At 27.8% G+C, this 57,671-nt stretch carries 44 protein-coding genes, 4 tRNA genes, 3 rRNA genes and 1 pseudogene (2 of these 52 only partly in view); 27 read left to right on the top strand and 25 right to left on the bottom strand.

The window, feature by feature from the left end:
* From IGS63_RS04165 to IGS63_RS04150, 4 genes and pseudogenes are all read left to right on the top strand, one after another.
* On the top strand, positions 1 to 207 hold the 3' portion of the coding sequence (locus tag IGS63_RS04165; protein WP_190615743.1) for an ABC transporter ATP-binding protein. The gene continues 720 nt to the left of window position 1, outside the view; the window shows 207 of its 927 coding nt (coding positions 721-927); its start codon lies beyond the left edge, outside the window; its stop codon occupies positions 205 to 207.
* Positions 200 to 898 carry a hypothetical protein gene (locus IGS63_RS04160; protein WP_190615742.1) on the top strand — a complete coding sequence of 233 codons (699 nt, stop codon included), beginning with the start codon at positions 200 to 202 and terminating at the stop codon, positions 896 to 898. The genes IGS63_RS04165 and IGS63_RS04160 overlap by 8 nt, the downstream gene beginning before the upstream one ends.
* An 11-nt stretch (positions 899 to 909) precedes the next feature.
* Positions 910 to 1,605: a hypothetical protein gene (locus IGS63_RS04155; protein ID WP_190615741.1), complete on the top strand. Its 696-nt coding sequence runs from the start codon at positions 910 to 912 to the stop codon at positions 1,603 to 1,605.
* A gap of 178 nt (positions 1,606 to 1,783) precedes the next feature.
* A pseudogene (locus IGS63_RS04150) lies at positions 1,784 to 3,033 on the top strand (IS256 family transposase).
* A 239-nt stretch (positions 3,034 to 3,272) separates the two neighbouring features.
* Here the strand turns inward: IGS63_RS04150 and IGS63_RS04145 are convergent.
* On the bottom strand, positions 3,273 to 5,567 hold the full coding sequence (locus tag IGS63_RS04145) for a WD40 repeat domain-containing protein (RefSeq protein WP_190615740.1): 2,295 nt from the start codon (positions 5,565 to 5,567) through the stop codon (positions 3,273 to 3,275).
* Between the two features lie 101 nt (positions 5,568 to 5,668).
* Here IGS63_RS04145 and dnaN point away from each other — a divergent pair, with 101 nt between their 5' ends.
* From dnaN to IGS63_RS04095, 10 genes are all read left to right on the top strand, one after another.
* Positions 5,669 to 6,787, top strand: a complete 1,119-nt coding sequence (gene dnaN, locus IGS63_RS04140) for a DNA polymerase III subunit beta (RefSeq protein WP_190615739.1) — start codon at positions 5,669 to 5,671, stop codon at positions 6,785 to 6,787.
* Between the two features lies 1 nt (position 6,788).
* The gene (gene ispF / locus IGS63_RS04135) at positions 6,789 to 7,274 is read left to right on the top strand and encodes a 2-C-methyl-D-erythritol 2,4-cyclodiphosphate synthase (RefSeq protein ID WP_190615738.1); all 486 of its coding nucleotides are present in this window, start codon (positions 6,789 to 6,791) and stop codon (positions 7,272 to 7,274) included.
* A 46-nt stretch (positions 7,275 to 7,320) separates the two neighbouring features.
* The gene (wecB, locus tag IGS63_RS04130) at positions 7,321 to 8,415 is read left to right on the top strand and encodes a non-hydrolyzing UDP-N-acetylglucosamine 2-epimerase (RefSeq protein ID WP_190615737.1); all 1,095 of its coding nucleotides are present in this window, start codon (positions 7,321 to 7,323) and stop codon (positions 8,413 to 8,415) included.
* Positions 8,416 to 8,499: 84 nt separating this feature from the next.
* Complete coding sequence (locus IGS63_RS04125; RefSeq protein ID WP_190615736.1) at positions 8,500 to 8,673, top strand: hypothetical protein; 174 nt, start codon at positions 8,500 to 8,502, stop codon at positions 8,671 to 8,673.
* A gap of 77 nt (positions 8,674 to 8,750) precedes the next feature.
* Positions 8,751 to 9,362, top strand: coding sequence for a CBS domain-containing protein (locus IGS63_RS04120; protein ID WP_190615735.1), 612 nt, complete (start codon positions 8,751 to 8,753; stop codon positions 9,360 to 9,362).
* Positions 9,359 to 9,982 carry an MBL fold metallo-hydrolase gene (locus IGS63_RS04115; protein ID WP_190615734.1) on the top strand — a complete coding sequence of 208 codons (624 nt, stop codon included), beginning with the start codon at positions 9,359 to 9,361 and terminating at the stop codon, positions 9,980 to 9,982. The genes IGS63_RS04120 and IGS63_RS04115 overlap by 4 nt, the downstream gene beginning before the upstream one ends.
* A 4-nt stretch (positions 9,983 to 9,986) precedes the next feature.
* Positions 9,987 to 11,438 carry a glycogen synthase gene (locus IGS63_RS04110; RefSeq protein ID WP_190615733.1) on the top strand — a complete coding sequence of 484 codons (1,452 nt, stop codon included), beginning with the start codon at positions 9,987 to 9,989 and terminating at the stop codon, positions 11,436 to 11,438.
* A gap of 5 nt (positions 11,439 to 11,443) precedes the next feature.
* Positions 11,444 to 12,448, top strand: a complete 1,005-nt coding sequence (gene galT / locus IGS63_RS04105; RefSeq protein ID WP_190615732.1) for a galactose-1-phosphate uridylyltransferase — start codon at positions 11,444 to 11,446, stop codon at positions 12,446 to 12,448.
* Positions 12,445 to 13,632, top strand: coding sequence for a hypothetical protein (locus tag IGS63_RS04100; RefSeq protein WP_190615731.1), 1,188 nt, complete (start codon positions 12,445 to 12,447; stop codon positions 13,630 to 13,632). Before galT ends, IGS63_RS04100 begins: the two co-directional genes overlap by 4 nt.
* A gap of 68 nt (positions 13,633 to 13,700) precedes the next feature.
* Positions 13,701 to 15,017, top strand: coding sequence for a phosphoglucosamine mutase (locus IGS63_RS04095; RefSeq protein ID WP_190615730.1), 1,317 nt, complete (start codon positions 13,701 to 13,703; stop codon positions 15,015 to 15,017).
* A gap of 43 nt (positions 15,018 to 15,060) precedes the next feature.
* Here the strand turns inward: IGS63_RS04095 and IGS63_RS04090 are convergent, their stop codons facing one another.
* The gene (locus IGS63_RS04090; protein WP_190615729.1) at positions 15,061 to 16,446 is read right to left on the bottom strand and encodes a Do family serine endopeptidase; all 1,386 of its coding nucleotides are present in this window, start codon (positions 16,444 to 16,446) and stop codon (positions 15,061 to 15,063) included.
* A 295-nt stretch (positions 16,447 to 16,741) separates the two neighbouring features.
* Here IGS63_RS04090 and IGS63_RS04085 point away from each other — a divergent pair.
* From IGS63_RS04085 to rrf, 4 genes are all read left to right on the top strand, one after another.
* Positions 16,742 to 18,267, top strand: a 16S ribosomal RNA gene (locus IGS63_RS04085).
* A gap of 47 nt (positions 18,268 to 18,314) precedes the next feature.
* Positions 18,315 to 18,390: transfer RNA gene (locus tag IGS63_RS04080), tRNA-Ala, on the top strand.
* Positions 18,391 to 18,436: 46 nt separating this feature from the next.
* A 23S ribosomal RNA gene (locus tag IGS63_RS04075) occupies positions 18,437 to 21,354 on the top strand.
* 30 nt (positions 21,355 to 21,384) lie between these two features.
* Positions 21,385 to 21,499, top strand: a 5S ribosomal RNA gene (rrf, locus tag IGS63_RS04070).
* Together the 16S, 23S and 5S rRNA genes with 1 tRNA gene alongside form the textbook arrangement of a ribosomal RNA operon.
* A 100-nt stretch (positions 21,500 to 21,599) precedes the next feature.
* Here rrf and alaS read toward each other — a convergent pair.
* Genes alaS through frr form a run of 5 tightly spaced genes read right to left on the bottom strand, consistent with a single transcriptional unit; the run spans position 21,600 to position 26,742 of the window.
* Positions 21,600 to 24,203: an alanine--tRNA ligase gene (gene alaS / locus IGS63_RS04065; RefSeq protein ID WP_190615728.1), complete on the bottom strand. Its 2,604-nt coding sequence runs from the start codon at positions 24,201 to 24,203 to the stop codon at positions 21,600 to 21,602.
* A gap of 18 nt (positions 24,204 to 24,221) precedes the next feature.
* Positions 24,222 to 24,611, bottom strand: coding sequence for a type II secretion system protein (locus IGS63_RS04060; RefSeq protein WP_190615727.1), 390 nt, complete (start codon positions 24,609 to 24,611; stop codon positions 24,222 to 24,224).
* 22 nt (positions 24,612 to 24,633) lie between these two features.
* Positions 24,634 to 25,488 carry a phosphatidate cytidylyltransferase gene (locus IGS63_RS04055; RefSeq protein WP_232521351.1) on the bottom strand — a complete coding sequence of 285 codons (855 nt, stop codon included), beginning with the start codon at positions 25,486 to 25,488 and terminating at the stop codon, positions 24,634 to 24,636.
* A complete protein-coding gene (locus tag IGS63_RS04050) occupies positions 25,469 to 26,182 on the bottom strand; it encodes an isoprenyl transferase (RefSeq protein ID WP_198423083.1) in 714 nt (237 codons plus the stop codon). The genes IGS63_RS04055 and IGS63_RS04050 overlap by 20 nt, the downstream gene beginning before the upstream one ends.
* Positions 26,179 to 26,742 (bottom strand): ribosome recycling factor, encoded by a 564-nt coding sequence (frr, locus tag IGS63_RS04045; RefSeq protein WP_190615725.1) that lies wholly within the window; start codon positions 26,740 to 26,742, stop codon positions 26,179 to 26,181. Before frr ends, IGS63_RS04050 begins: the two co-directional genes overlap by 4 nt.
* Before the next feature lie 124 nt (positions 26,743 to 26,866).
* Between frr and IGS63_RS04040 the strand changes: the two genes are divergently transcribed.
* Both IGS63_RS04040 and IGS63_RS04035 read left to right on the top strand, forming a co-directional pair.
* A complete protein-coding gene (locus IGS63_RS04040) occupies positions 26,867 to 27,658 on the top strand; it encodes an energy-coupling factor transporter transmembrane component T family protein (protein WP_190615724.1) in 792 nt (263 codons plus the stop codon).
* A 33-nt stretch (positions 27,659 to 27,691) separates the two neighbouring features.
* The gene (locus IGS63_RS04035; protein ID WP_190615723.1) at positions 27,692 to 28,975 is read left to right on the top strand and encodes a clostripain-related cysteine peptidase; all 1,284 of its coding nucleotides are present in this window, start codon (positions 27,692 to 27,694) and stop codon (positions 28,973 to 28,975) included.
* A 16-nt stretch (positions 28,976 to 28,991) separates the two neighbouring features.
* On the opposite strand, the gene IGS63_RS04030 is transcribed toward IGS63_RS04035, so the two are convergent.
* Entirely contained in the window at positions 28,992 to 29,891 is a 900-nt protein-coding gene (locus IGS63_RS04030; protein ID WP_190615722.1) for a sensor domain-containing diguanylate cyclase, read from the bottom strand.
* Between the two features lie 76 nt (positions 29,892 to 29,967).
* On the opposite strand from IGS63_RS04030, the gene IGS63_RS04025 reads away from it, so the two are divergent.
* The 6 genes from IGS63_RS04025 to IGS63_RS04000 all read left to right on the top strand — a co-directional run bounded on the left by IGS63_RS04025 (position 29,968) and on the right by IGS63_RS04000 (position 34,093).
* On the top strand, positions 29,968 to 31,377 hold the full coding sequence (locus IGS63_RS04025) for an Rne/Rng family ribonuclease (RefSeq protein WP_190615721.1): 1,410 nt from the start codon (positions 29,968 to 29,970) through the stop codon (positions 31,375 to 31,377).
* A 14-nt stretch (positions 31,378 to 31,391) separates the two neighbouring features.
* Positions 31,392 to 32,633 carry a hypothetical protein gene (locus tag IGS63_RS04020; protein ID WP_190615720.1) on the top strand — a complete coding sequence of 414 codons (1,242 nt, stop codon included), beginning with the start codon at positions 31,392 to 31,394 and terminating at the stop codon, positions 32,631 to 32,633.
* 118 nt (positions 32,634 to 32,751) lie between these two features.
* A tRNA-Lys gene (locus tag IGS63_RS04015) sits at positions 32,752 to 32,827 on the top strand.
* 21 nt (positions 32,828 to 32,848) lie between these two features.
* Positions 32,849 to 32,933: transfer RNA gene (locus IGS63_RS04010), tRNA-Leu, on the top strand.
* An 11-nt stretch (positions 32,934 to 32,944) separates the two neighbouring features.
* Positions 32,945 to 33,019, top strand: a tRNA-Gly gene (locus tag IGS63_RS04005).
* 48 nt (positions 33,020 to 33,067) lie between these two features.
* Positions 33,068 to 34,093, top strand: coding sequence for a class I SAM-dependent methyltransferase (locus IGS63_RS04000; protein WP_190615719.1), 1,026 nt, complete (start codon positions 33,068 to 33,070; stop codon positions 34,091 to 34,093).
* Positions 34,094 to 34,216: 123 nt separating this feature from the next.
* On the opposite strand, the gene IGS63_RS03995 is transcribed toward IGS63_RS04000, so the two are convergent.
* The 9 genes from IGS63_RS03995 to IGS63_RS03955 all read right to left on the bottom strand — a co-directional run bounded on the left by IGS63_RS03995 (position 34,217) and on the right by IGS63_RS03955 (position 46,372).
* The gene (locus IGS63_RS03995; protein ID WP_232521296.1) at positions 34,217 to 36,004 is read right to left on the bottom strand and encodes an AAA family ATPase; all 1,788 of its coding nucleotides are present in this window, start codon (positions 36,002 to 36,004) and stop codon (positions 34,217 to 34,219) included.
* 115 nt (positions 36,005 to 36,119) lie between these two features.
* Complete coding sequence (locus IGS63_RS03990) at positions 36,120 to 37,151, bottom strand: hypothetical protein (RefSeq protein ID WP_190615717.1); 1,032 nt, start codon at positions 37,149 to 37,151, stop codon at positions 36,120 to 36,122.
* A 71-nt stretch (positions 37,152 to 37,222) separates the two neighbouring features.
* A complete protein-coding gene (truA, locus tag IGS63_RS03985) occupies positions 37,223 to 37,969 on the bottom strand; it encodes a tRNA pseudouridine(38-40) synthase TruA (RefSeq protein ID WP_190615716.1) in 747 nt (248 codons plus the stop codon).
* A gap of 26 nt (positions 37,970 to 37,995) precedes the next feature.
* Entirely contained in the window at positions 37,996 to 39,525 is a 1,530-nt protein-coding gene (locus tag IGS63_RS03980; protein WP_190615715.1) for an AAA-like domain-containing protein, read from the bottom strand.
* A gap of 19 nt (positions 39,526 to 39,544) precedes the next feature.
* Positions 39,545 to 41,092 (bottom strand): AAA family ATPase, encoded by a 1,548-nt coding sequence (locus IGS63_RS03975; RefSeq protein ID WP_190615714.1) that lies wholly within the window; start codon positions 41,090 to 41,092, stop codon positions 39,545 to 39,547.
* A 19-nt stretch (positions 41,093 to 41,111) separates the two neighbouring features.
* Positions 41,112 to 42,665 (bottom strand): P-loop NTPase family protein, encoded by a 1,554-nt coding sequence (locus IGS63_RS03970; RefSeq protein ID WP_190615713.1) that lies wholly within the window; start codon positions 42,663 to 42,665, stop codon positions 41,112 to 41,114.
* 19 nt (positions 42,666 to 42,684) lie between these two features.
* A complete protein-coding gene (locus tag IGS63_RS03965; protein WP_190615712.1) occupies positions 42,685 to 44,214 on the bottom strand; it encodes an AAA-like domain-containing protein in 1,530 nt (509 codons plus the stop codon).
* 19 nt (positions 44,215 to 44,233) lie between these two features.
* Positions 44,234 to 45,733: an AAA family ATPase gene (locus IGS63_RS03960; protein WP_190616101.1), complete on the bottom strand. Its 1,500-nt coding sequence runs from the start codon at positions 45,731 to 45,733 to the stop codon at positions 44,234 to 44,236.
* A gap of 63 nt (positions 45,734 to 45,796) precedes the next feature.
* On the bottom strand, positions 45,797 to 46,372 hold the full coding sequence (locus IGS63_RS03955; protein WP_190615711.1) for a hypothetical protein: 576 nt from the start codon (positions 46,370 to 46,372) through the stop codon (positions 45,797 to 45,799).
* 129 nt (positions 46,373 to 46,501) lie between these two features.
* Here IGS63_RS03955 and fliD point away from each other — a divergent pair, with 129 nt between their 5' ends.
* The gene (fliD, locus tag IGS63_RS03950) at positions 46,502 to 48,004 is read left to right on the top strand and encodes a flagellar filament capping protein FliD (RefSeq protein WP_190615710.1); all 1,503 of its coding nucleotides are present in this window, start codon (positions 46,502 to 46,504) and stop codon (positions 48,002 to 48,004) included.
* A gap of 38 nt (positions 48,005 to 48,042) precedes the next feature.
* On the opposite strand, the gene IGS63_RS03945 is transcribed toward fliD, so the two are convergent.
* The 8 genes from IGS63_RS03945 to IGS63_RS03910 all read right to left on the bottom strand — a co-directional run.
* A complete protein-coding gene (locus tag IGS63_RS03945) occupies positions 48,043 to 50,553 on the bottom strand; it encodes a glycosyltransferase family 2 protein (protein WP_190615709.1) in 2,511 nt (836 codons plus the stop codon).
* 67 nt (positions 50,554 to 50,620) lie between these two features.
* Positions 50,621 to 51,436, bottom strand: coding sequence for a flagellin N-terminal helical domain-containing protein (locus IGS63_RS03940; RefSeq protein ID WP_190615708.1), 816 nt, complete (start codon positions 51,434 to 51,436; stop codon positions 50,621 to 50,623).
* Positions 51,437 to 51,483: 47 nt separating this feature from the next.
* Positions 51,484 to 52,299: a flagellin N-terminal helical domain-containing protein gene (locus tag IGS63_RS03935; RefSeq protein ID WP_190615707.1), complete on the bottom strand. Its 816-nt coding sequence runs from the start codon at positions 52,297 to 52,299 to the stop codon at positions 51,484 to 51,486.
* A 47-nt stretch (positions 52,300 to 52,346) separates the two neighbouring features.
* On the bottom strand, positions 52,347 to 53,162 hold the full coding sequence (locus IGS63_RS03930; RefSeq protein ID WP_190615706.1) for a flagellin N-terminal helical domain-containing protein: 816 nt from the start codon (positions 53,160 to 53,162) through the stop codon (positions 52,347 to 52,349).
* Between the two features lie 126 nt (positions 53,163 to 53,288).
* Positions 53,289 to 54,584 (bottom strand): lipopolysaccharide biosynthesis protein RfbH, encoded by a 1,296-nt coding sequence (gene rfbH / locus IGS63_RS03925; protein WP_190615705.1) that lies wholly within the window; start codon positions 54,582 to 54,584, stop codon positions 53,289 to 53,291.
* Entirely contained in the window at positions 54,577 to 55,665 is a 1,089-nt protein-coding gene (rfbG, locus tag IGS63_RS03920) for a CDP-glucose 4,6-dehydratase (RefSeq protein ID WP_198423081.1), read from the bottom strand. The genes rfbH and rfbG overlap by 8 nt, the downstream gene beginning before the upstream one ends.
* 1 nt (position 55,666) lies before the next feature.
* A complete protein-coding gene (locus IGS63_RS03915) occupies positions 55,667 to 56,314 on the bottom strand; it encodes an HAD family hydrolase (RefSeq protein ID WP_190615703.1) in 648 nt (215 codons plus the stop codon).
* Positions 56,315 to 56,324: 10 nt separating this feature from the next.
* On the bottom strand, positions 56,325 to 57,671 hold the 3' portion of the coding sequence (locus IGS63_RS03910) for a thiamine pyrophosphate-binding protein (RefSeq protein ID WP_190615702.1). Its footprint extends 429 nt past the window's final position; the window shows 1,347 of its 1,776 coding nt (coding positions 430-1,776); the start codon falls outside the window, past its right edge — the gene reads right to left on this strand; its stop codon occupies positions 56,325 to 56,327.

Here is a 57,671-nt window from a genome sequence, read left to right as displayed (position 1 = left end):
AAATTGTTTGAGTTTTTCAAATCAAAAAATATTTTTTCAAAAATAAATGAAGAAAACAGAGTAATTGCATCTCTTGAAGAAAAAGACATAGAACTTTTGATACCTGAAATATTAAGTTCAGGAATTGTTATTACCGAAATGAAAGAATACATGGAAAAACTTGAAGATAGATTTCTTAGAAAGATGGAGGGGAACTTGGTTGATTAATATAATAAAGATTTCATTTTTAGATTTTTACTATATGATTAAAACAAGAATATTTATTATTTTAAATATTTTGACAGTATTGGCTATATTTTTTATTTCTAATACGGTTTTGAAAAAAGTTGGTGTATCACGTATTTCAAATGTAGTAGCATTTTGCCAATATTTTTTAATGGTATTCTTTGTTTCTTTAGCTGTAGCTAAGGATTTATTGTTTAAAACTTCAAAATTTATTTTTACAGGGTATTTTTCGAGAATATCAGTTATGTTTGAAAAATTAATGGTAGTCCTGCTCATAGGATTATTTTATGGTTTGTTGATTTATATAATCACTGTGGTTTTAACTACCTTGAAATATGCATCATTTAATTTTTCTTATTTTTTGGATCAAAAAGCATTAAACTATATTTTAATTTCCATATTATATGCTTTTTTTGTAGGAAGCATTTCATTACTCATGTTGTCTGTAAAAATTAATGGTAAAAATTTATTATTCATAAATTTCTTTATTTTTGAGTTGAATATGTGGATAAATGAAATATATCCAGCTATTTTAAAAAAAGTATTTGAAATACCTGAAAAATGGATTATATTTGGAAATATAACATTAGAACAAGTTTTAATAATAAGTAGTGTATCCATTAGTTGCTATATACTTTCACTTTTAATAACTGAGAAAGTAAGTCTTGTTTAGGAGGAATTGATTTGATTAAATCTGCATTTTTTGAATTTAGAAAAAATTATTTAAAAAAACTCTTTTTATCTCTTTTAATCCCGACAGTAATTATTTTTATAAAAAGTTTTGACCCTATAATGACCTTTGAATTTGTACAAATTTTTATGTTATTATTTTCGTTCTTCATATTTTTATACTTTATTTCAATCATATCTACCAATGAGTTTTTTTTAAAAACGAGTAAATTTGTATACACTGGATTAAATTTAAGAAAAGAGGTATTAATTAAAAAGTTTTTAATTATGATTTTTGCAAATATTTTCACGTTTCTTTTTTTTACACTTAGTACAACTTTACTTAGAATAATTGTATATAATATTTCATTTGATATGATGACGATATTAAAAAATTTAGTTGTTTTTTTATTTTTGGGAATATTTATTTCAACATTCAATCTTTTTGTTTCATATATTACGTTGAATGCTATTATGAGTATAATAATAAATTTATTATTATTTTTTCCAGAATTTTATCAAATTTTAAAAATGATTCCAAGTAAAAACAAAGTCATAAGTACAATAATATACAATATACCATTTGATATATCATTTATGGGGTTTATTACCTTAAAGTATTCATTTAATAACATGTTAATCCTTTTAGTATTTTCAACAATATTTATTATTTTTTCTCTAATCATACTCGAAAAACGTGATCTAAAATAGATAAAAAAATGATTATAGATTATTTAATTTTATATATTTCTTTTCTATTTCGTATTTGTTCTGTTTCTCATTTCTAGATAGCATAAAAAATGAGACCATAAAAAATTTTGTGTAAATAAAAAAATGAAAAACCTTCTTCTTGGGATGGTAAAATAAAACCAGGAAGGAGGTTTTTAAAATGGAAAGAAGGAAAAAAGAAGAAAAAGAAGAAAGCAACATTGAAAAATTAGCAAGATTAATAGCAAGGGATCCAGAGGTAAACACAATAAAAGATGTATATGAAAAGATAAAAGAATTAGTGGGACCGTTAATACAAGGGATGTTAGAAGCAGAATTAGAAGATGAATTAGGTTATGGGAAATACGATAAAGAAAACAAGAAAACAGATAATTCTAGAAATGGGTACAGTTCAAAAAGAGTAAGAACAAGTGTTGGAGAAATGGAATTAAAAATACCTAGAGATAGAAAAGGTGAATATGAGCCATAGTACCAAAGTATAAAAAAGATATCTCAGATATTGAAGGTAGAATAATAGGTATGTACGGTTTAGGATTAAGCACAAAAGATATAGTAAAGAACGTAGAGGACATATATGGTGTAGAATTATCAGCGGAAATGATAAGTAAAATAACTAATAAAATATTACCTGAAATTAGAGAATGGCAAAGCAGACCTTTAGAAGAAATATATACTTTTATGTTTATGGATGGAATAGTGTTTAAAGTAAAAGATGATGGAGAAATAATAAAAAAGACTGCATATGTTGTACTTGGTGTAAATATAGATGGATTTAAAGATGTACTTGGTATATATATAGGTGAAATAGAATCATCAAAATTTTGGTTAAGAGTATTAAATGATTTAAAAAATAGAGGAATAAAAGATATATTAATAGCTTCTGTAGATGGATTAACAGGTTTCCCACAAGCAATAAAAACTGCTTTCCCAGATACTATAGTACAAAGATGTATAATACATCAAATAAGAAATACATTAAAATATGTTAGTTACAAAGATAGAAAAGAACTTGTTAATGATTTAAAAAAAGTATATAAAGCACCAAATAAAGATATTGCCTATTCAAACTTACAAGATTTGAAAGAAAACAAATGGACTAAATACAAATTAGCATTAGAAAGTTGGGAAAAACATTGGGAAACAATATCTCCTTATTTCGATTATGGCGATGATGTAAGAAAAATAATGTACACAACAAATGTAATAGAATCATTAAATAGGCAATATAGAAAAGCAACAAAAAATAAAACATCATTTCCAAATGACGATGCATTATTGAAAATGCTTTATTTAGCAACAATAAATGCAACAAAAAGATGGACAGCTCGTTATAGAAATTGGAGCAATGTCCTAAACGAATTATCCATCTTTTTTAATGAAAGAATTACAAAATATATCTATAATTCCTAACATAAATATACTTTGTAACATAACAAAAAATACCTATAACACACAAAAATGAATATTAAATATTATAATGCTATACCTTGCAATAAAAAGTTGCAAAAGGCTATTTATTACAAAAAATTATACTAAAAACTTCTAAAATTTACTCTTAAAGCATATTTCTTTATAGTCGATAATTCTTATGGAAATACTTTAAAAATAATAACTAATTTTATTTATTTTTACCTTCCAAGAAGAGCCGTTTACACAAAATTTTTTATGCTACCGGTAAGGACTCCAATAATCTTTCCACTATCATTTCTTATGTATACATCCTTTGATATAACTTTTAATTTTATATTTTTAAAGGATAAATGAACATTTTTTTCTGTTTTATTTCCATTATCATCGAAAACCATTATATTTAATATATCAGATGTTAGATTTTCTATGTTTATTGTGTAGTTTAACTTATAAGACTTTTTATTTATTATGAAAGTATCATTTCCTATTTGAGCTTTTTTTACTAGATTATTATCAGAAAAAGATATTAATAAAGATGAATTATTTTTTTCAACAATAAAATCAGATAATACATTTAATTGAGGTGGTTCTACTTCTTTTAAATTTAGTTTATTTATTCTTTTAAAGTAAAAAACATCAAATAATGATAGAGGATTATTTTTATAAAAATAAAATTTTTCATTTTTTTCTGGAATATTTGTAGTATATTCTCCGTCGTTTTTATAAGTTATAAAACTTCCATCTGCATAAACTAATATATTTGCAATATTTTCTTTTGTATCAATATTCCATAATCTCATTAAATTAGAGTTTTCAGATGAAATTATATATTTTCCACCATTACTCCAATCTATATCTTTTACAGGTTGTTCATTATTTAAATTTAACACATTTACTTTTTCTCCAGTAAAAGAGTTCCAAATATAAATATTAGAATTTTCAGAGGATGTTGCAATTAATCTATCGTCTGGGCTCCATTTAATGTCATTTATAGAGCCTGCTGAAATTCCAGTTTTTATTATGATTGTTTTAAATAGTGGATCCCATTCTTCTAAAACTCCTTCAAAACCTCCTACAGCTATAAAGTTTTTAGTGTTTGCCCAATCTATAGACCAAATATTAAAGTTAAAATCATTAATTCTTTTTGTTGTAGTTATATTAGGAAAATCTGATATACTAACTGTTCTATCATAAGCAGTTGCTGCAACAAAATCTCCATCTTTATTAAAGGAAATATCTTTTATCATTTTTTGATGCAGTTTAACAGTTTTAAAAGTATTTTTGTCTATATTATATATGTATCCAGTTCCATCTATACTACCGGCAACAGCATATAAACTATTTGGATTTATTTTTACAACGGTTAATTTAGAATTAGAGAGTTTTTTACTTTTTAAAAGAACTCCATCCAAAGAATAAAAATATATATAACTGTTGTCTACAGTTGTTATATATTTATTGTTGATATCAAAATAATTAAATGGTTTTAAAGATAAAAACTTTTCCATTATACCAGTTTCAATATTTATTTCACCAATATTAGAGTTAGAGTCTGAATAAATTATTTTATTTTTTTTCCAAATAACTCTTTTTATTAGAACTCCAAGGTTTTTATAAAAAAGTTCTCTGATTCCATATGGAAAGTTTATTTTGTATATATCTTTCCCATCGGTTACATAGATGTACTGCCATTCAGATGACCATGAAGCATCTTTTATTTTAAATCCAAGATTATCAACAGTTAATCTATTAATTATTATAAATGATTTTGAGCTATATATCATAACATCGTTATTAGAAAAAAGAATTGCATAGTAATTTTTATCAGGAGATAAGAATATTTTTTCTATGTTTAAGTTTAAATTTCTTTTGTTTATTAAATTTAAATTTTTATCATAAATAAAGATATAGCCATTTGTTAGAAAAACATGGATTTCATTATCTACATAAAAAATATTTTTTATGTATCCATTTATTTTTATTTTTTTATATTCATTATTTGAAATATTTATTTTGTACAATGTTTCGTAAGAATCACCAACTATTATATTATTTTCATCTATAAATTTTACAGAATAAGGTATTCCAATAGTTTTAAATGAAAATATTTTTTTTCTATCTTTTATATTATATACATATATTGATTTATCTAAAGAAGAAAAAAGTAGATTTTTATTATTAATATTTAAAGAAATTATTGGTTGTGAAGTTAAAGAAATATCAAAGTTAAAAGTGCTATCTTTTATATTAAAGATATTAATAGTTCCATTTATATTTCCAGAAAATAAATATTTTTCATCGCTACTCCAAGCTAATACATTTGGTTTTCCAGATGTTTCTAAATAATTTTTTAATGATTTTGAAAAGTCATAAACTTTTAAATATTTATTTTCATTCATTATAGTAAAATAAGAATCAAAGGGGCTAATAACAACTCCTTTTATATTAGATGTTTCATATGAACTTATTATGGTATCTGTAGAAAAAAATAAGGTAATGGTTATTAAAAAGAATAATAAAAATAGTTTTTTCATAAACTCACCATAAATATTATACCATATATTTGTTTTTTAAAGATATTTGATGTAAAATAGTAATGAATTAAATAAAATTATAAGAGAAGGAGGTTTTTAATATGACCTTTGAAATAGAAAAAAAGCTTTTGAGTGATGCTCTTGAAATGGCTTCTAATGCTGTTGCTAAGAAAACAACAAATCCTATACTTTCTGGAATAAAAATTGAAGCTGAGGGAGAAAATATTCATTTTTATGCAACTGATTTGCAAACAGGTTTTCACAAAATTTTAAAAGTAAAAAATGCTTTAGAAGAAGTTTCTTCGTTTGTTGTAGATCAAAAAATATTTAGTGAAATAATAAAAACATTGCCTGGTGGAGTTATAAAATTAACTTATGATAATGGTGTATTAATTGTAGAATCAGGATATTCAAACTTTAAATTACCAACAATGGATGGAAAAGATTTTCCAGATGTAATACCAAATGTTGTTGGAAATGTTCTTACTTTAAAAAGAATAGAAATATTGAAAATGATAGAAAAAGTAATATTTTGTGCTATAAAAGATAGTGATCCATTATCTAGAAATTTAAATGGTCTTTATTGGGACTTTAGAGATGGAGGATACTTAAATCTTGTTGCATCTGATGGATATAGATTAGCTTTGTCTGAAACGCATTTAGAAGAAGAAAATCTTCCAACTTCATTTTTATTATCTTTGAAGAGTATGGAAGAGTTAAAATCTGTTTTAGCTAACTCAAAATCGGAAGAGTTTAAATTAAATTTTGATGGTTCAAGAACTATGTTTAGTTTTGAAGAAGAAAATATAGAATTAGTTTTAAATGTTGTTGATGCTAAGTATCCTAATTATCCAGAATTTATACCTCAAGCATTTAAAACTAAAATGACAATATCAACAAATGAATTTTTGAATACTATAAAAAGAGTTTCTATTGCTGCTGGAAAAACTGAACAAATAAGAATAAATATTGAAGATGTAAATATAACTTTAATGGCAAATTCTCCAGATGTTGGAGAAGCTAAGGAAGTTATTGAGGTTCAAAAAGAAGGTGAAGATATGCTTATAGCATATTCTCCAAGATATTTAAGAGAAGCTATAGAAAAGCTTGAAACTTCAGAGTTTGAATTTAATATTTCAGGTGATGTTAATCCTACTATTTTAAAACCAATAGAAGATAACAGTTACATGTATCTTGTAATGCCAACAAGGTGGTCTTAAGTTGTTAAAAGTAGGCTTTGGATACGATGTTCATCCACTTATTGAAAATAGAAAATTAATTTTGGGTGGAGTTGAAATAGAAAATAAAAAAGGATTAGATGGCCATTCTGATGGTGATGTTTTTTTTCATGCTGTTATAGATGGATTATTAGGATTATGTGGGATGGGTTCTATTGGAGAACTATTTCCTGAAACGCAAGAATTTAAAGATGCTAACAGTTATGAACTTTTAAAAAAAACATATAATGAAATAAATAAAAAATTTAATTTAAAAATAAATAATATTGACTCTACAATAGTTTCTAAAAGTGCAAGAATATCAAATGTAAAAGAAAAAATAAAAGAAAATACTTCAAAAGCTTTGAATATAAGTATAAATCAAATAAATGTAAAGGGTAAGAGTGGAAATACCCTTGGTGTTGCTGGAAAAGATGAAGGAATAGAAGTTTATTGTATAATTCTTGCAAATGTTGATGAGATAAAATAAAGCACTATAACTTAGTTATAGTGCTTTTTTAAAGGTTGGTGAATTTATGAAAATAGCATTGATATTTGGAACAAGACCAGAAGCAATAAAAATGGCACCAGTGTATCTAAAGATGAAAGAACTTGGAATGGATGTGAAAATAATTGCAACTGCACAACATAGAGAAATGCTCGATCAAGTTTTTGAAATATTTAAAATAAAACCAGATTATGATTTAAATATAATGAAACCAAATCAACAATTATCAGAATTGACTTCAAGATTAATAGTTTCGATAGATAAAATATTAAAAAAAGAAAAGTTTGATTATATTTTAGTTCATGGAGATACTACAAGTACTATGGCTGGTAGTATAGCAGGATTTTATAATAAAATAAAAGTTTGTCATGTTGAAGCTGGTTTAAGAACTAATAATATTTATAACCCTTATCCAGAAGAAATGAATAGAAGAATAACTGGAACAATTGCAACTTATCATTTTGCTCCAACAAAAAGAGCTAAAAAAAATCTCTTAAATGAAGGTATAAATGAAAAAAATATAATTATTACTGGTAATACAGTTATAGATTCTTTATTATGGGTAGAAAAAAATAAAAAAGATGAAATAGAAAAAATAAAAGAAAAATATGGTTTAAAAGGGAAAAAATATATTTTAATGACTATGCATAGAAGAGAAAATTGGGGAGATCCAATGAAAAACACTTTAAAGGCCGTAAAAAAATATCTTAAAGAAAATTCAGATATGAATTTAGTATTTCCTGTTCATTTAAATCCAATGGTTAGAAAAGTTGTAAATGAAGAATTGAAAGAATTAAAAAATGTAATACTTATAGATCCTGTTGAATATTTAGAATTTATAAGTTTAATGGATGGATGTCATTATATAATGACAGATAGTGGAGGAATTCAAGAAGAAGCTCCTTCTTTGGGAAAACCAACGGTTGTTTTAAGAAAAACTACGGAAAGACCAGAAGCTTTAGAATCTGGAACTGCTTTATTAGCTGGTACAGATTTTAATGATGTTTATAATACTATGAAACAACTTGAAGGGGAACTTTATGAAAAAATGTCAAATACTTCAAATCCTTTTGGGAATGGAAAAGCTTCAAAAATAATATGTGATTTTTTAAATTCTTTATAAATAAGTATATTTGAAGAAAAACTTTAATATAAGTTGAAATTTATATTTTTTTATGGTAAAATAAAATAAACAGGGGGTGATTTTATGGAAAAAGAAATGAGTAGGGAAGATTTATTAAAAAGAAAAAAAATTTTAGAATTGGAAAAGGCTTCTGTTGCAAAGTATATGGGACCTGATGAACATGATAAATCACTAGAAGAAGAGTGGGAAAAAATAAATAAAGAATTAGCTGAAATAGAAAAAAAATTAGCAGAATAAAATAAAAAGGGCTTTGCCCTTTTTATTTTTTTGATGTATAATTTATTAAAGAAGAAAAATAATGGAGGTATATAAACATGTATGTAAATAATTGGTATAGCTCTCGGTATAAATATGTTTATTTTAATAATAGTATAAAAACAGTTATTGAATTAATGGAAAAAACAAAAGAAGTAATTATTATTTTGAGAGAAGATAATACCATTTATAATATGATAAATATTGATGATTATAAATTTTTAATTGAAAAAGATGAAAAAACAAAATTATATGAAGTTTATGATCCTGTTGAATTTTTTTTGTATGGCGATGATATGGTTGAAGATGCAGTTCATTTGATGTTAGAAAATGAAATAAGGGTTTTACCAGTTGTGGATACTGAAATGTATCCAATGGGTATTTTTGGTTTTTTTGAAGTTTTAAGGGCATTTAAGGGGATTTTGGGTATGGATGAAATGGGAACTAAAATAATGCTCATATTAGATGATACACCAGGAAAATTGGAGTATATTTTAAATGTGCTTTCAAAAGAAAATATTAATATATTATCTCTTTTAACAAATAAAATAGATGATAAAAAAAGGCTTATAACTATAAAGTTAAATATAAAAAACGTAAACTTAGTATCAGATATTTTAGATGATGCAAAGATTGATTATGAAACTATATTTGAGGAGGGTTTGGAGTGAAAATAGATATATTGGTTAATGGAGGAAATGTTTGGATTCCTGGAAGTGTTCAATCATCTTTTTCTACAATAGCACTTCTTGAATTTGAAAATAAAAAGATACTTTTAGAACCAGGATACCTACCTTCAATTATGTTTTTAGAAGAAGAAATGAACAAAAGAAATTTAAGACCAGATGATATAACAGATTTAATAATTTCTCATGTTCATTTAGATCATGGATACAATAGCATATTTTTTAAAAAATCATTAGTACACGTTCATGAAAGTTACTCAAAAAAAGATTATAAAAAATTTGGAATAATAATGGGTCAAGCATATGATCAAATGGTTAAAAGTTGGGAAGGAAGAGTTAAAACTTTTAAAGATGGAGATTTAATTTTAGGAAAGATAAAGGTGTTACATACACCATATCATTCTAAAGATCATGTTTCATTTATATTTGATACAGAAAATATGGGAAAAGTATTTTTCCCAGGAGATATTTGTATGAATAGAATAGAGCTCTATGATATTATTAGAAATTTGAGAACAGACAAAGTGGCAGATATAATGAAAGAAAATATATCAAATGTTGATTGGATTTTATTTACCCACGACAAACCTTATAAAGTGAGGTGAAAAGATGAAAGTAGGTTATGTATCATATGAAGTTGCACCATTTGCAAAGGTTGGAGGACTTGCCGATGTTGCAGGCGCTTTACCTAAGTATCTTGAAAAAATTGGAGAAGACGTTTATGTGATAATGCCGTTTCATAGTATTATAGAAAAAAAGTTTGATACGAGTAAGTTTACTTTAGAAAAAGAAGAAATGTATCCAAATAGTCATAGCTATAATAAACCATTTTCTTTATACAGTTATTTTCTGCCTAATTCAAATGTAAAAATTTATTTTATTAAAAATTCAGATATATTTGGAAAAGATGTTTATGAAAAGGAAGATGAAAGATTAGCACTTCAAAGTTCTTACTTTAGTGATGGTGTTTTATCTGTTGTAAAAGAATTTGAAAAAGATACAGAAGTTTTGAATATAAATGATTGGCAAACTGCCATAATATCGGTATATTTAAAGATTAATTATTTTGAAGATTCAATTCTTGGTAAAATCTCAACTGTACTAACAATACATAATTTAGGTTATCAAGGAATATTTCCACCAGAAATGTTAGAAATAATTGGATTGCCAACTTATCTATACAATGTTGATGCACTTGAATTCTATGGTAACATTAATTATCTAAAAGGTGGAATACTATTTGCAGATATTATTAATACCGTTAGTAAAACGTATTCTGAAGAAATTCAAACAGCAGAATATGGTTATAAATTAGATGGAGTATTAAGAATAAGATCAGATAAATTATATGGAATAATTAATGGTATAGATTATGAAAAATACAATCCATTAAATGAAAAAAATATATTCTCTAAAATAAATGATTATTCTGGAAAAATAAAAAATAAATTATCATTACAAAAGTTATTAAAATTACCTCAAAAAGAAGATGTACCAATAATTTCTTTAATAAGTAGATTAGTAGATCAAAAAGGATTAGATTTAGTAAAAGAAGTATCAAATTATCTTCTTCTGTATGATGTACAGTTAGTTATTTTGGGAACTGGTCAAGAAGGATATGAAAATTATTTCAAAAAATTACAAGAAAAGTATCCTAATAAAGTTTCAGCAAACATAATGTTTGATGAGGATTTAGCTTTTAAAATATATGCTGGTTCAGATATGTTTTTAATGCCTTCTAAGTATGAACCTTGTGGATTAGGGCAAATGTATGCCATGAGATATGGAACAGTACCAATTGTAAGATATACAGGAGGGCTTTCTGATACAGTTAGAGAATACTATAATCCAAATTCAGGAACTGGATTTGGATTTTATGAATATGAACCCTGTAAAATGCTAATGGCAGTTTCAAAAGCATTATATCAATATAAAATAAAAAAAGATAATTGGATTAAATTATTTGAAAATATTATGAAACAAGATTTTTCTTATGAAAATACGGCAAAACAATATAAGGAATTGTACAAAATGGCGTCATCAAATAAAAATAGGTGGTGACCAATTTGAGTGAACTTAGAAAAGATCCAATAACAAGAAGATGGGTTATTATATCTACAGAACGTGCTGGAAGACCAAATAATTATATAAAATCAGAAGAAGTAATAGAAAATTTTTGTCCATTTGATTATGGAAATGAAAATACAACACCATCGGAAATTTTATCTTTTAGAAGACCTAATACTAGACCAAATACTTCAGGATGGTGGGTAAGAGTTGTGCCAAATAAATTTCCAGCACTTTATAAAGATGCTGAATTAAAAAAAAGTGGACATGGTATGTATGATAAAATAACAGGATTTGGATATCATGAGGTTATTATAGAAACGCCAGAACACAATACAAGTTTTTCAAAAATGTCTGATAAACAAATAAATGAAGTTATTTGGGCATATTTAAAAAGATTTGTAGAAATTAAAAAGGATAAAAAGGTTAAGTATATACAAATTTTTAAAAACCATGGAAAAGAAGCTGGTGCATCACTTGTTCATCCGCATTCTCAAATAATAGCAACACCAATAGTTCCATATAATATTTTAGAAGAATTAAATGGAGCAGAAAATTATTATAAGTTCAAAGATAGGTGTATTTATTGCGATATAATAGAACAAGAAATTATGGAAAAAGATAGGGTTATACAAAAAACAGAAAATTTTATAGCTTTTGAACCTTATGCTGCTAGGTTTCCATATGAAACATGGATACTTCCATTAAAACATGACAGTAATTTTGAGAGTATAGAAAGAGATCCTAATATTATCTTTGAACTTTCAAGCATTTTGCATACTGTATTTAAAAAATTTGATAAAACACTGGGGAACCCACCTTTTAATATGGTTGTTCATACAGCACCATTTATTGAAGGAATTGAAAAAATATTTCATTGGCACATAGAAATAATACCAAGATTAACAAATTTAGCTGGATTTGAATGGGGAACAGGCTTTTATATAAACTCTGTATTACCTGAAAAAGCAGCTGAAGATTTAAGAAGGGAGGAAATTTTATGAAAAAAGTATTAGTTTTAATAACTTCTATACTATTAGCAGCATACATTTTTGGAGCAGGGTTTACAATTAAACCATTATTTTACACCTATGGAGAAGGTAGCGATAAAAAATTAGTTTATTCTATAACTCCTGTTTTAGATTTAGATGTATTTAAAGTTGGAATAGGATTAAATGCATATCAAAAAGATATAGGTGGAACATTTTATTATGGTTCTCCAACATCTGAAAGTACAGATTTTATAAATGGTCTTTCATTAAACTTTCTTGAAGTGGATTTTGATCCATTTGGTGCAAGATATGGTTATATGGGAAAATATACATTTGGATTAGGTACTATGATGTACGGATATACAAATAAGTTAGAAAGAGCATTTGATGTTAGAATTGGAAGTAAGAAATCAATAAATTTAAGAGGACATATTCCATTTGAAATAAACACTTGGACACCAAACTTTGAATTAAAACAAAGTTCATCATTGTATTTTTCAACTATAAACTATGGAGCACTTTCTTTGTTTGCAGCAAAAAATATGGGAGAAAACTTAACACACAATGATACAGTTTTAGGCGGAGGAGCATATATAAATATTTTAGGAATGAACTTAGGTGGAGAAGGTGGAATAATCACAACATCTTCACCATCCACAGAAACATTTGGATATATGGCGGGTATAGGTGGAAGTTTAGATTTAGGAATTATTAGATTTAGAGCATTGCCTATATTGTATATGAGTAAATCAACATTACTTGGTTATATAGACAAAGATTATGAAAATGGAAACAATTATACAAAACTTTTAAATCAAAATAAAACAAGATTCGGTGGAATATATGAATTGAATATAAAATATACAAATATATTAACTGCAAATGCAAGGTATAATTATGATATAAATGGTATGTTAGAAAGTTTTTCAAATCAAAGAATATATGCTTGGTTGAATGTAAAAAGCCCATTTGAAGGATATCCATTTTTACTTACTGGATACTATAATAGAAATATGAATGACAATGAGTGGTTAAACAATGTAATAGAAAAACCATTTGATGCAAAAACAGATATGGAGTATTCTATTTCATATGAAATGGCAGATGGATTATACATATCATATGTTACATTTTATGACAATACAGAAGATAACTTTAAAAATAGAGTTGATATAACAACATCTGTAGAGTTTTAAAAATAAAAATAAGAAAAAATTGGGCAGACTTATAGTCTGCCCAATATGTTGTAAGGAGGAAACGGATTTTGAAAAGATTATTTGGAACAGATGGAATAAGAGGTATAGTAAATGAAGAATTAACAATAGAAGTTGGAGTAAGATTGGCAAACTCGCTTGCAAAAATATATGCTGGAAGATATGAGACATTATTAGTTGCAAGTGATACAAGAAATTCTGCAGAAATGTTTGAATATGCAATAGCAACAGGTGCAATATCTGCGGGAATGAATGTTGAAATATGTGGTGTAATTCCAACACCAGCATTAGCACACTTAACAAAAGAAAAAAAAGCAATAGGAATAATGATATCAGCATCTCATAATCCATCTATATACAATGGATTAAAAGTATTTTGTGAAGGATTTAAAATACCAGATGAACTTGAAGTAGACTTAGAAAATTTAATATTATCAAAAGAAATGGATTATTCACCATATGGTGAAATAGGAAAAGTAAAAAGAAGTAAATTAAAAAATAAATATATTGATTATATAGTAGATATATTTAAGGGATTAAAAACAAAGTATAAAATAGCAATAGATGTGGGAAATGGAGCATCAGGAACAGTTGTTGAAAGTATATTTGATAAACTTGAAATAAAGTATGATATATATAACAATACACCAGATGGATTTAATATAAATGAAAAATGTGGTTCAACTGTTCCAGAAACACTTTCAAATATAGTAAAAAATGATGGATATGATTTGGGAATTTTATTTGATGGAGATGCAGATAGGTGTTTGTTCATTAATAAAAACGGAAATTTAATAGATGGAGATAAATTAATAGCTATAAATTCATTTAAACAAAAAGAACAAAATAGATTAAAAAATGATACAGTAGTTACTACGGTTATGAGTAATTTAGGATTTGAAGAATACTTAAAAAAACATGGTATAAAGTTATTAAGAACTCAAGTTGGAGATAAATATGTACTTGAAAAAATGTTAGAATTTGGAGCAAATATTGGTGGAGAACAATCAGGACATATAATATTTTTAGATAGATCAACAACAGGAGATGGAATAATAACAGCACTTGAAACACTTCACACATTATCTTATTTTGATAAATCAATAGAAGAATTAACTTCTGAAATATCAGATTATCCACAACTTTTAAAAAATGTTTCAGTTAAAGATAAAAAATCTATAATGTTAGATGAAAGAATAATAAAAAAAATAAAAAAGTATGAAAACATAGAAGACTTTAGAGTTTTAATAAGACCATCAGGTACAGAACACAAAATAAGAGTAATGACGGAAGGAAAAGATCAAAAGCTAGTTAATGATGTAGTTGATGAATTTGTTGAATTAATTGAAAGAATAGATAGAGAATAAAAAAAATGCAGAAACATTTGTTTCTGCATTTTTTTTATTAAAATTATTCGCCTCTGTAATAGAAGCTTACAGTTACACTATAATTATTTCTTCTAACCATAAAAGCAACATAACTATTTTTCTTTAAATTAGAAAAAATCTTATTCCAATCTGAAACATTTTTTATTTGATACTCTCTACCATTTAAAGCAGCTTCATAAATAACATCATCTTTTTTAATACCAAGTTGAGCAGCATAACCTTTATTTACTTCTTCAACTATTACACCATGAAAATCTTTTGGTAATCTCAAAGCACTTAAATCGTCTGAAGTTAAGTTTCTAACGCTCATTCCAAAGTATTCTTTTTTTGCTGTAGCAACTACACTACTTCTTTTTCCAAGAGGTATTTCAAGTTTTATTTCTTTACCTTTTCTATTTAAAGTAACAGTAACTGTTGTTCCAGCTGGAAATGTTTTTATTATAGAAGCTAATTCTTCTGCAGAATCTGTTTTAAAATTATTAATTTTAATTATAACATCACCTTTTTTAATACCATTTTTATCTGCAGGTGAATCTTTTTCAACGGAGCTAACATAAGCACCTTTATCTACTTTAAGACCAAGTGCATTTTTAAGGTTTTCTGTAACCGGTTGCATATAAACTCCTAAATAAGCTTTTTCAATTTTTCCACCATTTATTATAGAATCTGCAAATCTTTTTGCCATATTTATAGGAATTGCAAAACCCAAATTAACAAAACCAGATTGAGGATTTACTATTACTGTATTTATACCCATAACTTGAGCATGAATATTCAAAAGAGGCCCTCCACTATTTCCAGGATTTATAGCTGCATCAGTTTGAATTAAGTTTATATAATATCCATTACCATCGGGTTTTTCTATTTTTCTATTTAATGCACTAACAACACCAACAGTAACGGTATTTTTAAAACCAAGTGGATTACCAATTGCAATAGCCCAAGAACCTATTTCTATATTATCTGAATCGGCTATTTCTAAAACAGGTAAATTATCTTTATTATCTATTTTTATAACAGCTATATCTAAATCATTATCTCCACCAATATACTTTGCTTTATATTTTTTACCATTAACACTTGTTACAGTTATTTTGTCAGATCCGCCAACAACATGATAATTAGTTAATATGTATCCATCTTTATTAAATAAAAATCCGGTACCAAGACTTGTATACTCTTGTTCTTGTTGATAACCTGGAATTTCTCCTCCAAAAAATCTTTTAAAAAAATCATCAAATTGGGGATTCGTTGCAACAGTTCTTTTACCAGAAGCTTCTATGTTAACAACAGCAGGAGCTGCTTCTTTAACAACATTAACAACAGGACTTTCATAATTAGGATTTACAAATGCAAATAAATTTAAAGAAAGAATAACAACAGTTGTTAATAAAAGAAGTTTTTTCATAAATATCACCTCCATTAAATTTTTTCACTAAAATTATACTCTATTTATACTTAAAAAAAACTTAAAAAAACAAAAACACACGAACAAGTGGAAAAGGGTAAGATAAAAAAAACAAAAAAGTAAAAGAAAAGCAATTGACAAAAGAAGGAGAAAGTGATAGAATGATTGAGTCGCTGAGGGAAAAGCAAGCGAAGGAGAAAGAAGCTCATTGAAAAATGGATAGAGGTAGTAAAATAAAACTTTTCGAAAGAAAAGGACGCTAGTAAGAAAGAACTAGAGTGAGAATCAAACCATTCGAATGGAGGGTTTGATCCTGGCTCAGGGTGAACGCTGGCGGCACGCCTAACACATGCAAGTCGAACGAAGAAATCCACTTCGGTGGAGAGTATTAGTGGCGAACGGGTGAGTAACGCGTAGGAATCAACCCTTTGGACTGGGATAGCTATGGGAAACTGTAGGTAAAACCGGATAAGCTCGAGAGAGGAAAGGAAGAGAAGCGCCAAAGGACGAGCCTGCGTCCCATCAGGTAGTTGGTGAAGTAAAAGATCACCAAGCCGACGACGGGTAGCCGGTGTGAGAGCACGAACGGCCACAAGGGAACTGAGAGACGGACCCTACTCCTACGGGAGGCAGCAGTGGGGAATTTTGGACAATGGACGGAAGTCTGATCCAGCGATGCCGCGTGAAGGAAGAAGTCCTTCGGGATGTAAACTTCTGAATTTACAGAATATAAAGTACTGGGGACAGTACAAGGAAGGTATGTAAAGAAAAGCCCCGGCTAACTACGTGCCAGCAGCCGCGGTAAGACGTAGGGGGCGAGCGTTGCCCGGAATCACTGGGCGTAAAGGGAACGTAGGCGGTTATGTAAGTCAGGTGTGAAATGTCACTGCTCAACGGTGGAACAGCGCTTGAAACTGTATAACTTGAGGATACTAGAGGAAGACGGAATTACCAGAGTAGGGGTGAAATCCGTAGATATTGGTAAGAAGGCCAGTGGAGAAGTCGGTTTTCTGGAGTAATCCTGACGCTGAGGTTCGAAAGCTAGGGGAGCGAACCGGATTAGATACCCGGGTAGTCCTAGCCGTAAACGATGTTCACTAGGTGTGGGATGTCAAAGTTCCGTGCTGAAGCAAACGCGATAAGTGAACCGCCTGGGGAGTACGTCCGCAAGGATGAAACTCAAAGGAATTGACGGGGACCCGCACAAGCGGTGGAGCATGTGGTTTAATTCGAAGCTAACCGAAGAACCTTACCAGGAATTGACATGGAGATAAGGTAGTAGAGATACTACTAACTTTCGCAAGAAAGGAGTCTCACACAGGTGGTGCACGGCCGTCGTCAGCTCGTGCCGTGAGGTGTTGGGTTAAGTCCCGCAACGAGCGCAACCCCTGCCATTAGTTGCCAGCATGTAGAGATGGGCTACTCTAATGGGACAGCCGTCGACGAGACGGAGGAAGGAGGGGATGACGTCAGGTAAGCGTGCCCCTTATGTTCTGGGCGACACACGTGCTACAATGGTACGGACAGAGGGAAGCGAAGCTGAGAAGTGGAGCAAATCTCACAAACTGTACCTCAATTCGGATTGCAGGCTGAAACCCGCCTGCATGAAACCGGAATCGCTAGTAATCGCAGGTCAGCCAAACTGCGGTGAATACGTTCTCGGGTCTTGTACACACCGCCCGTCACGCCACCCGAGTTGGAAACGCCCGAAGATGGATGCTGTAACCGCAAGGAACGGATGCATCGAGGGTGGAGCTAGTGAGGGGGGCGAAGTCGTAACAAGGTAGGTGTACCGGAAGGTGCGCCTGGATCACCTCCTTTCTAAGGAGAACAACTGCCTCTATCCATTATTGAGTGAGCAAAAGAACGGGGTGGTAGCTCAGTTGGGAGAGCATCTGCTTTGCAAGCAGAAGGCCAGGGGTTCGAGCCCCCTTCACTCCACCAAAGAAATCATTCAGAAAAGTTCATTGACAAGTGCATAAGAAAGAAAGTCCAAAGTAAAAAGGGCATACAGGGGATGCCTAGGCGACCAGAGGCGAAGAAGGACGTGGCAAGCTGCGAAAAGCTACGGGGAGAAGCAAGCAATCGAAGAACCGTAGATATCCGAATGGGGAAACCCGAAAGAGCCCGAAAGGGAGGCGAACCCAGCGAAGTGAAACATCATAGTAGCTGGAGGAAAAGAAATCAAAGAGATTCCCTGAGTAGTGGCGAGCGAAAAGGGAAGAGCCCAAACCAAATTGATGTAAAAGGGTACAGCCGTTGTCAATTTGGGGTAGAGGGACAGCTTAACTCGAACTGTAAATAGAGGGAATAGGTAAAGAGGAAGTCGAAGTATATGGGAAGATAAACCAAAGAAGGTGAAAGTCCTGTAGACGAAAACTCGTAAACTAATCGAAGCTGATCCCAAGTAGCGTGGGACACGAGGAATCCTGCGTGAATCAGGGGAGACCACTCTCCAAGGCTAAATACTCCTGGTCGACCGATAGCGAATAGTACCGTGAGGGAAAGGTGAAAAGGACCCCGTGAGGGGAGTGAAAGAGAACCTGAAACTGTATGCCTACAGGAAACGGGAGCGGAAGTGACCGTGTGCCTTTTGATTAATGTGCCCGCGAGTTATCGTATATGGCGAGGTTAAGTCGAAAGAGACGAAGCCGAAGGGAAACCGAGTTTTAAAAGAGCGAAAGTCAAATGCGATAGACCCGAAGCCCAGTGATCTATCCATGTGCAGGTTGAAAGTTAGGTAAAACTAAGTGGAGGACCGAACCGGTAGGTAGTGAAAAATCTTCGGATGACATGTGGATAGCAGTGAAAAGCTAATCGAACTGGGTGATAGCTGGTTCTCTCCGAAACGTGTGTAGGCACGGCCTCGACAAAGAAAGTATTGGGGGTAGAGCACTGATTGACGTATGGGGGCGACCTCAGAAATCAGTCAAACTCCGAATACCAATACTGAATAGTCGGGAGACAGACTACGGGGGATAAGCTCCGTGGTCGAAAGGGAAACAGCCCAGACCGCCAGCTAAGGTTCCGAAGAAATGGCTAAGTGTGAAAGGTAGTGAAGTTCTGAAGACAGCCAGGAGGTTGGCTTAGAAGCAGCCACCCTTTAAAGAGTGCGTAACAGCTCACTGGTTGAAGAACAATGCGCCGAAAATGTAACGGAGCTAAAGCCATACACCGAAGCTGCGGAATTGGAGTAATCCAATTGGTAGGAGAGCATTGTGTAGTAGGGAGAAGGTAAACTGGAAGGTTTGCTGGACGAGACACAAGAGCGGATGCGGGCATGAGTAGCGAAATGAATGTGAGAATCATTCACCCCGAAAGTCTAAGGGTACCTGGGGAAGGGTCGTCCACCCAGGGTAAGTCGGAGCCTAAGGTGAACCCGAAAGGGGTAATCGATGGGAAACAGGTAAAGAGTCCTGTACCAGTATGAACGAGATATAAGGGGGGACGCAGGAGGTGAATCACCGAGACCAAGTTGCAAGGTCTTCTAAGCAGTAAAGCCGAAGAAACGAGTAGGGAAAACCGCTTGTGGAGGAAAAACTGTGATGGGAAGGACGTAAGTCTAACGGGGAGGAGTCACACTGCCAAGAAAAGCCTCGTATATCGCTTGAGAGAAATACTGACCGTTCCGTAAACCGACACAGGTAGACGGGTTGAGAAAACTAAGGGGAGCGGAATAACCTCTGTTAAGGAACTAGGCAAAATAGCCCCGTAACTTCGGGAGAAGGGGTGCTCTTGATGGTGTTGCAAAATGCGATTGAGAGTCGAAGTGGAAAGTCCCAGGCGACTGTTTACCAAAAACACAGGTCTATGCGAACACAAAAAGTGGAAGTATATGGACTGACGCCTGCCCAGTGCCGGAAGGTTAAGTGGAGTGGTGAGAGCTACGAAACGAAGCCCCGGTAAACGGCGGCCGTAACTATAACGGTCCTAAGGTAGCGAAATTCCTTGTCGGGTAAGTTCCGACCTGCATGAATGGCGTAACGATCTGGGAGCTGTCTCAACAGAGGATCCGGCGAAATTACAGAGTGGGTGAAGATGCCCACAACCCGCAGTTAGACGGAAAGACCCCATGGAGTTTTACTGTAGCCTGACGTTGTAAATGGTTATAATGTGTACAGGATAGGTGGGAGGCGAAGAAGGAAGATCGCAAGGTTTTCTAGAGCCGACGTTGGGATACCACCCTCATTATAATGATTTACTAACGGTGGAATGTGAAGAGCATGAGCCGGACAGCGTTAGGTGGGCAGTTTGACTGGGGCGGTTGCCTCCTAAAGAGTAACGGAGGCGTACGAAGGTCGGCTCAGGTGGGTTGGAAATCCACCGGTGAGTGCAAGGGCAAAAGCCGGCTTGACTGCGAGACTGACAGGTCGAGCAGAATGGAAACATGGTCCTAGTGACCCGGCCGAGGCGAGTGGAAGCGCGGTCGATCAACGGATAAAAGTTACCCTGGGGATAACAGGCTAATGACGCTCGAGAGTTCATATCGACGGCGTTGTTTGGCACCTCGATGTCGGCTCATCGCATCCTGGGGCTGAAGTCGGTCCCAAGGGTTGGGCTGTTCGCCCATTAAAGCGGTACGTGAGCTGGGTTCAGAACGTCGTAAGACAGTTCGGTCCCTATCTGCTGCGGGCGTAGGAAGCTTGAGGAGGGTTGCTCTTAGTACGAGAGGACCGGAGTGAGTGTACCGCTGGTGAATCAGCTGTCAGGCAAATGGCAGGAGCTGAGTAGCTAAGTACATGACCGATAACCGCTGAAAGCATCTAAGCGGGAAACGGGCTCCAAGATAAGGCTTCCCGCTCATTTATGAGGTAAGGGTAGTTCGAGACTAGAACATAGATAGGCCACAGATGTAAGTGCAGTGATGTATTGAGTCGAGTGGTACTAATAACCCGAGGCTTTGGACAAACTTTCTTATGCACTAGTGAGTGAATAATTTGGGACGAGGATAAGGTAAGGGGAACCACCCAGAACCATTCCGAACCTGGCCGTTAAGCCTTTATCTGCCGATGGTAGTACACTTCGTGTGTGCAAGAGTAGGTTTTTGTCCCGCCACTTTTCTTTGAGTCAACCTTTTCGGTTGACTCTTTTCTTTTTTTAAAAAAGAAATTATTATATATTTAACAAAAAATAAAGAAGCGGCTAAGCCGCTTCTATTTTATAAAGTTTTGTATATTTTTTATTATTTCTGGTATTTTTGATGGATCTTTTCCTCCTGCTTGAGCAAAATCAGGTCTTCCGCCACCGCCACCGCCAAGGTGTGTTGCTATTTTTTTAGCTATTTGTCCAGCATGGAATTTATTTAATGCGTTTTTAGATACTTTAACTGTAAAGGATAGTTTGTCTGATTTATTGAATAAAATTACTACTCCGTCTTTTATCTTTGATAATAATGTATCTGTTGCATTTCTATGTATGTCTTTTGAAACATTTTCAAGTACACCAACTACAATTTTAAATCCATCTATTTCTATACCTTTGTCTATAAATGATAATAAGTTTGCTGTTGCTGTTTTTGCTTCAAGTTCTTTTATTGTTGATTCTTTTTCTTTTATTGTTTTTAATAATGATTGAACTTTTTCTTCGACTTTTTCTGTTGAGGTATTTAATATTGAGTTTAAATTATTTATTATTTTTTCTTGTTTTTGTGTGAACTTTAAGGCTTCTAAACCTGTTATTGCTTCTATTCTTCTTATTCCTGCTGATACTGATGTTTCTGTTAAAATTTTAAAGAGTCCAATTTCACCTGTGTTTGAAACATGAGTTCCTCCACAAAGTTCTTTTGAAAATTCTCCCATTTTAACAATTCTTACTTCATTTCCATATTTTTCTTCAAATAATGCTATAACATTTTCATTTTTTGCATCGTTTAAAGATTTTACTTCTGTAATTACTGGTGTTGCTTTTAATATTTCTTCATTTACAAGTGTTTCTACAGCTTGTATTTGTTCTTTTGTTAATGATTCATAATGTGTTATATCAAATCTAAGTCTTTCGTTGGATACGTATGATCCTGCTTGTTTTATATGATTACCAACAATATTTCTTAGTGCTGAATGTAATAGATGAGTTGCACTGTGATTTCTTTTTATTGCATTTCTATTGTTTATGTCTACAGTTAATTCAACTTTGTCTCCAACTTTTATTTTTCCTTTTTTTATGATTACTTTATGTGATATTACTTCATTATATACTATTTGAACGTCTTTTACTTGTGCTTCAAATTGAGTGTTTTTTATTGTTCCTATGTCTGCAATTTGTCCACCCTTTTCAGCATAAAAAGGTGTTTTGGAAAAGATTAATTCAACTTCTTCATTTTCATTTGCTTCATTTATTATTTCTTCACCTTTTATTATATACAATACTTTTTCTGTTTCATTTAATGAGTTATATCCAGTAAATTCTGTTGTTTTTAAGTCATCTCCCACTTTTTTATAGGCTTTATTTGATTTTGCATATTCTTTATTTCCAGTGGCTTTTCTAGCTCTTTCTTTTTGTTCTTTCATTAGTTTTAAATATTCATCTTTGTCTACTGGAATATTTTTTTCTTCTGCAATTTCTTCTGTTATATCAAAAGGAAATCCATAGGTATCATATAGTTCAAAAGCGTCTGCACCAGAGATTTTTCCTTTTTTTATGATATTGTTTAATCTTTCTAATCCTTTTTCAAGTGTTTGTAAAAATCTTTCTTCTTCGGCATTTACTATCTTTTTTATAAAGTCTTGTTTTTCAATTAATTCAGGATATATTTTCTCATATTTTTCTATTACAGAGTCTATTATTTTTGAAAAGAATGCTGTTTTTGTACCAAGAAGGTTTGCGTGTCTTATAGAGCGTCTTAAGATTCTTCTCAATACGTATCCTCTTCCTTCATTTGAAGGTAATATACCTTCTGCTATTATGAAAGAAACTGCCCTTGCATGATCTGCTATGACCTTTATTGATGTGTCTGTTTTTGAATTTTTTCCATACTTTACGTTTAATGTATTTTCTATTTTTTCAATTATTTCTTTAAATAAGTCTGTATCAAAGTTTGTTTTAACTCCTTGTATTGCAGCAACTATTCTTTCAAGTCCAGCTCCTGTATCTATATTTTTTCTTGCCAAAGGTTCAAAGCTCCCATCTTCTTTGGCATAATATTCTGTAAAGACTATATTCCATATTTCAACAAACCTTCCACAATCACAAGCTGGTGTACAGTTTTCAACATCTGGACAATCATCTGTAAAACCAGTATCAAAATATATTTCTGAACTAGGTCCACATGGTCCTGTAGGACCTACAGGTCCCCACCAGTTTTCACTTTTATCAAATTTCATTATTCTTTCTTCGGGAACTATTTTTTTCCATATTTCATATGCTTCATTGTCTTCAATATAAACGGATGGCCAAAGCTTTTCTTCAGGCATTTCAAGAACTTTTGTTAAAAATTCCCATGCCATTGGTATTGCTTCTTTTTTAAAATATTCTCCAAAAGAAAAGTTTCCCAACATTTCAAAAAAGGTTTGATGCCTTGCCGTTTTTCCAACATTTTCTATATCATTTGTTCTTATACATTTTTGACAGGTTGTTATCATTGTGTGTGTTGGTTCAACTTTTCCCCAAAATATTGGTTTGAATGGAACCATTCCAGCTACTGTAAACATTAATTGTGGATCACTTGGAACGAGTGGAGAGCTTGGTAATTTTTTATGATTTTTTTGTTCAAAAAATTGTAAAAATTTTTCTCTTATTTCATCAGATGTCATGTATTTCATTGAATCAATCCTCCATGTTTATTTTTTCAAAACTCTAATGGATGGTTTCCCATCGTACTCTTCTATATTAGGGTCTATTTTTTTAAAGTATTTAATATCTGGTTTGTTTGAGTTATAATAGATTTCTACTTGTAAAGTTTCATCTTTTATTTGTATATTTGGTATTTCATTTGTTAGATACTCTTCTTTTACTAAATTCTCCATGCTTAAACTTGATGCATCACTACTGTACATAGAGTATTGAATTACAGCAGACTGTATATTCCTCATATCTGAAATAATTTTTGTTGCTTTTGCTTGAGATAGCACAGTGTTCACAGCAGGTATACTTATTGATGCAATGAGTGCCATAACGGCAAGAACTAATAAAACTTCAACGATTGTAAAGCCTTCTTTTGAATTTTTCACTTACATCCCCTCCAGATTTTTTTTAGATCCAGAATAATCTCAGCATAAAGTACCATATAGGTACAACAAGCAATAATCCATCTATTCTATCAAGCATTCCACCATGTCCTGGTAATATTCCACTTGAATCTTTTACATTGTAAAAGCGTTTGAAGATAGATTCGGTCAAGTCACCAATTGTATCGACTATTCCAACCATTATTGCAAATGCTGCAACGTATTCAAGATCTATTAGAGTATGTAACCCGAATATCTCCCTGAAAAAATCATAAATAATAATGTATAAGAATGTTCCAAATATTCCACCAAATAAGCCTTCCCAGCTTTTTTTTGGAGAATAAGTTGGAGAAATTTTATGTTTTCCAAAAGTAAGTCCAAAAATATAGGCAAATGAATCATATGCCCAAACAGAGGTCAAAGCTAATATAGCCATTCCAGCTCCATAATTTATTTGAGTTAAATAATTTGATGATAGAAAAAATGCTATATATATTAATGAAAATGTAGATGAAGAAAGTAGTTCTTTAGCTTCATTAATGTCTTTTAATCTTACAATTGTTATTAAAGATATTAATAAAAATCCTATTACAAATATAAATTCTGCTTCAAATGGTAAAATTCCACTATATTCAGCTTCTAAAGAAAATCCATATACCATGGAGGTTATTCCTAATAGAAATGCAATAAATAGTCTGAATTTTCTACAGAGTTTTGGATTTGACATTTTTATAAATTCATATGATGCCATCATTACTATTGTTGTAACTAATCCTAATAATGTTGGATACCAAAGATATGAAAATACAACTACAGGTCCTATTATAAAACCAGATGAAGCTCTTATAAAAAGATTTTTTTTACCTATTGGCATTCTCATCACTTCCAATTCCACCAAATCTTCTATCTCTTTTGGTATATTCTTTTATAGCTTCAAGGTAATCATTTTCTGTAAAATCTGGCCAAAGTTTTTTTGTAAAATAAAGTTCCGAATAAGCACTTTGCCACAATAAAAAGTTGCTCAATCTTATTTCACCAGATGTTCTTATTATTAAATCTGGATCTGGAACGTCAGGTAAATACAAATTTAAAGATATGTCATCTTCAGTTATTTCTGATTTACCATTTTTAATAGCATTATTTGCTGCATTAATTATTTCTTGACGACCACCATAGTTTAAAGCCATTATTAAATCTAATTTTTTATTATCTTTGCTTATTTCTTGAATTTTTTTACAAGATTTTTGAACATCTTGAGGAAGTTCTGATAAATTTCCAGAAAATCTCATTTTTACTCCTTTAGAGATTATTTTTCTTAATCGTGTTTCTAAGTATTTTATAAATAATTTAAATAAAAAATTTACCTCATCTTTTGGACGTTTCCAGTTTTCCGTTGAAAAAGAATACAGGGTGAGATATCTCACCCCTATATCAGTTGAATATTGAATTATTTTTTCAGCAACTTCTGCTCCTTTTTCATGACCAAATATTCTTTTTTTATTTTGCATTTTAGCCCAGCGTCCATTGCCATCCATAATTATACCAATGTGAGAAGGTATTTTCAAATTGGTCAAGATTCCAATATCTCCTTTTCTTTTTTATGAAATACGTGTTCTGCTTTATCTTCATGTTCTTTTAAAATTTTTTGTATTTCATCTTCAATTTTTTTTGCGGTATCTTCTGGAATTTCTCCTTTTTTTTGATCTTCTTTAACTTTTTTCATATCTTCTCTTCTTATATTTCTTAAAGCAATTTTTGTTTCTTCCATCATGTCTTTAGCTACTTTTACCCATTTTTTTCTGTCTTCTCCTGTTGGAGCAGGAAAAGAAACTCTTACAGCATTTCCATCATTTATTGCATGTAATCCTAATGGGGAAGCATTTATTGCTTTTTCAATTTTTTCAAGTAATCCTTTATCCCAAGGAGTTATTGATATGACTCTATCTTCTCCAACAACAACATTTGAGGTTTGGTTTATTTGTGTTGGTGTTCCATAATAATCTACTTTTATATCTTCAAATATTGCTGGTGAAGGTCTTCCAGTTCTTAATTTCTTTAGTTCATCTTCATAATGAGATATTGTTTTTTCCATTTTGTTTTTTACTTCTTTTAAATAAGGGCTATTTAATGACATACTCCCACCTCCAAAAAATTTATTAAATTCTATATTATTATACCATATTATGATGTATAATGGTTAGTAGGATATTGTTTTTTATAGTATAATATAATATAAAGAAATTGAAAGGATGATAGTTTTGTTTTTAGATAATGTTGCCCTTGGTAGGTATGTTGAAAAAAAATCTTTTATGCATTCTTTAGATCCACGAGTTAAGTTGATTGGTTTATTTGTTCTTGCAATATTTTCTTTTTCAATAAATAGTTTATATGATTCTTCTTTAATGATAGTTTATACTCTTTCTTTAATGATTTTATCGAAATTGAGTTTAAAGTATTATTTAAAATCATTAAAGTCATTGTGGTTTATTATTGTCTTTGCATTTGTTATGCAATTATTTAATTCTGAAGGTAGTACTATTTTTAAGTTCTTATTTATTTCAATAACTGATAAAGGTTTGTATTATGCTTCAATAATAACTTTTAGAATATTATTTGCAATTATGATTTCAAGTGTACTAACTCTCACTACATCACCAACTTCTTTAGCTCATGCAATGGAAGATGTTTTAAGGTGGTTTTTTGTTCCAAAATCTTTTGCTCATGAATTATCTATGGTTATGACTATAGCAATAAGATTTATTCCAGTAATGGCTTCAGAAGCAGATAGAATAATAAAAGCTCAAATGAGTAGAGGTGCAAGTTTTGATGATAGAAAGCTTTCAGGGAAAATAAAAGGTGTAGTATCTATTTTAATACCTCTTTTAGTATCAGCCTTAAGAAGAGCAGAAGAATTAAGTGTTGCAATGGAAGCAAGAGGATACAATGGTTGGGAAGGAAGAACAAGATTTAAAAAATTCGATTGGAAGTTCAGAGATACGATTTTTTTAATTTCTTTTATTTTAGTAGGTATTTTTATTATTATGTATTAATTATGATGTGTTAACTATGATTGGAGAAAAAATATGAAAAAAATTTTTAAGTATACTTTTATTTTAATATCTTTTTTATTTTTAATGAGTTCTTGTATACCTTTAAGTTTATTTGATCCTTTAATTACAAATGAAATTATAGATGGAAATTTTGATAAAGTAATTGAATTCAAAGAAAAAGTAAAAAATGTTAAAATAAATGGTACAGTATTGAGTAGTTTTGATGGTAAAAACTATACTTTATCAAGAACTTTATTTACAAAAAATAATTATTTAGAGTATGAATATAATGGTAAGATTTATAAAAAGACTTTAAATGCTGTAAAGCCAGATTTACAGTTGTTTATTTATGCTTGTGGAGATACAACAAATAGTCCTTTATCAGAGTTTCTTGAAGATGATATAAATGAAATAAAAAATGCATTAATGAATGTAAAAAGAAATATACTTGTTACTATAATTGCTGATTTTACTGAAAATGATAAAATAATAAACTTATATAATATGAATGGCAAATTTTATAGAGTTGAAACAAATCCATCTGAATATGGTATGAATGATGAAATAAATTCTTCAAATCCAGATATTTTATATACTTATATGGAAAAATTTTATATTGGAAATACATTTTTTTTAGATTTATGGAATCATGGAAATGCATGGGAATGGGAATCAAAACAATATTTGAAAACAAAAGCAGTAATAGTTGAAAGCAGTTCTGAGTTTTTAAAAATTTCAGATATAAAAAATGTATTAAAAAAATTTGAAGAAACACATAAAAAAATAGATGTAATAGGGTTTGATGCTTGTAGTATGGCACAATTAGAAATAGTTTATGAACTTTCACCATATGCTAATTATTTTGTTGGTTCTGTAAATGAAGAGCCAGGATATGGATGGAATTATAATTTTTTAAGATATTATGATTTATCAATTGAATTTATGCTTTCTAATTTAGTGGCTGTTTATTATGATTATTATAATAGTTATTCAAATTTAAATTATTTAACTATGACAGCAATAAGATTAAATGATTTTAAGAACTTTGTTTCAAAAAATCTTGTATCTATAAAACCCAATGATAATGATGTAGTAATTTTTCATAGTGTAATTTCAAATGCTGATTTTTGTGATTCTAAATTTGCAGTAAATGGTATAGAAAACTATATAATAAATTCTTATTATAAGGAAAAAAATTCTACAGGATTGGGGATTTTATACAAAACTTCAGATATGGATTTAATTTTAGATTATAAAGAATTGGATTTTTATAAAGATTTTAAACTTTGGATAGAAGAAAAATGGAAACCATTTTAAATGGTTTCCAATTAATTTAAATAATTTTTATATTAGCTTTTCCATTTTCTTTTACATAATATAAAGCTTCATCTGCTTTTTTTATTATTTCATCTATAGTATTGTTTTCGTATAGACTTCCACCAATTGAAATATTTACAGAAATTTTTTTTTCATTTATCATCAAATAAGAATTTTTTACCATCATTAAATATCTATTTGCAATTTCATAAAGTAAAGTCTTATCTACAAAACGAATTATGGCAATAAATTCGTCTCCACCCCATCTACCTATGAAATCAGAACTTCTTGTATTTTTAAATATGCTTTGAGAAACCATTTTCAATATTTTATCTCCAAAATCGTGACCATAAGTATCATTAATGTTTTTAAAGTTATCTATGTCTATAAACAAAATTCCAAAGTCTAAACCATATTTATTAGATTCTTGATAAAATTCTTGAAGTTTCATGTCTATAAAGGCTCTATTTGGTATCTCTGTTAATTTATCAGTTAAAGCCATTTTTTTATAAACCTTTGCTTCAATCTCTATTTTTTCTTTTTCAGAAATATCATTGAATAATTCAACTGCTCCTGTTATATTGCCATTTTCATCTTTTATAGGAAAAACTTTTATATAAACAGGAACTCTATGCCCTTTCTTGTGATGTAAAAACACCTTTGTTTTTCTAGTTCTTCCATCTGCAAGAGTAAAAGCAACTGGACACATTCCCATACACAAAGAAACTCCATTTTCATCAATATGCATTAATATATTATCTTTACAAGAGGAACCAAGAACTTCTTCTGATTTAAATCCAGTTATTTTTTCTGCAGCTTTATTCCAATAAAGTATTTTTCTCTTATTATCTAATATGTAAACCCCATCTTCTATATTTTCTAAGATTTCTTTAGCATATTTTAATTCAAATTCCATAAGATTCACCTCCATATTAATTATACATCATTTTATGGTAAAATTAAATAGAAATAAAAATAAGAGAGGTTGAGTAATGGAAAAAATAATTGTTTGTAGTTCTGTTGGTGATGAAATAAGAGTAGCACTTTTGGAAGATTATGAATTAACAGAAATTTTTTTTGAAGATCTTGAAGGTGAAAAAAGCTCTGGAAAAATTTTTTGTGGAAGAATAGAAAATGATGTTCCAAGTTTGGAAGCATTTTTTGTTAATATAGGTATGAAAAAAAATGGTTTTTTAAGGTATAAAGATATATTAGGATTAAAAAATGAATATAAACGTGGAGATATGCTTATTGTTCAAGCAAAAAAAGATGGAAATATAAGAAAAGGACCACTTTTATCTATGCATCTTAATTTCCCGGGTAAGTATATAGTTTATATTCCATATGGAGAAGGAAGTATAGGGATTTCAAGAAAAATATCTATTCAAAATGATAGAGAGAGATTAAGAGAAATAGCTGAGGATTTAATTTATGAAACAGAAGGAATAATATTCAGAACTAATAGTCAAAGTGTTGATAGAGAAACATTGGAAGAAGAATTAAATTTATTAAGAAAAAAATGGCATGAAGTAGCTTTGAAGTATAAGAATACTAATAAACCATTACTTTTATACTCTGAGGATGATTTTATAGGTTTTTTAATGAGGGAACGATTAGATACTAATGTTAAAAGAATTGTAGTAGATAGTAAAAATCTTTATAATGAAATAAAAAAAGCTATTGAATCTACTGAGTATACTCCATTGATTGAACTTGTGGATAAAGATGCTTTTGCCTATATGAATGTTTATAATCAAATGGATGACATCTTTGCAAAAAAAATAAACTTAAGAAATGGCGGAACTATAACAATAGACAAAACAGAAGCAATGACAGTAATAGACATAGATTCTGCAGCAAATGTTAGAGGAAAGAATGTTGAAGAAACTTCTTTTAAAACAAATAAAGAAGCAGCAATAGAAATTGCAAGACAATTAAGATTAAGAAATATAGCTGGAATAATTATTATAGATTTTATAGATATGCATACAAAAAATCATCATGAAGAAATAATAAGAGTTTTTTCCGAAGAAGTTAAAAAAGATAGAGCTAGAGTTACCATAGTTGGATTTACTGGATTGGGTTTATTAGAAGTAACAAGAAAAAGAACAACACCATCTATTGATACTATGGTTTTTGCACCATGCCCTATATGTCATGGAACAGGAAGAGTTGCTGCTCCATCAATTGTGTTTAATCGAATTATAAAAGATATGGAAGACTCATTAAAAAATATGAAAGAACATAATATAAAAGAAGTATTGATAAATGTTTATCATAATTTATCTGGTTATGCAACCCCTGAAAGAAAAAAGGAATTAGAAAAAAATAATAATGTAAAAATAAAGTTTGAATTTAATTGGAATGATCCAAATTCTTATAATATGAGGTTCAAAAAATAAAGGGTGATAATTTTATGAAAGTTTCAAGAAAAATAATTTTAATTATAATGAATTTTTTATTTAGCTTGTTTTTAATAGCATTTTTTTTAATAATTACAGATGGAAATTTTGATGCAACTTATATAAAATCTAGTTCAAAGTATGAGGCTAAAGATTTTATAGATTATATTTCATCAAATAAAGAGGTAAAAAAAAGTGGTGGAATTCATTATTTTAAAGTAATTGATGAAAATAATATAGTTTTTTCAAAAATTCATTATTTAGATAAAGGTTTATATGGTATTTTGGGAAAAGGAAATGGAAAAAATTATATTTATACAATAAATTTAAATGGAGAAGTAAAACAAAAGTTGTTAGTTAGTGGAAAAAATATAGATTTTTATGACTTTACATATTTTGATGGAAGCTTAATAATGGTTGGGAAGAAGGAAGAGCGTCCTTATATTTTAAATATATCAGAAAATGGAGAAAAATTATGGTCAAAAGTTTATAACACTGGAGGAAGATTCAATGTTATCAAAAATAATTCAAATGACTTTATAATAGCTGGTTATATATCAAATGAAATGAAAAAACAAGCTTATATATCAGAAATAAATGTTTCTGGTGGAATAGTTTGGGAAAACACATATGGAAGAGAAGATAATGAAGAGATAAACGATTTTATATTAGAACCAAATGATATAATAGCTATTGGAGACACAAATTCTAATCCTAAAAAACAATATGATATTTTAGTTTTAAAGTATAGTAGAGAAGGAATAAGACTATATTCCAATACATATGGTAAGGAAACTCAAAATGAATATGGATTGAGTGCATTTTCAAATGGTTCGCTTTATGTTGGTGGTTATGTAATACCAATAAATCAAAATACATGGAAAACTTTTACATTAAAGACAGTAAAGGGAATAGAAGAAGATGGAAGTATAAAAGCAGAATGGTTTGAAGTTAGAAATGTAAAAAAAATGTCAAGAATAATTGAAATAAAAAATATAAATGATAAAATATATGCAACTGGTTTTTGTTTAGATACTTGGCCAGATTACGATGGTTTTTTGAGAATTATAGAAAAAAATAGTAATTTTTATTATATGGGAATATATGGATCAAATAAAGAAGAAAGATTTTATTCTTTTGAAGAAGCTAAAGATGGTGGTATTATAATGGTGGGGTATCAAAAGAATGGAGATATAGTAAAACCGCTTGTTGTAAAGACAAATTCAAATGGTCGTTTGCCTGGATATGAGAAGTAATAAGGTTTTAACAATAATTTACCGTTTCTTAACTTGACTTATTTCGGATAATGATATATAATAATAAACGTTTGGATGCGGAAGTTGTGAAAGACGGAAACAGAAAAACAATGGTGATGACCTGTTAGCTCAGCTGGTAGAGCATTTGACTTTTAATCAAAGGGCCCCGGGTTCGAATCCCGGACGGGTCACCATTTTTTTTGTTATTTATAAGTGCGCGAGTGGCGGAATTGGCAGACGCGCTGGACTTAGGATCCAGTGGTGTACACCGTGTGGGTTCAAGTCCCACTTCGCGCACCACAAATGACGATGCGAATGTAGCTCAGCGGTAGAGCACTTGCTTGCCAAGCAAGGGGTCGCGGGTTCGAACCCCGTCTTTCGCTCCATGTTCCCCGACTATTAAAGTCGGGGATTTTTTTTATAGGAGGCGAAAAATGACATTTTATCTTGATGCTGGAATTTCTGGTATTGAAAAAGCAAATCAAATAATAGAAGACTTTAAAATTTGGTTTAGACCATCCGATAAAGTAAGTTTAATAATTTTTAGTTGCAAAAAAATAAATTTTAATGAAATAAAAAAAGCTAAAAATGTTAAAATATTGGGATATTTAAAGTTTGAAGAATTAAAAAAATATTATAATAAAAGTGTTTTGCTGAATGAAGTAATAAACTATAAAAATGGAGATATGTTTAGATTATTTAAATTAATAAATCCAACGCCAAAAGATATTGATTTTGAAAATCAACCAATTTCAATACAGTATGATATTAATTATGATAAAAACTTTTCAAATAAATTTAGTGCGTACAATAAAAAACAAATGGAAACAATAAAAGATATTATATTGAAGGAAAAACCAACTTCAATTTTAGATGCAGCATGTGGTACAGGATCAAATTACTATCAATTAAAAGATGTCGTTAAGGATAAAAAGTATATAGGAATAGATTTTAGTAGATTCAATGTAATAAAAGCTATTGATTACTACCAGAATAAAAATGCAAAATTTTATATAGGCGATATGACTAATTTAAAGTTTAAAAATGATCAGTTTGACCTTTCTTTTACTGAAAGTGCTTTACCATATGTAAAAGACCCTCTAAGAGCTTTAAAAGAGTTAAATAGAGTGTCTAAGAAAGGGTTTTATGCAGGATTTTATACAACAAAACAAAATGTTGAGTACTTTAAGTACAATAAAAAGACATTTTGTTATGAATTAGATACAGGTGCAACTTGGAAATTTTATAAAGAAACACCAAATACTTTTTATCTTCCAAAGTTTAAAAAGGTAATTGAGTTATTAAAAACAATGAAAAATATTGATTACAGAATAAATGAAGAAGATCAATTTTTTTCTCCACTTGGAATAAGAACATTTACAATATTTGTTTATCCAAAAAGATGGTATGAAAAATATGGTGAAACCTTTAAAAAATATAATAATAGACCATTGATGTAAAAAAATGAAAGCCTTAGGCTTTTATTTTTTTACATCAATGAATTTATTTAATATAATTAAAATACGTTAATAGAGATCATAAAATTTATGTTACCTAAAAAATTGCATACTATTCATGTACCATTAATTAAGCATATTTTTTATCTTTTCTACTGAAATGCCTGTTAATTCAGAAATCATATTTACATCTAATCCTTTTTCAATCATGTTCTTTGCTACTTTTTCAATATCTGTTAATTCAACATCTTTATCCAAATTACTAACAATTTCAATTTCTTTTTTATCAAAGGATATTGCTACTTTTATTATATTGTTTATTCCATAACTTTTTATTTCTTCTTCATACTTCTTTTCATTTATTTGTTTTAATCCATTTTTTGCACTGTCTTTTAAACTTTTATCTTCATCTTTATTGTACTTTTTAAACTCTATTATTATTCCTTTATCTGTTTTATCTTTTGGAATTAATATAACATCAGCTCTTCCAAGTCCTGTTTCTCTATTACTCTTTATTATGTACTCTTCTTTTAATCCAACACTCATTCCAAGTATTAATCCATGATAAAACCTTTCCGGTTCTTTTCCACTAATATCAAAGTAACTCAATGTATTCATCGTTAAATCTTTAAATTGGTCTGTAAAGGTTTTTATTCTTCCTACTTTTAAATTCAAAAGCATATTATCGATACTTATATTTGATTCTCTCAACATATTTCTAACTGTTTGTACAAAAAAATCTTTTACTTCTTCATTTGGTATCTTTACTTTATACATTGTTATATTATTTTTTCTTTTTTTACTCGTCCACTTTAAGTAACCACTAAATAAAAATAATGTCCAAATTGCACTTTCACTGTTTAAGTTTAAATCACCATAAACCATTGTTTCTATTATTTCGCACTCTACTTCTTCTCCGTTTATTAATTTTTCTACACTATCTTTTATATTAACAGTTCCTTCTTTTATTAACTTTCTTATTAAATAATTTCCACTCGTATTCATCCAATATGGTCTTATCTTTTTTTCGTCTACTAAGTTTATAATAGAAAAAGGATTGTATATTTCAACACCACCAAAGTTATAACCATTGTACCAATCTATAACTTCTTTTTCTTCATATTCAAGTTCATAATACTTCAATGTTTCTTCTACTTCTTCTTTAGTTAATCCATACTTATCATTGAATAGTTCATTCAATACAGTAGAAACCTTTAAGTTATTCACACCAGTAAAGATACTTTCTTTAGAAACTCTTGTTATACCAGTAAGAACTGCTTTTTCAAGGTATACATTATCTTTTAAAGCCATTCCAAATAAGTTACCAATTAAAGATATTATTTCATCATAGTAACCATGTAAGTAGGCTTGTTGAATTGGAGTGTCGTATTCGTCTATTAATATTATTACCTTTTTACCATAGTATCTTTCCATATATTCAGATAAACTTCTTATACAATTTTCATAATCAGCATCTAAAGCTTCTCTACCCATTATTTTATCATATATAATTTTTTCTTCATTATCTAAAACATCTAAAACATACTTATGTTTTAAATACAATCTTGAAAGCTCCATAGCTAATAAAGCATGCATTTTCTTTAAGTTATTAGACTTTAAATCTTTAAAGGTGATGTATATAACAGGATGTTTATTTAAATGTTTTTCTATTATGTTCTTTTCTTTATATATTTTTAAGTTTTTAAAGAGGTGTTCATTGTTTTGAGTAATATCAAAAAAGTACTTCATCATAGATTGACTGAGAGTTTTCCCAAACCTTCTTGGCCTTGTTATTAATAAAACATTTCCACTTTCAATAACCTCTTTGATTAATAAACTTTTATCTACAAAGTACATATCTTCTTCAATTATAGTTTTAAAATCACTTTGTCCTATTGGAAGTCTTTTTTTCATTTTCATCACCTCATTTCATTATACCATAAACTATATATTTAAAAATCCAGATTTATATGAAAAAACTTCCAAAGTAGTTTTTATTTTTACATTTATCTACTTTAGAAGTAATTTATTAATTTATATTTTTTTTATAAATAAAAACTTTGTTATCATTGATTTCTACAATATACTTATTAGTTTCATAACTTTTTTTAGGTTTAGTATCAGGAATATCTAAAAATAAATTATAAACATTACCTTCTTTATAAATTCCTCCATCAAAGTTTACTCTATATGTTTCAAGTTTAAAAGTTTTTATTTCTATATAATTTTTATAAACTTTTATTGATAATGGAGAACGCCCAAAATCCTTTGATATATTTTTTGTTCCAAGGGTAAAAAATTTACCTGAACTACTAATTATATAAACGGTATTATCTTTTTCATAAGCAAAAATTACATTTCCAGATATATTTTTTAATTCACCATAATTACAATAAAATTTATCTTCAGTGAGTTTAACTTCGCCATTACTTATCCATAAAGAATTTGGAATTCCATATAAAAATATTCCACTGTTTAAATTAAAAACGTTTAATATTTTTGTATTTATTGATTTGTATAAATTTTGTTTTTGTAGGTTTAAAACATAAGTATTGCTAGAATAATCAGTTAGATCAATTTTTTGGTTTACCATTCCATATTCGATATTTATTATTGATGGTGGAATATTCAAATTCAATGGAGCAATTAATTTTTTTCCATTTAATTTTATAGTATCTTTAATACCTAAAATTTTTAAGTTTATCCATCTATCTGGTACGTGTACAAGTCTTTTACCAAGTGGTGGATATAAAAAATAATCATATTTTATATTATTAACCAATAAAGGAATTTTCATTTTTTTATTCCAAAGTTCAAAAGATACAGTTGAAGTAGCATCATTTTTTGTTATATAACTTCTATCAGGTATTATTATTAAACTTTTTAGTGATCTATTTAAAAGTTTTGAAAAAGTATCATTTAATTCATTTAATTTACAAGAAACTTCATTTCCTTTGTAATTAATATAAAATAAATTATTTTTGTAAGAAACTTCAATTTTATCTTCATTTGTAATTGGAGGAATACTTACATCATAATAACCATATAATGTATATAGCACATCATTAAAATAAAACTTAGGTCCATTATAAACAAGACCTATTCTGTCAGCAGAAAATATTGATAAATTTATTAAAATAAAACAGAATAAAAATAAAGTCCTTCTCCAGGAGCTGAAGCTGGAGCTTGCGATCTGTCTTTTGCTTCTAAAATTTCTTTTATTTTTTCCGGTTCCCATGTGCCTGTTCCCACCTTTACAAGAGTTCCAACCATATTTCTAACCATTCTTCTTAAAAATGAAATGCCTTCTACTCTTATTAAAATTAAACCATTGTTTAATTTTATAATTCTTATTTTTTCAATAGTTCTTACTGGATTTCTTTCGTCATTACCTGTTTTAAAGCTTGTAAAATCGTGTTCACCTATAAAATACTTAGCGCCTTCTCGCATTTTATGAATATCTAAATCATAAGGAAACCACCAAACTCTATTTCTTAAAAAAATATTTGGATCTCTTTTTGGCATTATAAAGTAATGATAAATTCTTTTTTTTGCATGAAACCTTGGACTAAAATTTTCTGGTACTTCTTTTACCTCTCTTATATAAATATCTTTTGGTAAAACAGAATTCATAGCATCTTTGATATTTTTTATGCTCATCTTTTCATTTGGAACTTTAAAAGCCATTATTTGTCCCCAAGCATGAACACCCGTATCTGTTCTACCAGCTCCAAAACTTATTACTTTTTGTTTAAATATTTTTTGAAGAGCTAATTCAAACTCTCCTTGTACAGTTCTAAACTTTGGTTGTCCCTGAAAACCAAAAAATTCTGTTCCATCGTATGCAACTGTTGCAGCAACCATTCTTTTTTTACTCATATTTCCTCCTACATATCATTTTTTTATTAAACCCAAACGGCAAAAATTTCTTTATTTTTAATTTTTATATTTTCCTGTTTTTTATTAGATTTTTTTCTGGTGTCAAAAATTACTAAATAACCTTTATTTTGATTGTTAATATCAAGATACTGTTCAAGTTGCTTAATACCACGTTTATGATATTCTTCACCATACCACTTTTTCATTTCAATAATATATTTGTACTTACCATATGTAATAACAACATCAAGTCTCTTTTCTTCAGAAATTTGAACTTCTTTAAAGTCAAAGCCTTTTCCATTTATTATTGGTTTTATAAAAGCTAAAAATATTAAAGTACCATTTCTTTCTACAAAATTTACATCTTTTTCTGAGTATTGTTCTTTCATAAAAAGCTGAAACTTTTTTAAAACGAGTTCCATATTTAATTTGTCTCCAATTATGAAGTTATCTCTAAAGTTGTATCTTTCAGTATCTACATTTTGTGATGTTTCTATCTTTGATGCCATATAATCGTATATTCTTTGTTCATAAATTTTGTTTTGAACCTTTAAAGTGCCATTTTCGTTTTTTAATATACCATACATTAAACATAGATTTATTGTTGGATTATCTATATTATATTTAACTTCTTTTCCATCTATTATTATTTTATATACTAAGTTATATATATCTTCATTATTTTCTAAATTTTTAATTAATGATTCAAAGTTAGTGTTTTGTTTTTTTAGAATAATCTTTACGGCATCTTGAAGAACTTCATCTGTCCATTCTTTTTTTACTTTCATTTCTTCATCAATAATTTGACAAAGTTTACTAACTAAAAATGGATAACCTGATGTATAATAGTATAATTTTTCAGAAATGTATTTAACATTATTGAGTTCATAACCTCTATCATTATAATAATCAACTATCATAGTAGAAATTTCATCTGAATTAAAAGATAAGTCTATGTCAAAGTCTACAGCTATATTCCACGGACTGTTGTACTTTATTTCTTCATTAGGCCTTATATGAGTTTTTAAGCTTTTAACATCGTGTACTCCAGCTAAGATTATACTGTAAAATGTATAGTCTTTTCCTTTGTTTGCTTCTAAATACTTTGTTCTGAGCATGCCTAAAAAGTTTAAAAATAGTTGATTATTAGAGCTTTTATCTACTTCATCTATCATTAATACTATCTTTTTTTCACTTGCTTTAGCTATTTTTGTTATTGTTTTTGATAGTTCTTTCATAGTTTTTATTATTTTTTTATCTATTTTTATATTTAATGAATCTGTTATATCTTCTAAAAAACTTTGAACAAACTCTTTTTCATCTTCCATTATTATGGAACCAATACCTTCAAAACTTATGGAAATTACTGTATACTCATTTTCTAACTTTTTTTCAAGTAAAAACATAGTAGTAGTTTTACCAAACTGTCTTGGTTTATTTATTGTAAAGTATTCACCATTTTCTATTAATTTCATTATTTGCTTTAATTTATTTTCAATATTAACCATGTAATGCTTTTTAGGAACACACACTCCTGTTGTATTGAATCGTTTCATTTTTTTCACCTCATATTTATTAAACCCAAACGGCAAAAATTTCTTTATTTTTAATTTTTATATTTTCCTGTTTTTTATTAGATTTTTTTCTGGTGTCAAAAATTACTAAATAACCTTTATTTTGATTGTTAATATCAAGATACTGTTCAAGTTGCTTAATACCACGTTTATGATACTCTTCTCCATACCACTTTTTCATTTCAATAATATATTTGTACTTACTATATGTAATAACAACATCAAGTCTCTTTTCTTCAGAAATTTGAACTTCTTTAAAGTCAAAGCCTTTTCCATTTATTATTGGTTTTATAAAAGCTAAAAATATTAAAGTACCATTTCTTTCTACAAAATTTACATCTTTTTCTGAGTATTGTTCTTTCATAAAAAGCTGAAACTTTTTTAAAACGAGTTCCATATTTAATTTGTCTCCAATTATGAAGTTATCTCTAAAGTTGTAACGAGAAAAATCTTGCCTTGAAGCTATACTCAATTTAGATATCATGTAATTATATATGATCTGTTCATATATTTTATTTTGAATTTTGACCTTTCCATTATCATCTTTTATTATGCCATATATTTCAGCAAAATGTATTATAGGCTCAAATTTATTGTATTCATATTCCATACCATTTATGATTAAATCAAAAATAAAATTATAAAGTTTTTTATTATTCTCTAAATTTTTAATTAATGATTCAAAGTTAGTGTTTTGTTTTTTTAGAATAATCTTTACGGCATCTTGAAGAACTTCATCTGTCCATTCTTTTTTTACTTTCATTTCTTCATCAATAATTTGACAAAGTTTACTAACTAAAAAAGGATAACCTGATGTATAATAGTATAATTTTTCAGAAATGTATTTAACATTATTGAGTTCATAACCTCTATCATTATAATAATCAACTATCATAGTAGAAATTTCATCTGAATTAAAAGATAAGTCTATGTCAAAGTCTACAGCTATATTCCACGGACTGTTATACTTTATTTCTTCATTAGGCCTTATATGAGTTTTTAAACTTTTAACATCGTGTACTCCAGCTAAGATTATACTGTAAAATGTATAGTCTTTTCCTTTGTTTGATTCTAAATACTTAGTCCTAAGCATACCTAAAAAGTTTAAAAATAGTTGATTGTTAGAGCTCTTATCTACTTCATCTATCATTAATACTATCTTTTTATTGGTTAATTTATTTATTCTTGTTATTTCTTCTGATAATTGACTCATACTCATTTTTTTATCTTTTATTTTTTCAGATACTTCTTTGTTTGTAAAAGATAGACTTTTTTTCATTAAATTTAAAAAAGTTTCAGAAAATACTTCTTCATTTTGAAATGGCATATCTCCTATACCTTCAAAACTTATAGAAATTACTGTATACTTGTTTTTTAACTTTTTTTCAAGTAAAAACATAGTAGTAGTTTTACCAAACTGTCTTGGTTTGTTTATTGTAAAGTATTCACCATTTTCTATTAATTTCATTATTTGCTTTAATTTATTTTCAATATTAACCATGTAATGTTTTTTAGGAACACACACTCCTGTTGTATTGAATCGTTTCATTTTTTTCACCTCATATTTATTAAACCCAAACGGCAAAAATTTCTTTATTTTTAATTTTTATATTTTCCTGTTTTTTATTAGATTTTTTTCTGGTGTCAAAAATTACTAAATAACCTTTATTTTGATTGTTAATATCAAGATACTGTTCAAGTTGCTTAATACCACGTTTATGATACTCTTCTCCATACCACTTTTTCATTTCAATAATATATTTGTACTTACTATATGTAATAACAACATCAAGTCTCTTTTCTTCAGAAATTTGAACTTCTTTAAAGTCAAAGCCTTTTCCATTTATTATTGGTTTTATAAAAGCTAAAAATATTAAAGTGCCATTTCTTTCTACAAAATTTACATCTTTTTCTGAGTATTGTTCTTTCATAAAAAGCTGAAACTTTTTTAAAACGAGTTCCATATTTAATTTGTCTCCAATTATGAAGTTATCTCTAAAGTTGTATCTTTCAGTATCCACATTTTGTGATGTTTCTATTTTTGATGCCATATAATCATATATTAATTGTTCATAAATTTTGTTTTGAACCTTTAAAGTACCATTTTCGTTTTTTAATATACCATACATTAAACATAGATTTATTATTGGATTATACATATTATATTTGACTTCTTTTCCATCTATTATTATTTTATATACTAAGTTATATATATCTTCATTATTCTCTAAATTTTTAATTAATGATTCAAAGTTAGTGTTTTGCTTTTTTAGAATAATCTTTACGGAATCTTGAAGAACTTCATCTGTCCATTCTTTTTTTATCTTCATTTCTTCATCAATAATTTGACAAAGTTTACTAACTAAAAAAGGATAACCTGATGTATAATAGTATAATTTTTCAGAAATGTATTTAACATTATTGAGTTCATAACCTCTATCATTATAATAATCAACTATCATAGTAGAAATTTCACCTGAATTAAAAGATAAATCTATGTCAAAGTCTACTGCTATATTCCACGGACTGTTATACTTTATTTCTTCATTAGGCCTTATATGAGTTTTTAAACTTTTAACATCGTGTACTCCAGCTAAGATTATACTGTAAAAACTTTTATCTTCTTCTTCTATTTGATTCAAGTATTTTGTTCTAAGCATACCTAAAAAGTTTAAAAATAGTTGATTGTTAGAGCTCTTATCTACTTCATCTATCATTAATACTATCTTTTTATTGGTTAATTTATTTATTCTTGTTATTTCTTCTGATAATTGATTCATACTCATTTTTTTTATTTCTATTTTTTCAGAGATTTCTTCGTCTGTAAAAATCAAATTTCTTTTTATTAAACTCAAAAATGTTTTAGAAAATACTTCTTCATTTTGAAATGGCATATCTCCTATACCTTCAAAACTAATTTTTATAGGGAGATAATTATTGGTTTTTCTTAATTTTTTCATAAGTAAAAACATAGTAGTAGTTTTACCAAACTGTCTTGGTTTATTTATTGTAAAGTATTCACCATTTTCTATTAATTTCATTATTTGTTTTAATTTATTTTCAATATTAACCATGTAATGCTTTTTAGGAACACACACTCCTGTTGTATTGAATCGTTTCATTTTTTTCACCTCATATTTATTAAACCCAAACGGCAAAAATTTCTTTATTTTTAATTTTTATATTTTCCTGTTTTTTATTAGATTTTTTTCTGGTGTCAAAAATTACTAAATAACCTTTATTTTGATTGTTAATATCAAGATACTGTTCAAGTTGCTTAATACCACGTTTATGATACTCTTCTCCATACCACTTTTTCATTTCAATAATATATTTGTACTTACTATATGTAATAACAACATCAAGTCTCTTTTCTTCAGAAATTTGAACTTCTTTAAAGTCAAAGCCTTTTCCATTTATTATTGGTTTTATAAAAGCTAAAAATATTAAAGTACCATTTCTTTCTACAAAATTTACATCTTTTTCTGAGTATTGTTCTTTCATAAAAAGCTGAAACTTTTTTAAAACGAGTTCCATATTTAATTTGTCTCCAATTATGAAGTTATCTCTAAAGTTGTAACGAGAAAAATCTTGCCTTGAAGCTATACTCAATTTAGATATCATGTAATTATATATGATCTGTTCATATATTTTATTTTGAATTTTGACCTTTCCATTATCATCTTTTATTATGCCATATATTTCAGCAAAATGTATTATAGGCTCAAATTTATTGTATTCATATTCCATACCATTTATGATTAAATCAAAAATAAAATTATAAAGTTTTTTATTATTCTCTAAATTTTTAATTAATGATTCAAAGTTAGTGTTTTGTTTTTTTAGAATAATCTTTACGGCATCTTGAAGAACTTCATCAGTCCATTCTTTTTCTACTTTCATTTCTTCATCAATAATTTGACAAAGTTTACTAACTAAAAAAGGATAACCTGATGTATAATAGTATAATTTTTCAGAAATGTATTTAACATTATTGAGTTCATAACCTCTATCATTATAATAATCAACTATCATAGTAGAAATTTCATCTGAATTAAAAGATAAGTCTATGTCAAAGTCTACAGCTATATTCCACGGACTGTTATACTTTATTTCTTCATTAGGCCTTATATGAGTTTTTAAGCTTTTAACATCGTGTACTCCAGCTAAGATTATACTGTAAAATGTATAGTCTTTTCCTTTGTTTGCTTCTAAATACTTTGTTCTGAGCATGCCTAAAAAGTTTAAAAATAGTTGATTATTAGAGCTTTTATCTACTTCATCTATCATTAGTACTATCTTTTTTTCACTTGCTTTAGCTATTTTTGTTATTGTTTTTGATAGTTCTTTCATAGTTTTTATTATTTTTTTATCTATTTTTATATTTAATGAATCTGTTATATCTTCTAAAAAACTTTGAACAAACTCTTTTTCATCTTCCATTATTATGGAACCAATACCTTCAAAACTTATGGAAATTACTGTATACTCATTTTCTAACTTTTTTTCAAGTAAAAACATAGTAGTAGTTTTACCAAACTGTCTTGGTTTATTTATTGTAAAGTATTCACCATTTTCTATTAATTTCATTATTTGCTTTAATTTATTTTCAATATTAACCATGTAATGCTTTTTAGGAACACACACTCCTGTTGTATTGAATCGTTTCATTTTTTTCACCTCATATTTATTAAACCCAAACGGCAAAAATTTCTTTATTTTTAATTTTTATATTTTCCTGTTTTTTATTAGATTTTTTTCTGGTGTCAAAAATTACTAAATAACCTTTATTTTGATTGTTAATATCAAGATACTGTTCAAGTTGCTTAATACCACGTTTATGATACTCTTCTCCATACCACTTTTTCATTTCAATAATATATTTGTACTTACTATATGTAATAACAACATCAAGTCTCTTTTCTTCAGAAATTTGAACTTCTTTAAAGTCAAAGCCTTTTCCATTTATTATTGGTTTTATAAAAGCTAAAAATATTAAAGTGCCATTTCTTTCTACAAAATTTACATCTTTTTCTGAGTATTGTTCTTTCATAAAAAGCTGAAACTTTTTTAAAACGAGTTCCATATTTAATTTGTCTCCAATTATGAAGTTATCTCTAAAGTTGTATCTTTCAGTATCTACATTTTGTGATGTTTCTATCTTTGATGCCATATAATCGTATATTCTTTGCTCATAAATTTTGTTTTGAACCTTTAAAGTACCTTTTTTGTTTTTTAAAATTCCATACATTAAACATAAATTTATTGTTGGATTATCTATGTTATATTTAATTTCTTTTCCATCTATTATTATTTTATATACTAAGTTATATATATCCTCGTTATTTTCTAAATTTTTAATAAGTGATTCAAAGTTAGTATTTTGTTTTTTTAGAATAATCTTTACAGCATCTTGTAAAATTTCATCAGACCATTCTTTTTCCACCTTCATTTCTTCATCAATAATTTGACAAAGTTTACTAACTAAAAATGGATAACCTGATGTGTAATAGTATAATTTTTCAGAAATATGCTTAACATTATTTAGTTCATAACCTCTATCTTTATAATAATCAACTATCATAGTAGAAATTTCATCAGGATTAAAAGCTAAGTCTATGTCAAAGTCTACAGCTATATTCCAAGGACTATTATACTTTATTTCTTCATTAGGTCTTATATGAGTTTTTAAGCTTTTAACATCGTGTACTCCTGCTAAGATTACACTATAAAATGTATAATCTTTTTCTTTATTTGCTTCTAAATACTTAGTCCTAAGCATACCTAAAAAGTTTAAAAACAGTTGATTATTAGAGCTTTTATCTACTTCATCTATCATTAATACTATCTTTTTATTGGTTAATTTATTTATTCTTGTTATTTCTTCTGATAATTGACTCATACTCATTTTATTATCTTTTATTTTTTCAGATACTTCTTTGTTTGTAAAAGATAGACTTTTTTTCATTAAATTTAAAAAAGTTTCAGAAAATACTTCTTCATTTTGAAAAGGAACATCTCCTATACCTTCAAAACTTATAGAAATTACTGTATACTTGTTTTTCAACTTTTTTTCAAGTAAAAACATAGTAGTAGTTTTACCAAACTGTCTTGGTTTATTTATTGTAAAGTATTCACCATTTTCTATTAAATTCATTATTTGATTTAATTTATTTTCAATATTAACCATGTAATGTTTTTTAGGAACACACACTCCTGTTGTATTGAATCGTTTCACTTCTTTCACCTCATACTAAAAAGTTTTTTGAATTAAAGAAGTTTCAAGTATCTTATAAGTTATTTCAGAACTATGAATACTCAATAATTCTATATTTTTTTGAAAGAGTTTTTCATAAACCTTTATAAGATAGATATTTGCAAACTTTGTTATTTTTTGTGAAACGGCTTCTCTATATTTACCTTCAACATTTTTTGCTAAATCGTCAATCCAAAATTCATAATTTGAAATAACATCTTGAGTTTTAATTAATTCATTTAAAGATTCAATAACAACACCAAGTCCCATATACTTTGAAATTACTTCAATATAATCACCATAAAGTTCACGTATTTCATCAGAAATATAATCAACATACATTGTTTTTAAATATTTTTTCATTCTATAATCAGGTTTTAAGTACCTTTTTATTCCATAAACTCTTTCAAACTCTTCAACAAGAAAATAAGACACAAAACCCGAAGAAGTTGTTAATTCTAATTTTTCTGGTTCAATATCTTTTATTATGATTGTATCATCGTTTTTATGAAAGAAATTTTTAAACGAATAAAATTCATCTTTTGGTGTAAAAAGAATTCCTTTAAAAACCATAAAAAACACCTCTTTATAATCAATTCAAAAACACCATTACTTTTATTATACCATAGTTTAATTAAAGAAAATAACCATTAAAGACGATATTATATTAAATAATAATATATCACCATGGAGGTGAGATGAATGTCTGATTCTAACAGCTATATGGGAATGTTTCAAATTGGTGGATTAGCATCTGGAATAGATACAAAGTCAATAGTTGAAAAATTGATGGAAATTGAAACACAACCATTAAAAAAAGTTCAAACAAATTTTGATGAATTAAAGTATAAACAAAAATCATGGACAGAAATAAATGATAAATTACAAGGTTTTTGGGATTATATGACAACATTTAGTTTTCAAAAAAATCTTATACCTAAAAAAGCAGAGTCTGCAGATACAGATAAGGTAGAAGCAACAGCACTCTCAACATCATCTAACATTGATTTTTATGTTAAAACAACACAATTAGCTTCGTCATCTTACATAAAAGGTACTGCTGATTCAGCTATAACAACAGCATCAACTTTATCAGATTTATCGGCTTTAGATGGGGATACATTAACTTTTACGGTTGATGGAAATGCAGTTACTTTAAATATAAAAGATGATGGAACTGGTGATTTAAAGACAACTGATACAATTCAAACTTTAACTGATGTTATAAATTCTAAAACAGATTCAAATATGATATTTGAAGATGGTCAAGTATTTGTTTTAAATAAAAATACGGGAGATAAATCCTTACAAATAGATTCGTCCAATGCAAATATTTTAGATAAGTTATTTTCAACAGGTACAGCAACAACCCTTACAGATGTAGCAAATGGAGTAACTGGTTCAAATGCAAATGTTGAAATTTCGTTTGATGGAAGTACTACACATATGACTTTAACAGAGTCATCTAATAATTTTAATTTTAATAATGTAACTTTGAATATAAAATCTGTAGATACATCATTTACAAAAATTTCAGTTTCTCAAGATATAGATAAATCAGTAGAAAAAATAAAAGAGTTTGTAGATAAATATAATGATGTAATGAATTTTCTTTATGATAAATTAAATGAAAATAAAGTTACGGATAAAGCTGAATCAGATATGACTGATGAGGATAAAATGAAGGGTTTGTTAAAAGGAGATAGTAACTTAGAAAATCTATTTTATAAAATAAAAAATATTGGATATTCACAATTAAATTTGGTGAATAATACAAATGATTATACATCTTTATATAGTATAGGAGTTTCTTCGGGAGACTTGGAAGGAAATTATAGTAATACTGAAAAAGGGTTATTAAGTGTAGATGAAGAAAAACTAAAAGAAGCATTAAATAATAATGCTCACGATGTTTGGAATCTTTTTGCTTTAAATGATTTAAATAATGAAGAATATGGAATAGGAACACAATTAAAAAATTATTTATGGGATACAACAAAATTTGGAGGATATATAGATCAAATATCTGGAACAACTGGAACAATTGGAGTTCAAATGAGAAGCTTAGCAAAAGAAATGGTAACTATGTTAGATAATGTACATAAAAAAGAAGCATATTATAATATGAAATTTTCAGCAATGGAACAAGCTATAAATAATATGAATTCACAAGGAAGCTATATATCTCAAGCATTTTCAAAATAGTATATAATTTAAAATAAATTAGAGGTTTGACCTCTAATTTATTTTTTAAAAAAATTATACTTTTCATTATTAAATACTAATTTAAAATTATTTTTAAAAAATATTTTATTTTTAATATAATAATTAGTATAAGGATTATCAAAACATTCTTCTATGTCTTTTAAAGTAATAACAAGTATTTCATCTAAAACATTCAATGAATTAAATATAAATTCTTTTATATCAAAATCTAAAATTTCTGGTAAAAATATTATAGCATTTTTATAATTAGAGATATTAAAATCGTATTTGTTTTTTCCTATTATACCATAATTATTATTTGTGTTTATTAAAAGTGTTTTGTTTGAAAAATCAATAAAATTATCAAAATAATCAACTAATTTTTCTAAATCTTTTTTAAAGTAATTAATTAATATATTATTATCTTTTTTTGATAGTATTTTTTCTTTATAATACATGAAGCTATTTTCTCTCCAAATATTAAAAAAAGATATTTCTATATCTTCATTATAATTAAAAGCTGGAATAGATATTTTTTTTATTTTATCTTTTGGATTAAAACAAGAATTATTTTTTTTATTAAAATCATTGTAATAAATTAAAGCCCAGTGTGGAGTTATTACATAAGGATTGTTAAATTTAGTGGATATATTTTTTAAATATATTTTTAGTTCTTCAATGTCAATATTTTTTTTGTTTAACAAAGAGTTAAAAATTTCCATGGCATTATTTAAAATATCTAAACTTCTATTTTTTTCATATAAATCAAAATAATTATTTATAATGGACATTTTTGTTGATTTATAGTTAAGTAAGTTTATAAAAGTCGAAAATTCTAAAGAAGTATTAGATTTAATTTTTTTATATAAATAATTATGAAATGTTTTTTCATTTTTGTATAAATTTTTGTTATGTTCTAATGAAGAAAGTGTATATGGATGTTTTATTAATAAAGAATTTGTAATTTCAATATCTTTTATTACTTTATATTTTATAGAATCTCTTAAACTTCCTTTATGTATATCTTTATTAATGTTAAAAAACGCCAAAGATTTTAATCTGTCTCCTACTCTAAAATAATAAAAAGCTTCAAAAAATTTCCAAATTTTAGAATCATTACCAATTTTTTTTAATATTATTTTATAAAAAATATTTTTGTTTATCAAATTAAAAATTTCTTCTAAAAAAATTAAATTTATTGCTAAATCACTCGAATTAAATGAATTTTCTAAATATTCAAAAAAATTATTTTCAATTATCTGAATATTTCCATAGTAAATAGAATAAGATAAAAGAATATAATATAAAGTTTCTTTAGTTTTTTCATTTAATTTTTTAGCATATTTGTCAAAATTTATATCTATAATATTTTCTATATAATCTTTTTTTAATAATTTAGGTTTATTTAAATTTTCAATATTTAAATCTTTTAATAAAAAATAAAAATATAATTCAGATAAAGAAGAAAAATTATTATTATTATAAATAAATAATAGTTTTTCATTTTTTATATTAATAAAAATCTTTTTATTACTTTTAGTAAATGAAGAAAAAAGCATTTTAAAAGCTTTAAAGAGTATTGAATTATACATTGTTGAAAAAGTTATTTTATCAATATTTTTATAATAAAGATAGAGAGAATTTAAAAAAATTTCAAAATATTCAATAACTTTTTCATAATTTTTTATTTTATAATAAAAATTAGCCATTATTAATGCTATATCTGGATTAATATTATTTATAGAATAAAATAATTTTGTATTTTTTTCAGCTTCATTAATTTTCCCATATTTTTGAATTATATAAATATAGTCTTTTATATTTTCGATAGACATTGCTGATTTATCTGCATTTTTAAAAATAATATCTTTATACTTATAAAAATCTTTTAAAAAAATATAATTATTTTCTGAAATTAAATCTAATTTTAGTTTTTGACCTACATAATAGATAAAGGTTTCTGTATTTTTGTTTTTAAAATTATCAATTTCATTTAAAATAAGAGGATATGATCTTTTTAATTTTTTTATTTTTAAACTTTCAGTCCAAAGATATCCATAATGTTTTATAATTATTTTTGAAGTATAGAATTCTTTTCCTTTATAAACAGGTTGATTATGAACTGAACGTACATACTTAATATTATTTTTTAAAAATAATCTAGGTAAATTAAATTCATCATAAGAAGAATAATCAAAAGATAAATAGTTTATATTTAATGGAGTTATAACTTTATAATTATTTTTATGAGCTTCTAAAACAATAGCTTTTAAATTAACATTTTTCAAATATAATTCTTCATCAGCATCAATTATAAGAATCCAATCTCCAGTTGCTTTTTCTATGGAATAGTTTCTTGCTTCAGAAAAATTATTTTTCCATTCTTTAAAATAAATTTTATTAGTATATTTTTTACATAATGATACTGTATTATCTTTAGATCCTGTATCAATAATTATAATTTCGTCAACTTCATTTTTTAATGATTTTAAACATCTCTCAATATTTCCTTCTTCATTTTTAACTATTAAGCAAGCTGATATTTTCAATTTGTTATCCTCCTTTTAACTCTAAAAATAAAAGGCAAGCATTGCTTGCCTTTTATTTTTATTTAAATTATCTTAATAAAGAAAGAACTTGTTGAGGAGCTTGATTAGCTTGAGCTAGCATAGCGTTAGAAGATTGTAATAAAATTTGTTGTTTAGTAAATTTCATCATTTCTTTAGCCATATCAACATCTCTAATTCTAGATTCAGCAGCAGTTAAATTTTCACTTGAAACACTTAAATTATTAACAGTATGTTCAAGTCTATTTTGATAAGCACCAAATTGTGCTCTTAAGCTTGAAATTTGTTTAATAGCTCCATCAATGTTAGATATAGCAATTTGAGAACTTGTATTTGAGGCTATGTTAATTGAACCAATTCCAAGTTTTGTTGTTGTGATACTTTGAGAACTAACTTTAAGAACTAGATTAGTATCTTTATCAGGACCAATTTGTAAACTAAACGCAGCAGTAGATGTAAACAAAGTTTTTCCATTAAACTTAGTAGTAGAACCAATTCTATTTATTTCAGTTTGTAGTTGAGTTATTTCTTTTTTAAGAGCATTTCTATCTTCAGTGTTATTGGTGTCATTAGCAGCTTGAACAGAAATTTCTCTCATTCTTTGAAGCATAGAGTGAACTTCAGTCAAAGCACCTTCAGCGGTTTGAATCAAGGAAATACCATCTTGAGCATTTTTAGTAGCCATATCATAACCTTTAATTTGAGCTCTCATTTTTTCAGAAATAGCTAAACCAGCAGCATCGTCACCAGCTCTATTAATTCTCAAACCAGAAGAAAGTTTTTCCAAAGATTTACCAATCATAGTGTTAGTGTGACCTAAGTTTCTCCAAGCGTTAATAGCATTTAAATTATGATTAATTCTCATAATTCCACCTCCATGTTATTTTTATTTTTTCCCATCCTTGGGTTAAATTATCTTAATAAAGAAAGAACTTGTTGAGGAGCTTGATTAGCTTGAGCTAGCATAGCGTTAGAAGATTGTAATAAAATTTGTTGTTTAGTAAATTTCATCATTTCTTTAGCCATATCAACATCTCTAATTCTAGATTCAGCAGCAGTTAAATTTTCACTTGAAACACTTAAATTATTAACAGTATGTTCAAGTCTATTTTGATAAGCTCCAAATTGTGCTCTTAAGCTTGAAACTTTTTTAATTGCTACATCAATACTAGATATAGCAGATTGAGCATTTGTATTTGAATCTATAGCAAGTGAATTAATTCCAAGCTTTGTTGTTGTAACAGCTTGAGATTTAACATTAAGAACTAGATTAGTATCTTTATCAGGACCAATTTGCAAGCTAAACGATTGGCTAGCGGCAAACAAAGATTTTCCATTAAACTTAGTAGTAGAACCAATTCTGTCTATTTCAGTTTGTAGTTGAGTTATTTCTTTTTTAAGAGCATTTCTATCTTCAGTGTTATTGGTGTCATTAGCAGCTTGAACAGAAATTTCTCTCATTCTTTGAAGCATAGAGTGAACTTCAGTCAAAGCACCTTCAGCGGTTTGAATCAAGGAAATACCATCTTGAGCATTTTTAGTAGCCATATCATAACCTTTAATTTGAGCTCTCATTTTTTCAGAAATAGCTAAACCAGCAGCATCGTCACCAGCTCTATTAATTCTCAAACCAGAAGAAAGTTTTTCCAAAGATTTACCAATCATAGTGTTAGTGTGACCTAAGTTTCTCCAAGCGTTAATAGCATTTAAATTATGATTAATTCTCATAATTCCACCTCCATGTTATTTTTATTTTTTCCCATCCTTGGGTTAAATTATCTTAATAAAGAAAGAACTTGTTGAGGAGCTTGATTAGCTTGAGCTAGCATAGCGTTAGAAGATTGTAATAAAATTTGTTGTTTAGTAAATTTCATCATTTCTTTAGCCATATCAACATCTCTAATTCTAGATTCAGCAGCAGTTAAATTTTCACTTGAAACACTTAAATTATTAACAGTATGTTCAAGTCTATTTTGATAAGCTCCAAATTGTGCTCTTAAGCTTGAAACAACTTTTATTGCATTATCAATACTTGCTATTGCGCCTTGTGCAGCCGAATTTGAAGTTATAGAAATACCACTTATTGTAAGTGTTCCTGTTGTAACAGCTTGAGATTTAACATTAAGAACTAAATTAGTATCTTTATCAGGACCAATTTGCAAGCTAAATGATTGGCTAGCAGCAAATAAAGATTTTCCATTAAATTTAGTAGTAGAACCAATTCTATTTATTTCAGTTTGTAGTTGAGTTATTTCTTTTTTAAGAGCATTTCTATCTTCAGTGTTATTGGTGTCATTAGCAGCTTGAACAGAAATTTCTCTCATTCTTTGAAGCATAGAGTGAACTTCAGTCAAAGCACCTTCAGCGGTTTGAATCAAGGAAATACCATCTTGAGCATTTTTAGTAGCCATATCATAACCTTTAATTTGAGCTCTCATTTTTTCAGAAATAGCTAAACCAGCAGCATCGTCACCAGCTCTATTAATTCTCAAACCAGAAGAAAGTTTTTCCAAAGATTTACCAATCATAGTGTTAGTGTGACCTAAGTTTCTCCAAGCGTTAATAGCATTTAAATTATGATTAATTCTCATAATTCCACCTCCATGTTATTTTTATTTTTTCCCATCCTTGGGTTAAATTTAAAACTATTATTCTTGGCCAAGAATTTTTCATAATTATTATCGTTTTTTTTTATGAAAACTTTAATCTTAAAACTTTTAATTTATAAAATTTTTAAAAGTTTTTTGAATATATTCAATCATTTCATCGTTTATTCCAGGATATACTCCTATGAAAAATGTATTATTCATAATTATGTCTGTATTTGTTAATTCACCATGAATCCTATAATTTACATCTTCATATGCTGGTTGCCTTGTTAAATTTCCTCCAAATAACATTCTAGTCATTATTTTATTTTCTTCTAAATATGTTACTATATCCCAACGAGAAAATTTTTTATTTTCTTTTACTGTTATAGGAAATCCAAACCAAGATGGGTCACTTTTCGATGTAGCTTCTGGAAGTATTAAATATTCTTCAAATTGTTTAAGTCCTTCTTTTAGTAATTTAAAGTTCTTTTTCCTTTTTTCTATGAATTCAGGTAATTTTTTTAGTTGAGCAACACCAACTGCAGCTTGCATGTCTGTTAGTTTTAAATTATAACCTATATGTGAATATACATATTTATGATCATAACCAAATGGCAAAGTACCATGTTGTTGTTTAAATCTCATTCCACATGTATTGCTAAATCCAGGTTCGCAATAACAATCTCTTCCCCAATCCCTAAATGATTTTACTATTTTTTCTAATTGCAAATTATTTGTTAATACAGCTCCTCCTTCACCCATAGTTATATGATGTGCTGGATAGAAGCTTACTGTTGCTATATCTCCAAATGTTCCTACAAGTTTTCCATTATATGTTGAACCTACTGCATCACATACATCTTCTACTACCCATAAGTTGTATTTTTTAGCAACTCTCATTACTTCATCTAAGTTAAAAGGGTTCCCCAAAGTATGAGCTATCATTATTGCTTTTGTTTTTTTTGTTATTGCTTTTTCTATTTCGCTAGCTTTTATATTGTATGTTGGTATGTCTACATCAATAAATACAGGAATTGCATTATTTTGTATTATAGGATTTACTGTTGTTGGAAATCCTGCAGCTACTGTAATTATTTCATCACCTTGTTTTATTTTTCTTTCTCCTAATTTTTTTGAGGTTAATGCAGTTAATGCTAAGAAGTTTGCTGAAGAACCAGAATTTACTAAAGATACACTTTTTATTCCAAAGAACTTTGCGAATTCATATTCGAATTTTTCTGAAAATCTCCCTGTTGTTAACCATCCATCAAGTGATGATTCTACTAAATTCATATATTCTTCTTCATCAAATACTCTTCTAGCAAAGGGTATTGTTGTTTTTCCAGGTATAAATTCTTTTTTTATTTTATTTTTAGCATATTTCTTTGTAAGTTCTAATATTTCTTTTCTTAGTTTATCCATTGTTAGTCCTCCGACCAGTTTTTTTGTTTTCAAAATATTTTATTTGTTTCATACATAATTCATATACATTTTCTTTTTTATAATTTTTATACCAATCAATTGTTAGATTTATTGTTTCAGAGATATTTAATGTAGGTTCCCAATTAAGATAAAATTTTGATTTACTAATATCTAAATTTAATAATTTTGCTTCATGTGGTTGAGTGTTATTTGATAAGTCTTTCCAGAAACCATTTCCATAATTTTCTATTACTTTTTCTACTATTTCTCTTACTGTTATTATTGAATTTAAATGAGGTCCAAAATTCCATGATCCACTATATTTTTTGGGATTTTTTAATAATTTTGTACCTAATAATAAATATCCACTTAATGGTTCCAATACATTTTGCCAAGGTCTTATTGCATTTGGATTTCTTATTTCTATTGGTATGTCTTTTTCTAATGCTCTTATACAATCTGGAATTATTCTATCTTTTGCCCAATCTCCACCACCTATTACATTTCCTGCACGAACTGTTGCTATTGCTTTTTTGTGTTTATTAAACTTTTCAGGATTGAAGAATGATTTTAAATATGCATTTGAAACAATTTCACTTGCTCCTTTGCTGGCACTGTATGGATCATATCCTCCCATTGGATCATTTTCTCTATATCCCCATATCCATTCTTTATTTTCATAGCATTTATCCGAAGTTATATTTATTAAAACTTTTGATTCTTCAGTATTTTTAAATGCTTCTAATACATTTACTGTTCCCATAATATTAGTTTCAAAAGTGTCACGTGGCATTTTATATGATAATCTAACTAATGGTTGAGCTGCCATATGAAATATTATATCTGGTTTATATTTTTCAAATGTATTTTTTAAATTATCATAATTTCTAACATCGTCACGTATATCAATTATTTTTTCTGATAATTTTGATAATACAAAATTATCTTTTTGGGTATATGGATCTAAAGCATAACCTATTACTTTAGCTCCCATTTTTAATAACCATATTGTCAACCATGACCCTTTAAAACCTGTATGTCCTGTTATTAATACTTTTTTATTTTTATAGAAGTTTTTCATATTATTCACCCACAATATTAAAAATATCATCAAAAGAGTTAATAATATAAGAACAGCTGTTTTTTAGATATTCATGATTTTTACAAAAACCAAATTTAACACAGATAATATCCATATTATTATATTTTCCAGCATTTATATCACTTTCTGTATCTCCAATTATTATGCTTTCTTTTACTGGTATATTAAGCTCTCTTATTAAATACTTTAATCTTTTAGATTTTGATGGTATTTTTCCTTCAAGTGGTACACCAAAAATTTTTTGGAAATATTTTGACATGTTGAATTTTTCTATTATTTGTTCTGCAAATATTGATGGTTTTGAGGTTATAATATACATTTTTTTATTTCTTTTAAATAATATTTCTAAAGTTTTAATTACTTTTGGAAAAAGTTGTAATTTAAAAACACCCTTTGATGCATAAATTTGTCGAAAATCATTTCTTACTTTTATTTTTAATTTTGAATCTTCTTTAAATAGCATATTCATTATTTCATCTAATGTTGGCCCTATTAATTTTATAATTTCATTTTCTTCAAGAGGTTTTAAATTATTTAATTCATATGCTTTTTTCATTGAATATATTATGCCTTCAGATGTATCAAAAAGTGTTCCATCCATATCAAAAAACAAATATTTATAGGACATAACTGCCTCCTTAAAAGCTCATTATTTTATTGAATTCTTCTCTATCAAGATAAGTCCATAGATCTTCCATTGGTAATGTAATAATTTTTTCATTCTCTACTTTTGATTTTGTTCTTGGCATTGTTGTAAAGGTTTCTGGTATTTTTACATTACATATAACGGGACCATTATATTCTAATATTTCATCAATATACTTAATCAAATAATCATTATTTTTTATTTCATAAAATTTCAAATTATAAGCTTTAGAAAGTTTTTCCATAGAAGGTAAAGTTAAACCACTTTCTTCATTACTTCCTACATAATTACCCTTGAAATAATTATTTTGTGTATTAACAATTGATCCATATCCATTATTATCAAGGACAAAACATTTAAGGTTTAAGTTTAATCTTCTCAGCGTTTCTAATTCCTGAATATTCATTTGAATTCCACCATCACCTGTTATACAAACAGTTCTTCTATTTAAAGCAATAGTTCCCGCAATAGAAGCAGGTAATCCAAATCCCATAGATCCAAAACCTTCATTATTATATACCCTTTGTCCTTTTTTAACTTTGAAAGATTGCATAGTAATTTCGCTACATATTCCTGAACTTCCAGGAATAACCGCATCTTTTTCTGTTAATTTTTGAGATAAAATATCAATTAATACATAAGGATTAACAAAATCTTTTTCCTTATAATATTCTTCTAAAATAATAGGATATTTGTTTTTTAATTCTGAACAGAAATTAATCCATTTTTCTTTTTTTTCAAAAGTGATATTTTGGATTTTTTTGTTTAATATTTCTAAGAAATCATAAGCGTTTGCTTCTATTTTTAATTCTATATCCATATTCAGTTTATTAATCTCATTTATATCAATATCAACAATTACTTTTTTAGCATTTGGTGCAAAATTTTTGTGATTATATGCTGTTTGACCTGTATCCAATCTTGCACCTATGGAAATAAATAAATCGGATTTTTGTTGGATAAAATTTGCATATCTTGATGCAATAGCCCCTGGCCTTCCAAAATTTAGAGGGTCATTTTCATCTAAAAAGTCAATAACTTTCCAAGTTAATAATACTGGAATATTTAATTTTCTGATTACACTTTGAAATAATTCTTCAGCATTTCCAAGTCTTATGCCATTTCCCGCTAAAATAACAGGGCGTTTTGATTTCTTTATTAATTCAATAACTTTTTCAATAGCTATTTCTAAATTATTATTCTTTTTTTCTTCAGAAGGTATAAATCCTTTTAGATTTTTTTCATCTATAATAGCAGCTTGAACATCAAGAGGTATATCTATCCAAACTGGGCCAGGTCTTCCACTTTTTGCAAGATATACAGCTTTTTCAAGATGATA

It is taken from the genome of Tepiditoga spiralis (genome assembly GCF_014701195.1).
GTDB classification, from domain to species: Bacteria; Thermotogota; Thermotogae; order Petrotogales; family Petrotogaceae; genus Tepiditoga; species Tepiditoga spiralis.
This window is presented reverse-complemented; position numbering and strand designations above follow the sequence as displayed.

What these genes read in the sequence shown, in the direction of transcription:
- IGS63_RS04145 (WP_190615740.1), bottom strand. Translation starts at nt 5,567, where the DNA reads ATGAAAAAACTATTTTTATTATTCTTTTTAATAACCATTACCTTATTT.
- dnaN (WP_190615739.1), top strand. Translation starts at nt 5,669, where the DNA reads ATGACCTTTGAAATAGAAAAAAAGCTTTTGAGTGATGCTCTTGAAATG.
- wecB (WP_190615737.1), top strand. Translation starts at nt 7,321, where the DNA reads ATGAAAATAGCATTGATATTTGGAACAAGACCAGAAGCAATAAAAATG.
- IGS63_RS04125 (WP_190615736.1), top strand. Translation starts at nt 8,500, where the DNA reads ATGGAAAAAGAAATGAGTAGGGAAGATTTATTAAAAAGAAAAAAAATT.
- IGS63_RS04120 (WP_190615735.1), top strand. Translation starts at nt 8,751, where the DNA reads ATGTATGTAAATAATTGGTATAGCTCTCGGTATAAATATGTTTATTTT.
- IGS63_RS04110 (WP_190615733.1), top strand. Translation starts at nt 9,987, where the DNA reads ATGAAAGTAGGTTATGTATCATATGAAGTTGCACCATTTGCAAAGGTT.
- IGS63_RS04100 (WP_190615731.1), top strand. Translation starts at nt 12,445, where the DNA reads ATGAAAAAAGTATTAGTTTTAATAACTTCTATACTATTAGCAGCATAC.
- IGS63_RS04090 (WP_190615729.1), bottom strand. Translation starts at nt 16,446, where the DNA reads ATGAAAAAACTTCTTTTATTAACAACTGTTGTTATTCTTTCTTTAAAT.
- alaS (WP_190615728.1), bottom strand. Translation starts at nt 24,203, where the DNA reads ATGAAATACATGACATCTGATGAAATAAGAGAAAAATTTTTACAATTT.
- IGS63_RS04055 (WP_232521351.1), bottom strand. Translation starts at nt 25,488, where the DNA reads ATGAGAATGCCAATAGGTAAAAAAAATCTTTTTATAAGAGCTTCATCT.
- frr (WP_190615725.1), bottom strand. Translation starts at nt 26,742, where the DNA reads ATGTCATTAAATAGCCCTTATTTAAAAGAAGTAAAAAACAAAATGGAA.
- IGS63_RS04035 (WP_190615723.1), top strand. Translation starts at nt 27,692, where the DNA reads ATGAAAAAAATTTTTAAGTATACTTTTATTTTAATATCTTTTTTATTT.
- IGS63_RS04030 (WP_190615722.1), bottom strand. Translation starts at nt 29,891, where the DNA reads ATGGAATTTGAATTAAAATATGCTAAAGAAATCTTAGAAAATATAGAA.
- IGS63_RS04025 (WP_190615721.1), top strand. Translation starts at nt 29,968, where the DNA reads ATGGAAAAAATAATTGTTTGTAGTTCTGTTGGTGATGAAATAAGAGTA.
- IGS63_RS04020 (WP_190615720.1), top strand. Translation starts at nt 31,392, where the DNA reads ATGAAAGTTTCAAGAAAAATAATTTTAATTATAATGAATTTTTTATTT.
- IGS63_RS04000 (WP_190615719.1), top strand. Translation starts at nt 33,068, where the DNA reads ATGACATTTTATCTTGATGCTGGAATTTCTGGTATTGAAAAAGCAAAT.
- IGS63_RS03995 (WP_232521296.1), bottom strand. Translation starts at nt 36,004, where the DNA reads ATGAAAAAAAGACTTCCAATAGGACAAAGTGATTTTAAAACTATAATT.
- truA (WP_190615716.1), bottom strand. Translation starts at nt 37,969, where the DNA reads ATGAGTAAAAAAAGAATGGTTGCTGCAACAGTTGCATACGATGGAACA.
- IGS63_RS03980 (WP_190615715.1), bottom strand. Translation starts at nt 39,525, where the DNA reads ATGAAACGATTCAATACAACAGGAGTGTGTGTTCCTAAAAAGCATTAC.
- IGS63_RS03975 (WP_190615714.1), bottom strand. Translation starts at nt 41,092, where the DNA reads ATGAAACGATTCAATACAACAGGAGTGTGTGTTCCTAAAAAACATTAC.
- IGS63_RS03970 (WP_190615713.1), bottom strand. Translation starts at nt 42,665, where the DNA reads ATGAAACGATTCAATACAACAGGAGTGTGTGTTCCTAAAAAGCATTAC.
- IGS63_RS03965 (WP_190615712.1), bottom strand. Translation starts at nt 44,214, where the DNA reads ATGAAACGATTCAATACAACAGGAGTGTGTGTTCCTAAAAAGCATTAC.
- IGS63_RS03960 (WP_190616101.1), bottom strand. Translation starts at nt 45,733, where the DNA reads ATGGTTAATATTGAAAATAAATTAAATCAAATAATGAATTTAATAGAA.
- IGS63_RS03955 (WP_190615711.1), bottom strand. Translation starts at nt 46,372, where the DNA reads ATGGTTTTTAAAGGAATTCTTTTTACACCAAAAGATGAATTTTATTCG.
- fliD (WP_190615710.1), top strand. Translation starts at nt 46,502, where the DNA reads ATGTCTGATTCTAACAGCTATATGGGAATGTTTCAAATTGGTGGATTA.
- IGS63_RS03940 (WP_190615708.1), bottom strand. Translation starts at nt 51,436, where the DNA reads ATGAGAATTAATCATAATTTAAATGCTATTAACGCTTGGAGAAACTTA.
- IGS63_RS03935 (WP_190615707.1), bottom strand. Translation starts at nt 52,299, where the DNA reads ATGAGAATTAATCATAATTTAAATGCTATTAACGCTTGGAGAAACTTA.
- IGS63_RS03930 (WP_190615706.1), bottom strand. Translation starts at nt 53,162, where the DNA reads ATGAGAATTAATCATAATTTAAATGCTATTAACGCTTGGAGAAACTTA.
- rfbH (WP_190615705.1), bottom strand. Translation starts at nt 54,584, where the DNA reads ATGGATAAACTAAGAAAAGAAATATTAGAACTTACAAAGAAATATGCT.
- rfbG (WP_198423081.1), bottom strand. Translation starts at nt 55,665, where the DNA reads ATGAAAAACTTCTATAAAAATAAAAAAGTATTAATAACAGGACATACA.
- IGS63_RS03915 (WP_190615703.1), bottom strand. Translation starts at nt 56,314, where the DNA reads ATGTCCTATAAATATTTGTTTTTTGATATGGATGGAACACTTTTTGAT.